This is a genomic window from Lentzea sp. DG1S-22 (assembly GCF_036321065.1).
GTDB classification, from domain to species: Bacteria; Actinomycetota; Actinomycetes; order Mycobacteriales; family Pseudonocardiaceae; genus Lentzea; species Lentzea jiangxiensis.
On record NZ_CP143276.1, the window covers coordinates 3,421,730 to 3,477,427 of the forward strand.

A 55,698-nucleotide genomic window follows, 5' to 3' on the forward strand; every position below is an offset into this window, starting at 1 on the left:
GTGCTTGGCCCGCCGCCCGGACCGCCGGGGCGGCAGCGGCGTGTCGCCGCGCAGGTCCAGCCGCCGCTGCTCGCCGTTGGCCTCCAGGTGCGTCACCATCCGGCGCAGCATCTCGGCCAGCGACTGGGCCTCTGACGACTCCAGCGGGTCGCTGACGAAGACCTCTTCCTCGTTGAACTTGGGGAAGAGGTCGGCCATCAGCTCCTCACCCTCGGGGGTGAGGCGCAGGACCGCGAGCCGCCCGTCGGTCGGGTGGCCGAGGCGCTCCAGCAGGCCCCGCGACTGCAGCGTCTTCGCGACGCCCGTCAGGGTGCCCTTGGAGATCCCCGCCTCCTCGGCGACGTAGCGCGTCTCCATCTCGCCCCAGATCCACACGACCCAGAGCACGACGAAGCCGGTCCAGGTCAGATCGCTGGTGCGCAGCACCGAGTTCTCGAGGTGCTGCCGGATCGCGGTCGCGGCGCGGTGGATGTTCGACACCGCCGCCATCTGCTCGCGATGCAGCGGCACCGCACCGAGTTTGGCCTGGACGGCTTTCTCGGTCTCGGCAATCGTGTGGTGACCAGACAACTAAAGTCTCCCGTGCTCGAGCTCAGGTGTTCCCGGCACAATACTTGCGGTTCCGAACTATGTCTGTGGTGTGGTGCGAGTCGGTCCGCAACCGCTTTGATCACGATCCCACATCGTGCATGATCTCGTGACGGTCGTCACCCGTCCAGTTACGGACTGTTGCCCCGTGGTGGACGATGAGTGCGGAGCACCGACTGGTCTTTGCTCCACGGACGGGTCGATAGCGTTTGCTCCTCGACGTTATCCCCTCCGCGCCAGCGACACACTGTGCCGGAAAGGTAGTTCGACGTGGTCGGTGAACAGGTGACACGGGAACTCGCGGCAAGACTCGGCGAGGACGGGATCGACGTGGTGCGCGTCGTCTTCCCCGACCTGCTCGGCACCGACCGGGGCCGTGACGTCCTGGTAGAGCACCTACCTGCGGTTGTGCACCGCGGGCTGTCGTTCTGCCGGGCCGTGTACAGCACGACTCCGGGCGGCAAGACCACGGAGAACGGGGGTGTGCTCGACGCCGGGCTGCCCGACGTCATCGTGGTCCCGGACCTCGACACGCTCCTCCCGATCCCCTGGGAGCCGGGGGTGGCGTGGTGCATCGGCGACGCCGTGAGCCCCGCGGACGAAAGACCCGTGGACGAATCGCCCCGGCAGGTGTTGCGCAGGGCCTTGGAAATATTCGAGACCACCGGGCTGCACCCGGTGGTCGGCCCCGAGTTGGAATATTTTCTCTGCGAACCCGATGAAGATCGCCCGAACGGGTGGCGGCCCTACTGCGACGCGCCGGGCAACGTGTACGCGACCGGCCGCCGGGGTGATTCCGACGGTCATCTGTTGAGAACTCTCCGGACGCTCAGCAGCGCCGGCCTCCAGACGACCGGCGGGAACCACGAGTACGCGGGCGGGCAGTTCGAGATCAACCTCGTTCATTCCCCCGCCATGAACGCGGCCGACCGCGCGTTCCGGTTCAAGACGAGCGTCAAGGAACTGGCCAGGCGGGAAGGCCGGATGGCGACGTTCATGGCCAAGCCGTTCAACGACGGCGGCGGCAGCGGCTTCCACCTGCACCTGTCCTGCCACGAGGCGGACGGCCGCAACGCGTTCCAGGCGCCGGGCACCGCGAGCGGCCTGTCGGAGGAGGCGCGCTGGGCGATCGGCGGCATCCTCAAGCACGCCCCGGCGCTGGCCGCGCTGCTCAACCCCACGGTCAACTCGTACAAGCGGTTCGGGCCGGACTCGCTCGCGCCCTGGCTGATCGACTGGGGCCTCGACAACCGCAGCGCGATGCTGCGGGTGCCGGCCGAGCGCGGCGACACGACCCGGCTGGAGCTGCGGCTCGGCGACGCGAGCGCGAACCCCTACCTCGGCATCGCCGGCCTCATCGCCGCCACCTACCTGGGCATTCGCGACCGGATCGAGCCGCCGCGGCCGTCGGCGGGCTACGGCTACGACCCGTCGAAGGCCCCGACGCTGCCCGCCACCCTGCCCGACGCGCTGGCCTACCTGGAGGAGGACACGGCGATGGTCGAGGTGCTGGGCAAGGACTTCGTGCGGTCCTATGTGGACTTCAAGTGGGAGGAGGTGGCCCGGTTCCAGCGGTTCGTGACCGACTGGGAGTTCACCGAGTACGCGTACCACCTATAGTTCACCTGCGATGACTGCACTCACGGACCGGCTCATCTCGATCGCCGACGAAGACGAACTGTTCGACGCCTTCTCCCACTGGGCGACCGAGCGCGGCCTCGCGCTGTACCCGGCGCAGGAGGAGGCGGTCATCGAGCTCGTCTCGGGGGCCAACGTCATCCTCAGCACCCCCACCGGGTCCGGCAAGAGCCTGGTGGCCATCGGGGCCCACCTCGTGGCGATGGCGGGCAACCAGCGCAGCTTCTACACCGCGCCGATCAAGGCCCTGGTCTCGGAGAAGTTCTTCGCGCTGTGCGAGGTGTTCGGGCCGGAGAACGTCGGCATGATGACCGGCGACGCCTCGGTGAACGACCAGGCGCCCATCATCTGCTGCACCGCGGAGATCCTCGCGAACATCGCGCTGCGCGACGGCGCGGAGGCCGACGTCGGCCAGGTCGTGATGGACGAGTTCCACTTCTACAGCGAGCCCGACCGCGGCTGGGCCTGGCAGGTGCCGATCGTCGAGCTGCCGCAGGCGCAGTTCCTGCTGATGTCGGCGACGCTCGGCGACGTCGCGTTCTTCGAGAAGGACCTGACGCGGCGCACCGGCAGGCCGACGGCGGTGGTCCGGTCGGCGCACCGGCCGGTGCCGCTCAACTTCCAGTACGTCACCACGCCGTTGCACGAGACGATCGAAGACCTGCTCCACGGCCGCGAGGCGCCGATCTACGTCGTGCACTTCACACAGGCCGCCGCGCTGGAGCGCGCGCAGTCGCTGATGAGCGTCAACGTCGCCACGAAGGCGGAGAAGGAGGAGATCGCCTCGACGATCGGCAACTTCCGCTTCTCCTCCGGCTTCGGCAAGACGCTGTCGCGGCTGGTCCGGCACGGCATCGGCGTGCACCACGCCGGCATGCTGCCGAAGTACCGCCGCCTGGTCGAACAGCTCGCCCAGGCGGGCCTGCTCAAGGTCATCTGCGGCACGGACACCCTCGGCGTCGGCATCAACGTGCCGATCCGCACGGTCGTCTTCACGGCGTTGTCGAAGTACGACGGCCAGCGCACCCGCATCCTCAAGGCCCGCGAGTTCCACCAGATCGCCGGGCGGGCGGGCCGCGCGGGCTACGACACCGTCGGCACGGTCGTCGTGCAGGCGCCCGAGCACGAGGTCGAGAACATCAAGGCGCTGGCGAAGGCCGGCGACGACCCGAAGAAGCGCCGCAAGGTCGTCCGCAAGAAGGCCCCGGACGGGTTCGTGTCGTGGAGCGAGTCGACGTTCGAACGGCTCGTCGGCGCCGAACCGGAGCCGCTGACGTCGTCGTTCCAGGTCTCGCACGCCATGCTGCTCAACGTGATCGGCCGCCCCGGCGGCGGCGCGTTCCAGGCGATGCGGCACCTGCTCGAGGACAACCACGAGGACCGCCCGAAGCAGCTCAGGCACATCCGCCGCGCGCTCGCGATGTACCGGGCGCTGGTCGCGGCGGGGGTCGTGGAGCGCGACGGCGACGACTTCCGCCTGACCGTCGACCTGCAGTTCAACTTCGCGCTGAACCAGCCGCTCTCGCCGTTCGCGCTGGCCGCGATCGAGCTGCTCGACCGCGAGGCGCCCGGCTACGCGCTGGACGTGCTGTCGGTGATCGAGTCCACTTTGGACGACCCGCGGCAGATCCTGGGCGCGCAGGAGCACAAGGCCCGCGGCGAGGCGATCGGCGCGATGAAGGCCGACGGCATCGAGTACGACCAGCGCATGGAGCTGCTGGACGAGGTCACGTACCCGAAGCCGCTCGCCGAGCTGCTCGACGCCGCGTTCCTGACCTACCGCCGCGGCCACCCGTGGGTCGGCGACTACTCGCTGTCCCCCAAGGCCGTCGTGCGCGACATGTACGAGCGCGCGATGACGTTCACGGAGTACGTGTCGTTCTACGGCCTCGCACGCTCCGAGGGCCTCGTCCTGCGGTACCTGGCCGACGCCTACAAGGCGCTGTCGCAGACGGTGCCGGAGGAGGCGAAGACCGAGGAGCTGCAGGACCTGATCTCGTGGCTCGGCGAGCTGGTCCGCCAGGTCGACTCGTCGCTGATCGACGAGTGGGAGAAGCTCACGAACCCGGACGCCCCGGTCGAGGAGGTCCGCGTCGACCTGCCGCCGGCCGTGACCCGCAACGTCCGCGCGTTCCGCGTGCTCGTCCGCAACGCCCTGTTCCGCCGCGTCGAGCTGGCCGCCAAGCGCGACTGGTACTCCCTGGGCGAGCTCGACCACGAGTCGGGCTGGACGGCCAAGGAGTGGATGGACGCGCTGGAGCCGTACTTCGAGGAGCACTCGGACATCGGCGCGGGCCCGAACGCGCGCGGCCCGGCGTTCCTGATCATCAACGTCGAGCCCGAGCGCTGGGTGTGCCGGCAGATCTTCGAGGACCCGGCCGGGGACAAGGACTGGGGCTTCAACGCCGAGGTCGACCTGGCGGCGTCGGACGAGCTCGGCGAGGCGGTCGTGGTCGTCACGGACGTCGGCCGCCTCTGAGCGGTGTTCAGCGGTCGTCGAGGAGTCCCGTCAGCCACCGGGCCTCGTCGGGGCTGACGGGCAGGTACTCACCGTCGCGCGTGCCCCGGTCGTAGTCCTCCAGCGCCCAGCGCGTGGAGCGCCACTCGCCATCTCCGTGGTACTCGTCGTCCCCCAGACGCCCGGTGCGGTGCAGGTGGTCCAGGTTGGCGAGGTCGAGCGCCGCGGCGCGGTCGCGGAAGAACGCGTAGTACCGGTGCCCGTCCTGCGGCCAGGCGGTCCGCTGCCTCTCGTGGCGGATCCTCCTGGCCATCGTGAAGGCGTCGTTCACCTCGAAGCCGGGCAGGACTTCCTCGACCCGCACCCCCGGCCGCCGCGCCACCCGCGCCGGCAGGTCCGACGGGGCCCACACCAGGTCGCGGGTGAACGCCTCCTCGCGGTCCCCGTCGACCCGGACGGTGGCCGAGCCACTCCTCCACCCCGTCCCGCCGGCGCATCACCGCCGTCACGTTGAGGAACTCGTCGACGCGGAAGGTCGTCGAGATCACCGCCACGCACGGCAGTCCGGCCCTCGCCTCACGCATGGCCTCGTACACGTGGTCGTAGAACGCGTGGCTCCCGACCTCCGTGACCGTCCACGCCGGTTCGGGCGCGGCGAGAAGTGCGGAGGCGACCCACTCGCCCGTGCCGACCAGCTGCTGTTCCCGGTCGCCGTCCACCCGCCGAGAGCGCACGGAAGCCGGCCGCCGTCCTGAACCACGAAATACTTCACCGCATCCCCCCAGATCGGCCGACCCCCAGTCATACCCGCCCGCCCACCGGAAGTCACCTGAAAAGCCGCTTTTTCCGGTCCGGCGCAAAAGCGCACCCCATTTGAGACGCAATCGCCGAGGCGGAATGGCAATCGATTGACCGCGTGGAGCCGTTGGGGGCAACACCATTGCACGGGGACGCGGTGGCCGGGATATGGTGAGGCGCACTGGGGAATTGCCTGGGGAATTCCGGGCGCAGCCGACTGGAGGACGAAGTGGACCCGGCACTGGACGCCCTGCGCGACCGGCTGGCGGAGATCATCGCATCGCCGCCGGACACCACCGACGAGCTCGTCGACACGCTGAGCGGCCTCGCCAAGCTGTCGAACCAGTGGTCCGAGGCCATCGGGGCGCTGCGCGCGCCCACCCGCAGACTGATCGGCCCGGCCGCCGCCGCCTCCGTGAGCGTCGCCGCCCGCCGTGCCGAGGAGTCGTTCATCGAGCTGGAGATCACGCTCGGTGACGCGCTGGCGGCCCAGCCGCGGGCGGTCCGGCAGTCCTGACACCCGATCGGAGGGTTCCGGCGCGTCGTCCACCTGGCGGATGATGCGGCCGATCGGGTTCACACGGTCGAAAGGGGTCACGTAGTGCACACACGGTGCTACCAGCCCCCCAAGCCGGGTCACCCTCCGTGACAGTGCATGATCGCGTATCCGACGCCCTCGGCTCTCCGGGCGCGTGACGACCGCAGCACGGTCTGATCGCCGCACGGGAGGATCGGCCGTACACAGTTTGGACTCGATCGAATGACCTCAGGTCTGCCCTGCCCCATCTGCGAGGGGCCTGATCGACGTGGCGGCCTCGAACGCTCGTTGCGGGTGCTCGCCGTCGACGACGAGGCACCGGCCCTGGAAGACCTCGTGTACCTGTTGCGCTCCGATCCGCGCATCGCCCACGTCGAGGCGGTCACCGACGCCACGAAGGCGCTCCGCGTGCTGCACCGCGCGATGGACGCCGGTCAGCCGTTGGACGCGGTGTTCCTCGACATCCGCATGCCGGGGCTCGACGGTCTCGACCTCGCCCGCGTGCTGTCCCGGTTCGCGCAGCCGCCGCCCGTCGTGTTCGTGACGGCGCACCAGCAGCCCGCCGTCGAGGCGTTCGAGCTCAAGGCCCTCGACTACCTGCTCAAGCCCGTGCGTCCCGAACGGCTCGCCGAGTCCGTGCACCGCATCGTGCACGAGGTGTGGGACGCGAAGAACGCCGCGAAGACGTCCGGCGAGGCCACCGCGCCGGCGCCGGCGCAGCCCGCGAACTCCACGCCGCCGGAGATGGGCGACGAGGTCATCCCCGTCGAGCTCGGCGGCGTCACCCGGTTCATCCGCCTCGCCGACATCCGGTACGTGGAGGCGCACGGCGACTACGCCCGCCTGCACACCGCGACCGGCAGCGGCCTGGTGCGCGCGGCGTTGAACGGCCTGGAGGAGCGCTGGCGCAGCGCCGGGTTCGTCCGCATCCACCGCAGCCACCTGGTGTCGCTCGGCCACATCGACGAGCTGCGCCTCGAGGAGGGCCACCTCAGCGTCACGATCGGCGGCGCGGTGCTGCCGGTCAGCCGCCGGCACGCCCGGCACCTGCGCCAGCTGCTGGTCCGCCGCGCCCGCCCGGCCCCCGTCGCGGGCCAGACCGCCTCCACCGGCGCGGCCCAGCAGCCCAGGAACGGGCTGGGGTCGTGACCGCGCCACCACCCCGGCGGCCGGTGCCGAAGCCGACCCAGCGCGTGGTGGTGACGAGTCCGCGCACGCGGGCGCCCCGCGCGCGCCGCCCGTACTCGGGCACGCGCGAGATCAAGGAGCAGAGCGAGCTCGGCGCCGTCTACATGCGCACGCTGATCCGGGCGCAACGACGCCTCGGCCTGTCGGTGTGCCTGGTGGCGTGCGGCGCGCTCGGGCTGTTGCCGCTGCTGTTCGCGATCGAGCCGGAGCTGGGGAAGTTCCGGGTCCTCGGCCTCGGGCTGCCGTGGTTCCTGCTGTGCGTGGCGACGTTCCCGATGCTGCTGCTGGCCGGCTGGTTCTACGTGCGGCAGGCCGAGCGCAGTGAGCGCGAGTTCGCGGAGCTGGTCGAACGTCCATGACGAGTGGCTACGCCATCGTGGCGGTGGTGGTCGTCGTACTGGGCGCGATCCTGGTCGGCACCTACGGCCTGCGCGTTTCCCGCACCACGTCGGACTTCTACGTCGCGTCGCGCACGGTGTCACCGTGGTGGAACGCCTCCGCGATCGGCGGCGAGTACCTCTCGGCGGCGTCGTTCGTCGGCATCGCCGGGCTGATCTTCGCGTACGGCCCGGACATGCTGTGGTTCCCGGTCGGCTACACCGCCGGGTACCTGGTGCTGCTGACGATGGTCGCGGCGCCGTTGCGGCGTTCGGGCGCCTACACGCTGCCGGACTTCGCCGAGGCCCGGTTCCGCTCGCGGGGCGTGCGCGCGGTCGCGTCGGTGCTGGCGCTCGCGATCGGCTGGCTCTACCTGCTGCCGCAGCTCGAAGGCGCCGGTCTGACCATGAACACCGTCACGGGCGCACCGGACTGGGTGGGCGCGCTGATCGTGACGGTCGTCGTGACGGCGAACGTGATGTCCGGCGGGATGCGGTCGATCACGTTCGTGCAGGCGTTCCAGTACTGGTTCAAGCTCACCGCGATCACCGTGCCGATCGTGTTCCTGGTGGTCGTCTGGCAGGTGCACGGCGCCCAGTCGCTGACCAAGCCGGAGTTCCCGACGTTCCGGCAGGACACCGAGGTCTCGTTCCAGCGCCCGACGGTGGTCCACGCCGAGCGGTCGATCGCCGTGAAGGGCACGGGCGAGGTCGACGGAGCACGCGTCGAGAACGCCACGGTGCTGCTCGCCGAGGGCTACCACCGCATCGGGCAGGGCTCGGAGTTCGTGTTCCCCAAGGACGCCGCCGTCCCGCACCTGACCACAATGGCGCACAACACCAACGAAATGTGGTCGCTGCCGATGTCGAGCGGCGCGGACTTCCCGTTGTACGGGGCCTATTCGCTCATCATCGCGACGTTCCTCGGCACGATGGGCCTGCCGCACGTGATCGTGCGCTTCTACACGAACCCGAACGGCACGGCCGCCCGCCGCACGACGTTGATCGTGCTCGGCCTGCTGTCCGTCTTCTACCTGATGCCGCCGATCTACGGCGCGCTCGGCCGCATCTACACGCCCGAACTGCTGATGACGGGCCAGACCGACGCCGTGGTGCTCGTGCTGCCGACACGCATGATCGACGGCGTAGGCGGCGAGCTGCTCGGTGCCCTGGTGGCGGGTGGCGCCTTCGCGGCGTTCCTCTCGACGTCGTCGGGCCTGGTCGTGTCGCTGGCGGGCGTGCTCTCCCAGGACGTGCTGCGCCTGGGCGGCGTGCGCGGTTTCCGCGTGTCGACGGTGCTGGCGGGCCTCGTGCCGCTCGCGATGACGTTCGTGTCGACCGGGATGCCCGTGGCGGACATGGTCGGCCTGGCGTTCGCGGTGGCGGCGTCCTCCCTGTGCCCGTTGCTGATGCTGGGGATCTGGTCGTCGCGCATCACGACCGTCGGCGCGATCGCCGGCATGCTCGCCGGTGGCCTGCCCGCCCTGACCGCGGGCCTCGTCACGATGTTCACCGGCACCGGCGACGCCTGGTACGAGATCCTGCTCTCCCGTCCGGCGGCCTGGACCGCGCCGCTCGGCTTCGCGGTCATGTACGTCGTCTCGCTGCTCACCCAGCGCCACGTGCCGTCCGGGGTGCAGCGCACGATGGTCAAGCTCCACGCGCCCGAGAACCTCGGGCTCGACAGCTCCGGCCCCCACTCGGGCGAAGAGCGAAGCTAGAAGGTGGCGTGAAATGGCGGACTTCCTCACCGCCGCCGCGATCCTGGTCGTGGGCGGCTCGGCGGTGCTCGTCCTGTGGCGGGGCACCCGCAACAGGCAGTCGCTCTCGACCGAAGCACAACGCGTCACCTACGAAACCCTGCACACGGCCTGGTCCGCCGCCCCACCACTCCGAGCGGGCCTCGTCCCCGACGCGGCGAAGAAGTCCGCGCGGCACCTGCGCACGCTGCTCGACACCCCCGCCCTCGCCCTCACCGACGAGACGGAGGTCGTGGCGTGGGAAGGCGTCTCCGACCACCACGCCCACGAGGCCATGGCGCAGGCGGAGGACGTCTTCCTGACCGGCCGCACCCAGGCGTTCGACATAGGCTGCTCCGAGCCGAACTGCCCGATCAACTGCGCCGTGGTGGCCCCTCTGACCGTGGAAGGCCGCGTGGTGGGTACCCTCGCCGCCTACTCCCGCGAAGCATCGGCGGGCCTCGTCCGCGCCACGAACCAGGTGGCCCGCTGGGCGGCGGGCCAACTGGAACTCGCCGAGCTGGACCGCTCCCGGACCCGCCTGGTCGAAGCCGAGGTGCGAGCCCTGCGAGCCCAGATCTCGCCGCACTTCATCTACAACTCGCTGTCCGCCATCGCCTCGTACGTCCGCACCAACCCGGAACGCGCCCGCACCCTCCTCCTCGACTTCGCGGACTTCACCCGCTACTCGTTCCGCCGCCACGGCGACTTCACCACCCTGGCCGAGGAGCTCCGCTCCATCGACCAGTACCTGGCCCTCGAACGAGCCCGCTTCGGCGAACGCCTGAGGGTCACCCTCCAGGTCGCCCCCGAGGTCCTCCCGGTCACCGTGCCGTTCCTCTGCCTGCAACCCCTCGTGGAGAACGCCGTGCGCCACGGCATGGAGGGCAAGGTGGAACCGGGCCACATCCAGATCTACGCGGACGACGCCGGCGCCGAAGCCCACATCACGATCGAGGACGACGGCATCGGCATGGACCCCGAGAAGCTCCGCCGCACCCTGGCCGGCCAGGTGGACGAGTCCGCGGGCATCGGCCTGGGCAACATCGACGAGCGGCTGCGGCGGGTGTACGGCGACGAGTACGGCCTGGTGGTGGAGACAGCCCTGGGGCTGGGCACGAAGATCACCGTCCGGGTGCCGAAGTACCAAGCCGGGATCAACGGGATGTGACGCCAGGGCAGACTCGCGCAGGGGTCCCCTCGTGTTCCGGCTCCCCCGCGACCCAACCTAGTCACGGGGTCTGACAGTCACGGGAAGCCGAGGAGGCGGCCGGTTGTCGTGGCGATGAGGTCGACGACCGGGCCGAGGTGACGCACGGGAAGCCGAGAACCAGACCCGTCTGACGAGCGGTATCGAGGTGACGTCACTGCGAAGGTGACCCCTCCGCCGGAACAGCCACCGGTCGGCGCAAAGCCGGCCCGCCCACCGGAACAACTCGCCGGGGCCGCCCTTCCGCAGAGCGACCCCGGCGAAGCCAACCCCTCAGCTGGCGGCCTTCGCCGCCCGCCGGTCAGCGGCGTCCAGCACCGCACGGATCCAAGCCAGCTCGTCCCCGGAGCACGCGCCCTCGGCCGCGGCCCGCCGCAGCCGAACCCACAACCCCAGGTCGGTCCACTCCTGGAACCGCCGGTGCACCGTGGGCACGGTCACCCCGAACGAAGCCGGCAGATGCCGCCACGCACATCCCGACGACAACACGAACACGATCGCGGTGAACACGGCCCGGTTGGACACGCGCCCGCGCCCGCCGCCCTGCCGGCGCACCTTGGCCGGCGGGATGAGCGGCTCGACGACCGCCCAGAGGTTCGCCGGCACGAGGCGGGCCGAGAGCTGTTCGATGACGTCACCGCGGCCGGGCTCGACGCCCGACTCGGGCCACGCGGAGGAGCGCATCCAGCTCTCCGTGCGCGGCGCGACGTCGGCGGGCCGCGTGTCCTGGCGGGCGGACTCGGCGCGCTGGCGGGAGCGGAGCAGGGTGGCCAGGGCGGTGTCCTCGGCCGTGGTGCGGCGCGGCGGGACGGCGTAGGCCTGCTGGGCGTGGCGGGCGATCTCGGCGCCGACGGTGCGGCGGAACGACGGGGTGCCGGCGAGGCGCGGGTCGACCGGCTGGCCGTAGCGGACCGGGACCTGGGCCTGGTGGGGCTGGACGGGGCGTCCTGGCACCTGGCGGGGCGGGACCTGGCGCGCGAGGCGCGGGTCCGGTGTGCGTGCGAACTGCTGCGAGTCGGTCATGGTGTGGTCCTCCGCCAGGACTTTTCCGTCAGGTGACTGCACTCACAGTAAGAAGACGTTTACGAAACAGGTAAGTAGGTAGGCCGGGATAGGCGATGAGCGGACGTGCGGTGCCGATGCGCGGCTCTCCCTGTTGAGACGAGTGGCGCACTGTCTGCGACGAACGGATAACCGGTCGTGTCACGCATTCCACTTACGGGTGATTCGAGCCGACTCGTCCGGCCGCGGTGATCGGTTCGTTGACGCCACGGTTACCGTTCGAGGTGTGAAGCTCTTGGCGACCAGCGATCTGCACGTCTCCTACCAGGAGAACCGCGACGTCGTGGAGGCGATCGCGCCGTCCGCGGAAGGCGACTGGCTGATCATCGCCGGGGACGTGGCCGAGAAGTTCGACTCCATCGAGTGGACGCTCCGCACGCTGCGCCCGCGGTTCGGGCGGGTGATCTGGTCGCCGGGCAACCACGAGCTCTGGACCACCAAGGACGACGCCAACCAGTCCCGCGGCGAGATGCGCTACAAGCAGCTCGTGGAACTCTGCCGCAGCCTCGACGTGATCACGCCGGAAGACCCGTACGTCACGTTCCCCGGCGAGGGCGGGCCGGTCACTGTCTGTCCACTGTTCCTCGGTTACGACTACTCGTTCAGGCCACAGGGTGCCACGGACGTGAAGTCCGCCCTCGCCATCGCGCACGAGGCGGGAGTGGTGTGCACGGACGAGTACTTCCTGCACCCCGACCCGTACCCGTCCCGCGAGGCGTGGTGCGAGGCGCGGGTGGAGGAGACCGCGGAGAGGCTCGCGCGGATCGACGGCCCGACCGTGCTGATCAACCACTACCCGCTGGTGCGCGACCCCACGTTCGTGCTGCGCTACCCCGAGTTCGCGCTCTGGTGCGGCACGACGCTGACCGCGGACTGGCACCGGCGGTTCAACGCCGTCGAGATGGTCTACGGCCACCTGCACATCCCCCGCACGACGCACTACGACGGCGTGCGCTTCGACGAGGTCTCGCTCGGCTACCCGCGCGAGTGGAAACCGCGCGGCATCACGCACGTGAAGCTGCACGACGTGCTCCGGGAGTCGTGACCGTGCTGGAACAGCTCCTGCCCCCGCCCATCGCGGCGGTGGAACGCTACGACGACGAGCAGCCGGTCGAGCTCTTCCCCGAGGAGGCGCTGCTGATCGCCAACGCCGTGCCCAAGCGCCGGCACGAGTTCGGCACCGCCCGCGCCTGCGCCCGCGAAGCCCTGCGCGAACTCGGCTTCGGGCCCGCCGCGATCCTGCCGGGCCCGAAGCGCGAGCCGCTGTGGCCGGCGGGCGTCGTCGGCAGCCTCACGCACTGCACCGGCTACCGGGCCGCGGCGCTCGCGAGGAGCACCGACTTCCGAGCCATCGGCATCGACGCCGAGCCGCACGCTCCCGCGCCGGACGGCGTGCTGGGCGCGATCGCGGTCCCGGCCGAGCTGGAGCGCATGCCGGGGCTGAGGGCGCAGGACCCGAAGATCTGCTGGGACCGCCTGCTGTTCAGCGCCAAGGAGAGCACCTACAAGGCGTGGTTCCCGATCACGAACCGGTGGCTCGGCTTCGAGGACGCCGACATCACGCTGCGCCCGGACGGCACGTTCCACTCGCGCGTCCTGCTGGCCGACACCCCCGTCGCGGGGTTCGACGGCCGCTGGCTCGTGCAGGGCGACGTCCTGGTCACGGCGATCGCGGTGCCTTCCGGCTCGTAGCTCCGGCGAGGGCGGTCAGCGCCAGGCCGGCGCCGTGCTCACCGGCACGGCTCGCGGGCGGTGACCTGCGCATCGCCCTTGGTCGCGCCGGCCACGCGCAACGGTGCCGGAACCCCCTCCGGACCACCGTGCCGGCCTGACCGGAATGTTCCGGATCACCGCACACGAGTGTCGGATTGATCAACCATGGTGCAGAGTGGTGAGGTGAACCCTCGACCGACCGCCGGGAGGCCACCATGGGCGAGGACGTCGCGAAGCACGAGTTCACGCGCGAGGACCGCACGCGCTACCGCACCAAGGTGCGGCGGTGCCTCGACGTGTTCGCCAGGATGCTGCGTGAGGCCAGGTTCGACTTCGAGAGGCCGATGACCGGCCTGGAGATCGAGATCAACCTCATCGACGAGCACGGCGACCCCGCGATGAAGAACCACGAGGCCCTCAACGTCATCGACGACCCGGACTTCGTGACCGAGCTCGGCCAGTGGAACATCGAGATCAACGTGGCTCCGCGCCGGCTCGCGGGCGGGGGCATCACGGCGTTCGAGGAGACCGTGCGCCGCAGCCTCAACGACGCCGAGCAGAAGGCGCGCGAGGTCGGCGCGCGCATGGTGATCAACGGCATCCTGCCGACGCTGCGCTCGAAGGACATCTCGCCCGACCTGCTGTCGGGCAACCCCCGCTACGCGTTGCTCAACGAGCAGGTCCTGGCCGCGCGGGGCGAGGACCTCCAGATCGCCATCGACGGCGTCGAGCGCCTGCACCTCACGTCGAGCTCGATCGTCCCCGAGGCCGCCTGCACGAGCACGCAGCTGCACCTGCAGGTCAGCCCCGAGCAGTTCCCCGCCTACTGGAACGCCGCCCAGGCGATCGCGGGCGTGCAGGTGGCGGTGGGCGCGAACTCGCCGTTCTTCCTCGGCAAGGAGCTGTGGCGGGAGACGCGGATCGCGCTCTTCCAGCAGGCCACGGACACGCGCGGGGACGAGCTCAAGGCGCAGGGCGTGCGGCCGCGGGTGTGGTTCGGCGAGCGGTGGATCAACTCGATCTTCGACCTGTTCGAGGAGAACGTCCGCTACTTCCCCGCGCTGCTGCCCATCACCGACGAGGAAGACCCCCTCGCGGTGCTGGACAAGGGCGACACGCCCTCGTTGAGCGAGCTGAAGCTGCACAACGGGACCATCTACCGCTGGAACCGGCCGGTCTACGACGTCGTGCGCGACCGCCCGCACCTGCGCGTCGAGAACCGGGTGCTGCCCGCGGGACCGACCGTCGTGGACACCCTCGCGAACGCCGCCCTGTACTTCGGGCTGGTGCGGGCACTGGCCGAGGACGAGCGTCCGCTGTGGTCGCAGATGAGCTTCCAGGCGGCCGAGGAGAACTTCAACGCCGCCTCGCGCAACGGGTTGGACGCGCAGATGTACTGGCCCGGCGTCGGCACGGTGCCGGTGGTCGAGCTGGTGCTGCGGCGGCTGCTCCCCCTCGCCCACGAGGGCCTGATCCGGTGGGGCGTCGACTCGGCGGAGCGCGACCGCCTGCTGGGCGTCATCGAGCAGCGCTGCCTCAGCGGCGTGAACGGCGCCACCTGGCAGGCCCGGGAGTTCCACCGGCACTACGACCACTCGCACCTGGACCGGCCGGACGCACTGCGCACGATGCTGAAGACCTACGTGGACCTCATGCACGCCAACGAACCCGTGCACACCTGGCCCCTGACGTGAGGGGACGGGGTGGCCGCCGCGGCGGCCACCCCGTCCGTTCAGGAGGTCAGGAGGTCGGGAAGTCATCCGGGGTGCGGACGCGGTCGCGCACCCAGCCACCGGCCGGCTCCAGCACACCGGTTCCGCTGAAGCTGCTGCCCGAGCACGTGCCGGACTTGAACACCGCGCCGGACCGGAAGTCGTCGGAGAAGTTCCAGTTGGCCCACGAGATCTTCTTGCGGGCCATCAGGTCGACGTACTTCGGGGACATGGTGAGGTCGTTCGGGCCGTCACCGCTCCTGTCAACAAATTCGGGCGACCGGGACGACCCCGTTGAGGCATCCTCGACCACCTGATGCGATCCACAGTCACCGTGACACCAGCACAGCTCCCGGAGGTGCTGCTGCACGTAGCCGTAGTCCGACCGGTCTTCCTCTGGGGAGCACCGGGCATCGGCAAGTCCTCGCTCGTCCGGAAGTTCGCGGCCGAGCTGGGCCTCGAGTGCGTGACGCTGCTGGGCACGCAGCTCGCGCCGGAGGACCTCATCGGGGTTCCGGAGCTGGTCGGTGGCCGATCGCGGTTCGCGCCTCCCGAGTCGATCGCCCGCCACGACCCGTACTGCCTGTTCCTCGACGAGCTCAACGCGAGCAGCCCGGAGGTGCAGAAGGCGTTCTACTCGCTGATCCTGGACCGCCGCATCGGCTCCTACGAGCTGCCGAAGGGCTCGATCGTCATCGGTGCAGGCAACCGGGCCGTCGACAACGCCCTGGCGCGCCCGATGGCGTCCGCACTGGTCAACCGCATGGTGCACGTGCACCTCACCGCGTCGGCGCGCGACTGGCTGGCGTGGGCGCGTGAGAACCACATCCACCCGTGGGTGCTCGAGTACCTCACCCAGCGCCCCGACCACCTCTGGAGCGCGGCGCCGAAGGTCGAGGAGACCTTCTCGACGCCGCGCGGCTGGCACATGCTCTCCGACGCGCTGCACTCGTTCGGCGAGGACATCTCCGACGACCTGCTCGGCGTGCTGGCGTTCGGCACGGTCACCGCGAACCACGCGTCGATGTTCAAGGCGTACGTGAAGACCGTGCGGCACGCGTACGGGCTGGAGGCGATCTTGCGCGGGGACGTCCGCTGGCCGTCCGCGCCCCAGGACCGCGACCTGCTCTACTTCCTCGGCGAGGCGTTCCGCGCCCGGCTGGTGAAGGAACTGCCGCACGACAGGGCGCACGCGCCGGCGGCGGGCAAGCAGCTCGCCCACCGGGGCAAGGCGTTGCTGCTGGAGCTGGCCGAGCTGTCGCTGGAGATCGCGCAGATGGTGATCGCGGCGGACGACGACGGCAACCCCGTGCTGCCCGCCTGGTTCCTCGTCGAGGTCACGCGCGACCTGCCGCGCCTGGTCGCGGCACGCGCATGAGCAAGCGCGGCAAGGCCCACGTCGACCCCGCCGCGCTGGCGTTCGCGGCGGCGGAGAAGCGGATCAGCGCGCATCCGCTGTTCGCCGCCCTCGGCACGTACGTGCGCCGGCAGTCCGACCACCCGTGGGCGGACATCTCGCTGGACGGCCTGCTGCTCGCCCACCCGGCGAAGAAGGCGGGCGAGGACGAGTGGGCCTGGGTGTTCGCGCACTGCCTGCTGCACCTGGGTTTCGGGACGTTCGACTGCGACGAGGTGCTCGGCTTCCAGCTCGCGGTGAAGGTGGGCACGCGTCCGTTCTCCTGGGACCCCGGCCGGTGCGTGCGCGGTGGGGCGTCGACGGACCCGGAGAAGTGGGCGCGGCGCTTCGCCGCCGGGTTGTCGAACGCCGCCGTGGCCGCGATCGACGTGGCGGGCGGCGCGCGGTCGTCGCTGTCCGACTCGCGGCCGGTGAAGTCCGAGTGGGAGCTCGCGCTGGGCTGGTTCGTGTCGAACTACCCCCTGCTGGGCGCGCTGGCGTCGGCGATGGAGGTCGTCGCGGACGCGGAGCTGGCACGGGGCTGGGACATCTCGATCGCGGCGGTGTCCGCGGCGTCGGCCGAGATCTACGTGAACCCGTTGGCGCACCTGAGCAAGCAGGAGTGGCGGTTCGTGCTCGCGCACGAGATGCTGCACGCCGCGCTGCGCCACTGCGACCGCGTCGGCGGGCGGGACCCGTACCTGTGGAACATCGCCGCGGACTTCGTCGTCAACGGCTGGCTGGTCGAGATGGGTGTCGGCGCGGCGCCGTCCGGCGTGCTGCACGACCCCGGCCTGCGCGGCCTGTCGGCGGAGTCGGTGTACGACCGGATCGCGGCAGACCTGCGGCGGTACCGGAAGCTGCTGACGCTGCGCGGGAACCACCGGGGCGACCTGCTCGGCGAACCCCTGCGCGGACCGGCCGACGTCACCGGCCTCGACGAGTTCTACCGGCGCGCGCTGCTCACCGGGCTGAGCTACCACACGTCGGCGCGCGGACCGCTGCCCGCCGGGCTGGTCGAGGAGGTCCGGGCCCTGGAGCACCCGCCGCTGTCGTGGGACGCGCAGCTGGCCCGGTGGTTCGAGGAGTTCGTTCCCACCGCGGAGAAGCGGCGCACCTACGCCCGCGCGTCACGGCGGCAAGCGTCCACCCCGGACATCCCCCGTCCCGGCTGGACGCGGCCGGAGTCGCTGGAGGCGCGGCCGACGTTCGGCGTCGTGCTCGACACGTCCGGTTCGATGGACCCCACGTTGCTGGGCAAGGCTCTCGGCGCGATCGCGTCCTACGCCGCGGCACGTGACGTGCCCGCCGCACGCGTGGTTTTCTGTGACGCGATGGCTTATGACGCCGGATACGTGCCCGTCGAGGACATCGCGGGCCGGGTGGCGGTGCGCGGGCGCGGTGGCACGGTGCTGCAGCCCGGCATCGACCTGCTGGAGCGCGCCGACGACTTCCCCGCCGCCGGCCCGGTCCTCGTCATCACCGACGGCGGGTGCGACGTGCTGCGGATCCGGCGCGAGCACGCGTTCCTGATCCCCGCCGGCGCCCACCTGCCGTTCCGCCCGCGCGGACCCGTGTTCCGGATGTCCTGATGGAGATCGCCTGCGACGAGTCGGGGTCCGAGGGCGAGAAGCTCGTCGGCGGGGTCACGGCGGTCTTCGCGCACGCCTCCGTGCGGTTCTCGCACGAGGACGCTTCGGCGTGCGTGGAGTCGTTGCGCGAGATGATCAAGTCGCCCGCGCGGGAGTACAAGGCGAACCACCTGCTGCGGCGGAAGAACCGCTGGGTGCTGCTGTGGTTCCTCGGCCCCGGCGGCCCGCTGGCCGGGCGGGCCCGCGTGCAGCTCGTGGACAAGCGCCGGTTCCTGGCCTCGCGGGTGCGCGCGGAGTTCGGCGCGGTGACCGGGCCCTTGGAGCTCTACAACGACCTGCTGCGCGCCCAGGGCCCGCGCGGGGCGCTCGACCCGTTGTTCCCGGCCATCCTGCGGGCCGTGGCGCAGTGGGGCGGGCCGGTGTCGATCGTGCACGACCAGCAGCTGTCGCTGACCGGCGGCCGGATCCGGCAGCTCGAGCAGGCCGCGCCACGGCTGAGGAGCCTGACCCTGGCGGACTCGCGGCAGGACGCCCGCGTGCAGGTGGCCGACTTCCTGGCGGGCATCGCGCGCCGGGTCGCGGAAGAGGAGCTGCACGGACGACCGGATCGAGAGGTGATCGAGTTGCTGAGGCCCTTCGTCGTCGGACCCGGGATGTGGCATGCCTGACGCGCTTTTCGCCGACCCGCGGCTGGCCCGCCTCTACGACGCCTTCGACGGGCCGCGCGACGACCTGGACCCGTACCTCGCGATCGCGGCCGAGCTCGGCGCCCGTTCGGTGCTCGACGTCGGGTGCGGCACGGGCTGTTTCGGCGTCCTGCTGGCCGACGCCGGGTTCTCGGTCGTCGGCGTCGAACCCGCACTGGCCTCGCTGGAGCTCGCCCGCGCCAAGGACTCCCGCGTCACGTGGCTCCACGGCGACGCGACCGGCCTGCCCCCGTTGCGGGCCGACCTCGCGACGATGACGGCGAACGTGGCGCAGGTGTTCCTGGGCGACGACTGGGAAGCGGCGCTGCGAGGCGTGCACGGCGCGCTGCGGCCGGGCGGGCACCTGGTGTTCGAGACGCGGCGGCTCGAGGCCCGGGCCTGGGAGGGCTGGGCGGAGACCACGCACCGGGTGGTGGACGGGGTGGAGGAACGGCGTGAGCTGCTCGGCGTGGACCTGCCGTTCGTCTCGTTCCGCCACACCTACCGGTTCCCGGACGGCACGGAGGTCGCCTCGGACTCGACGCTGCGGTTCCGGTCGCGCGCCGAGGTCGAGGACAGCCTGGTGGCGTGCGGGTTCGAGGTCGTGGACGTGCGCGACGCCCCGGACAGGCCGGGGCGCGAGCACGTGTTCGTGGCGCGGAAGGTCAGCGCTGCCCCGGCGCCCACACGACGACCTGGAGAGTCATCCGGCCTTGGACGTCCACCCTGGCAACTCTGACCCAGGCGACGTTGCCCTTCTTCGACGTCACGCACACCGCGAACTCGCCTGCCTTCACCTCGTCGTTGTCCCATGACGTCTGAGAGCCGCGCTTGGACTGCGTCGCGCACTCCCCGGCGGTGGGCTGCGCCAGAGGAGCCTTGGCGATGTACCTGCCGCCCGCGGGGTCGAGCTTGAACTGCCTGGTGCAGGTCGAGATGCTCGCGGTCCGGTGGTTGGGTGCGAGATCGTCGATGTCGAGCCTGCCTTCGTCGGCCTCGCCGCAGATCGGACCGCCCATGGTGATGTCCGTCAGCTCGTGCAGCACGGTGAAGTTCGACCCGTCCGGCGCCGGCACGGGAGGAACGACCGAGGAGCCCGGTGCCGTCGGTGTCGCGACGGGGACCGGCACCGTCGACACCATCGTCTGCGTCACCGTGGTCGCGGTGTCGACGACGGTGCCGAGCCTCGTCCTCGGCAGGACCACGGCGATGGTGATCGCGGCGCCCACCGCCAGGACGATCGCGACCGCCATCCAGAGCCGGATCTTCTTGCGCGACTCCTTGAGCTCGCGGTCGAGGGCGAGCCGCATCAGGGTGTCGGCGGTCTGCGGGTCGCTTTCGCCGCGCACATGACCGACCTGCCGCAGCACGTCGTCGACATCACCCTGGCGCATGGCCCTGTGCACCTGGTCCAGCCGATCCGCCAGGTACCGCTCGTCGTCTCCTGCCACGAGGACCAACGTTGCGGCAAAGCGAATCCGCCTGTGGTGCGTTCGCACCAACTGTCCACTATTTGGCAAGAACCACAGGGTCAGCTGACGAGCGCCGGCTGCTTCCAGGCCTGCACGAGCCACGGCAGCACCCGCGGCAGCCGGTCGGCCACGATGTCGTGCAGCACCAGCACGATCCGGCCGGACCGCACGGGCCCGGCGTCGAGCCACACGACGTGCATCAGCACACCGGTCTGGAGGTCGAGCCCCGCCTCCGCCTCCGCGAGGGCGGCGGGGGTGGCGGCGGCGGGGTCGGCGACCTCGTGGTGCGCGAAGCCGGAACGACACAGTTCGGGATGCAGTTCCACCAGGGACTCCATGGCGGCGGCCAGACGTCCCACGCCCAGCCCTGCCCGAACCTGCACCGTAATGGCTCTCACGTTAGGAGAGCCTAACCTAGGTTCCACCTCGGGTCGCGCCCACTGAGGCCCAGGACACGGTCCAGCAGAGGAGAATTCGAGTCCACCTCGACCGCGGGCCCGAAGAGCGAGCTGTCGCGGTCGTCCGGGCCGATGGACGACACGAAGCCGTGCACCACCTCGAGCAGGTCTTCCTCGACCTCGAACGGCTGACCGGTGGCCCGCGCGAGGTCCCAGCCGTGCAGCACCACCTCGTCCAGCGCCACGGCGGCGGCGACCTCACCGGGCAGGTCGACACCGCCCGCCGCGGTCATGCCCTCCCACGCCGCCGGCACCTGCCAGGCCCTGGCCAGCTCGCCGAGCCGCCGCGGGATCGACTCGCGGAAGTCGAGCGGCAGCCGTGCCGCGTCACCGGAAGCCGTGCCCTGCAACGGGGTCTTCCTCGCCGCCAGCGTGAACGCGACCGCCAGGCCGTTCACGTGGTCGAGCAGGTCCCCGACCGTGTAGTCGGGACAGGGGGTCGGCGCCTTCAGGTCGCCGTCGGTCACGTTGCGCACCACGTCGGCCAGCCGGTCGGCCGCAGGAGTCAGGTCGAACATCAGTACCCGTCACCTCCCCAGAACTGCTCCTCGAGCGAGTCCGCGGTTCCGGCGAGCAGCTGCAACGGGTCGGTGAACTCGTGGATGTCGAGGTCGGTCAGCGGCAGCGAGTGCCGGACAACGACGTGCTCGCCCATGATCGCGAGACCGCAGGCGACCGTGGAGTTGCCCACCTCCTCCAGCACCGCGCGCAGGTCCACCCGCGAGGCCAGCCCGCACGGGGAGGCGATCTGCACCCACTCGTGCATCTTGTCGAGCACTTCTCGGACGATGATCACGACCTGCGTGCGGTCGTCCTCGTCCTCCTCCACGTCCCCGAAGGTGAAGAGGATCCTCAGCTCCTCACCGTCGTCGTGGATGACGTCGTACGTGGCGCGGACGTAATCCGCGAGGTCTCCCCAACTCGCCATGGCGCAACCCTACTGGCCGCGATCGACCACAGCCCGACGACGAGCACGGCGCCGACCTCGGCGATGAGCAAGATCCTCTCGATGTAGCCCAACGGGAACACGCGCCACCACCGAACGTCCGAGACCACGCTTAGCGCAATGGCGTAGAGCAGCGGCATGAACGCGACGATGCTCAACAATCCGGACGCCATCGTCCACCTGGCGTGTCGCCCCCACACGTGGTCCTTCAGCCACGGCCTCGCCAGCGCGATGATCGCGATCGGCAGGCTGACGAACGCCAGCATGCTGCCGAAGCGGTGGATGCTGCCGCTGACCTCGTTGGTGCCCATCGCCCAGTTCGTCTTGGGGAACACGACGACCAGGAACAGGCCCACGGACCACAGGCTCAACGCGATCGCCCCTGTCGACCGCCACCTCGTCAGGCCCTTGTGCACGAGCACGTAGAGGATCGCGAGCGACCCGGCCGCCAGCAGCACCACCGCGACGTCGAAGACCGGCCGGTAGTCACCCAGCGCGTACTCGCTGATCGTGCGCCGCAGCGGTCCGACGGTCAGGTCCAGCAGACCGACCATGGCCACGGTCACGACGACGGCCAGCGAACCGCCGGTGGCGGCGAGACGAGGTATCAGCACACCTCGGACAACGCCCCGGCCGATGCGCGGGGTTCCTGGATTCAGGAACCCGACAGCTTCCGGCCGGGCTGGCGGCAGCTCTACGCGAGGACGCTGCCGCACGTGATGTTGACCTGCGATCCCGTGATCGTGCGCCCCCAGTCCGAGGCGGCGAACACCGCGACCCTGCCCACGTCCCGCAGCGTCGCCGCCCGTCCGAGCACCGTCTGCCCGACCAGGTCCGGTTCCACCCGGTCGCGGAGCTCCGCCGGGATCGACTCGGGGATGCCACCGGTCTGCAACGTCACCGCCCGGACCCCGTGCGGCCCCAGCTCCGCCGCGAGCTGCCGGCGCAGGGACTCGACCGCGTCGAACGCCGTGACCAGCCCTCCGAGGTGCCAGCGCCGGTGCACCGACCCGTCGTTGCCGCCGCCGAAGAACAGGATGACACCGCTCTTCTGCCGGACCATGTGCCGTGCGGCGGCGCGAGAGGTGAGGAACTTCGAGCGGATGTTCGTGACCACGGGACTCAGGTAGTCGTCGACGCTCATCTCGTGCAGCGGCGTGCCCTGGACGTCGTTGTCGGAGATGACGTTGACCGAGATGTCGATCCGCTCGAACATGGCCGCGTGCTCGTCCACCGCCCGTTCGTCCAGGGCGTCGACCACGGCGTACTCCGCCCCGAGCCGCTCGGCCTTCTCCTTGAGGGCGGGTTCGGAGCGCGCGGCCAGGTGGACCTCGGCCCCCGCCTCGATGAAGGCCTGCGCGATCGCGCCGCCGATCGTGCCCGCGCCGTAGATGACAGCGGTCTTCCCGTCGAGGTTCATGGGTTCGCCGGTCATCCGGTCAGCGTAGTCATCCGGGAACATCGCCATCGGCTGGAACGCGGCGATCCGGTCCGACGGGGTCGGTGAACGAGACCGGCTTGCCGGCGGAGCGGGCATGGGCGATCTCCCTGCTCGTGGACTCGCCGACGTACCCGCCGGGGTTGACGACCAGCACCCGGTCGGCCAGGTCGATCTTGCGCAGGTGGAGCGCGTCGAGAGCGGCCCTCTGCGCGTCGGTGACCACCCCGCCTGTCTCACCCGGCGCGACGACGATGACCCCCGCGAGGGTCAGGTCGCGGTTCGCCGCACGCATCTCCTCCACGAACCGGGTGGAGCCGCAGATGCAGACGATCTCAGGCCGGTCGGGCACGGCTCGGTCCTCCGGTTCGCACGGGAACCGCCAGTGTGCACGACGTCGTCGCCCGAGCGGCACGGCTCAGCGGAGCGCGACCGCCGCCTCGGCGGCCACGGCCTCCGCCACCGCGTTCAGCGCCGGCGAGTCGAGCTTCCACTGCTGCCAGTACAGCGGCACGGAGATCGTGCGTCCCGGTGCCAGGTCCAGCAGACCCTCCTGCAGCTGCTGCGGCGGCACCATCCCCCAGCCGAGGCCCGCCACGATCGCCCGCACGTACACCTCGGACGACGGCACGTGGTGGCGGTGCTCGGAGGCGCCGCGGCCGCGGGTTAGGGTGCGCACGAAGCGGTCCTGCAGGTCGTCGTTGCGGTCGAACACCACGACCGGGGCGGTGGGCAGCCACGACTTCAGCGGGCCGTCGCGGTGTCCGTCCAGGAAGGACCTCGAAGCCATGGCCGCGTAGCGGATGTCGCCGAGCTTGCGCACCGAGCAGCCCGCCACGGGTTCGCGCGAGGACGTCACCGCGGCCATCACCACGCCCTGCCGCAGGAGCGCGGTCGTGTGGTCCTGGTCCTCGCGGTGGAGGTCGAACGAGATCCTCAGGCCGGGCGGAACCCGTTGCAGGGCGGGCAGGAACCACGTGGCGAGCGAGTCGGCGTTGACCGCGATCGGCACGCGCACCACGGCGTCCTCGCCGAGCGCCGCCCCGAGGTCCTGGTCGAGGGCCAGCAGTTGCCGACCGTAGCGGACCAGCACCTCGCCGGACGAGGTCAGCCTCACCGGGCGCGCCCGCACGAGCAGGACTCGGCCGGTGCGCTGCTCCAGGGCCTTGATGCGTTGCGAGACAGCGGAAGGCGTGATGTGCAGCGCTGCCGCCGCCGCGTCGAACGTGCCCGCGTCGACGACCGCGAGCAGCGTGCGCACCAGGTCGAGATCCATCACGGCTGCTAATGATACGTAAGAACCTGTAGCTGGCCTCATCAAGAACACGTCAATACCGTGGACGGCGTGAGAGACCTGTTCCTCGGCTTCGGCACCATGATGACCCTGATCGTCGCGATCGGCGCGCAGAACGCTTTCGTGCTGCGCCAAGGACTTCGCCGGCACGCGGTCGCGCGGGTCGTCGCCGTGTGCGCCCTCTCGGACGCGGTCCTGGTCGCGGTGGGCGTCGCCGGGTTCGGCGCGATCGTGCGGGCGTTCCCGCAGGCGATCACGATCGCGGCCGTCGTCGGCGGGATCTTCCTGCTGGGGTACGGGTTTCTGGCGGCACGGCGGGCGTTCCGGCCGTCCGCGCTCGACGCCGGAACCCAGACGAGTGGACGACCCGTGCTGACGGCGCTGGCGCTGACGTGGCTCAACCCGCACGTCTACCTCGACACGCTGCTGCTGCTCGGCTCCATCGCGGCCGGCCGGTGGCTCTTCGGCGTCGGCGCGGTGACGGCGAGCATCACGTGGTTCGTCGCGCTCGGTTTCGGCGCCCGGCTGCTCGGCCCGCTGTTCGCGCGCCCCCGCGCGTGGCGGGTCCTCGACGGCCTGATCGCCGCCGTGATGATCACTCTCGGCGTGACCCTGATCGCCGGGTGGTGAGCGGGATGGCCGCACGGCCATCCCGGTTGCCGCCGCGGGGGTGCGTCCGCGACCATGCCGTCATGGCACTCGGCACCGTCAGGTTCTTCTCGCCCGAGGACGGCTGGGGAGCGGTCGCCTCACCGGAGCTGCCGGACGGCTGCGACGCGTGGGTGCACTTCAGCGCGATCGAGGCGGACGGCTTCCGCGTGCTGCGGGCGGGTGACCGGGTCGAGTTCGACCACGAGGAGGCCCGGCAGGACGGCTTCCGGTTCCGCGTGACGCGCGTCCGCGAGCTCTGACCCGGCTCACCCCAGCCGCACGGCCGCGGGCAGCCCCGCGCGGTCCGCCACGGGCCACGCCAGCGGATCGGGCCCGAGCTCGACGAGCTCGGCTACCTGCAGCCGGGACCACGGCGAGATCTCCCGCGTGCCGTCCAGCACGGAGGCGGCGAACTCGGTCCACGGCACCCGCTCCACCGAGTCGACCTCGTCGGGGTTCGGCACCGCGTCGTCGTCGCAGAGCACGCGGAACACCGGGCACATCTCGTTCTCGACGACGCCGTCCATGACCGCGCGGTAGCGGAAGGCCGGGAGCAGCAGTTCGGGGGCGGAGCACCGCAGGCCCAGCTCGTCGCGCAGGCGGCGGAGCACGGCCTGCGCCATGTCCTCCTCGGGCAGCGGGTGGCCGCAGCAGGTGTTCGTCCACAGACCGGGGAACGTCTTCTTGTGCAACGCGCGGCGCGTCAGCAGCGTGTTGCCGGCGGAGTCGAACACGTAGCTGGAAAACGCCAGGTGCAGCGGGGTGTCCGCGTGGTGCACCACTGCCTTGTCCTCGACGCCGATGGCGGAGCCGTCCTCGGCCAGGAGCACTACCTGTTCCACAGTCACGCGCACCACGTAATCACACCCGGACCAAGATCGGGAAACGAGCGCCGGGGTGAACGCTCCAGCGCGGGGATAGCAGGCCCCTAGGTGGCGCAGGTCACCCTGAGGTCATGACTTCCCCGTTCGCTCAGGCTCACACCATGTTCCTGGTGCTGGTCAGCCCGGCGGGCCAGTACTCGATCTGGCCCGCGGTGCTGCAGGTGCCGGCAGGCTGGCAGGTCGTCCACGGAGTCGCGTCCAAGCAGTCCTGTGCGGACTACGTGGACGCGCTCCGTGCCGACGTGCCGATGGCCGCCTGACGACAAGCAGCCCCACTACCGTCAGAGCGACCTGATGTACCCGTGCGACGAGACAGCGCCGTGCTCGTTGCTGCCCGCGTACGACGCCGTGAAGCCTTGCAGCAGCGTCGACAGGCCGATCAGCAGCGACGCCTGGGCGTCGCAGGTGGCCTTGCCGGACGAGCCGGTCGTCGCGGTGCAGAGCGGGTTGCCCTTCACCGTGCGGAAGACGACCTGCTGACCGGCGATCGGCGCCCCGGTGTGCTTCTCGGTCAGCGTCGCGTTGAGACCGCGGACCGTGAAACCGAGGAGCCGCAACTGCAGCGCGGCGGTGCCGGACACGAGCTTCGACGTGGCGGGCGGCACGAAGTTGATCGCGATGCCCACCGGGCGCTGGCCGACGGCGACGGTGCCGGTGACCGTGTCGGAGGCCGTGTCGATGATCGACACCGTGTTGCTGTTGAAGTTCGTGACGTAGGCGGACGCACCGTCCGGCGTGAGGGCCACGCTGATCGGGCGGTCGCCGACGACGACCTTCCGCAGTTCGGTCATCGTCGTGAGGTCCACGACGGAGACCGTGTCGAACTCGCTGTTCGTCACGTACGCGCGGGTTCCGTTCGGCGTCAACGCGATGCCGTGCGGCGTGAAGCCGACGGCGGCGGTGCCGACGACGGTGCGCGTGGCCACGTCGATGGCGGAGACGCTGTCCGAACCCTTGTTCACCACGTACATCCGCGTGCCGTCCGGCGAGGCGGCGATGGCGGTCGCCGCGTTGCCGACCGGGATCGTGGCGACGACGGAGTTGGACGTGGTGTCGATGACCGAGACCTTGCCCGGTCCGGGGACGTCGTGCGTGACGTAGACGGCGGAACCGTCCTTCGTGACGACGACGCCGTCCGCGTTCGACCCGACCGCGACGGTCGCGGTGACCGCCAGGGTGGCCGTGTCGACCACGGAGACCGTGCCGTCGAGGTAGTTGGTGACGTAGGCGAAGCCGCCACCGGGCGCCACCACGACGCCCGCCGGGTGGGACCCGACGGGGACGGCCTTGTCGACCGTGTTGGTCGGCGTGTCGATGACCGTCAACGTGTTCTGCACGGAGTTCGTCACGTAGCCGCGGGTGCCGTCGAAAGCGACCGCTGCCATGTACGGCGAGTTGCCGCCGCTGTCCGCGATCGTCTCGGACACCGCGTTGGTGGCCGTGTCGATGACCGACACCCCGCCGCCGTTGTTGGCGACGTAACCCAGAACCCGGCCGGCGGGGGCCGCCTCGGCCGGGGTCACCACCACCAGTGCCGCGGTGACGGCAGCAGCCGTCACCAGTGGACGCAACCGCATGTTCAATGCCTCCTGGCGCGCGTCATCCCGACCTTCTCAGGACATCGCGACCGGCGGAACGGGCGTTAGCCTCTTCAGCGCCTTCTCGAACCAGTGATCGGCGTACTCGGCGTCGTTGTAGCGCTCGATCTCGACGAAACCGTGCTTCGCGTAGAGGGTGCGCGCTTCCACCAGGTCCTTGCGGGTGTCGAGGCGCAGCACGGTGATGCCGCGTCGCAGGGCTTCGGTCTCCATCGCCGCGAGCAACGCCGACGCGACACCCCTGCCGCGGAACGGCTCGCGCACGAACATCCGCGTCAGCTCACCGACGTCGCCGCTCAGGAACCGCATGCCCAGGCACCCGACGTCGTCGCCGTCGCGGGACGCCACGAGGAACACCGGCACGTCGTGGTCCTGCTCGTCGCGTTCGTAGGCGTCGATCTCGGCGTCGTTCGCCGGCCGGCCCCAGTAGCGGCTGATCATCTCGGCGTTGTACTCGCGGTTGAGCGGCGAACGCGCGGCATCGGCGGCCGTCACGGTCCAGGTGGTCATGGGACCATCATCGGAAACCCGTCCACTGTGATTCAGGTCACTGCAACACCGACACCGCGAGAAGCCAACTGGGGGCGTGATGTTCGCGGAGCTGTTCGACGAGCACGCCCACCCGCTGCACCGATATCTGGCGCGGCGGGTCGGTGTCGACGTGGCTGACGACCTCGTCAGCGAGACCTTCCTCGCCGCCATGCGCGGCAAGGAGAGCTACGACCCGCAGAAGGGCAGCGTCGTCGGCTGGCTCTACGGCATCGCCACGAACCTGTTGCGCGGCCACGCCAAGCGCGAGACCCGCCTGCTGCGCACCGCCGAGCGCTACGGCGTCGACCTCGGCGTCGCCGAGTCGCTGGAGCACACGGTCGTGACCCGCATCGACGCCCGTTCGCACCTGAGGCTGATCGCGGGCGAGCTGAGCAGGATGCAGACCTCGGACCGCGACCTGCTGCTGCTCGTGTCGCTCGCCGGCCTGACCGTGCAGGAGGCCGCGCAGGCCCTCGCGATGAACCCCGCCACCGCCCGGTCCCGCCTGCACCGGCTGCGCACCAAGCTGAAGGAACTGGAGCTCCGCCATGCGTGACCTGCTGGACGACGACCTCGCGGAGCTGTACCCGGTGCGGGGCAGCGACGACGTGCGCCTGGCCCGCCTGCGCGAGCAGCTCTTCACCGAGAAGCCGCGGCCCCGTGCGCGCAACTGGGCGGGCGTCGCGGCGGCGGTCGTGGCGGTCGTGCTGATCACCGGGCTCGTGGTGTTCCTGCGCCCGGACCGGTCCGCCCCGGACGTCGCCGAGATGCCGACCGCGCCCGCCACGAACCTCGCCGAGGCCGCGACGTTGCTGGAACGGTCGCAGCCGCGCGGCAAGTACAAGCACATCAAGTACGAGACGTGGGAGACGTTCTCGATCACCGGCAACGGCACGACCACCGCACTGCAGTCGGAGTTCGTCGTCGAGGTCTGGCTGCCGACCGCCAAGGGCCAGCACGTGCAGACCCACCGCAGGCCCACCGGCCGCACGCGCCCGGTGCCCGGCATCGCGATGGCCGCCGAGTACGACTTCAGCAAGGTCTACGCGGGGCCGCCCATGTGGGGCACGGTCTGCCCGACGACGCCGTGCCACGAGACGAGCCTGCTGAACCCGTTGAGCCAGAACCCCGCGGAGACGATCGGCTCCGGGTCGTCGGCGTTGCTCTCGCCGTTCACCACGAACGAGCGCAAGGCGGTGCTGTACCGCCAGCTCGCCGCGATTCCCGGTGTCCGCTACGACAACGGCCTGGTGACCGCGGACGGCAGCAAGGCGTCGTTCACCCTCGACCCGAGGACGGGCGAGGTGACCGGGTACGAGGAACGCCAGGTCATCGCGGGCAGGGCGCTTCCGGCGGGCACGGTGCTCCAGTCGACCACCGTCACCTCCGAGTGGACCGATCAGCGGCCGTCGTAGGAGCGGGGCAGGTACCAGGCCAGGGCGGCGCGCAGCTCGGCGACGTCGCGCTCGCGCCGCCTCCTGGTCCGCTCGTGGGCGACCGGGAACACGCGCACACCGCCGTGGTGCGCGCCGAAGAAGCGGCGTGGCGCCGGGTCCTTCAGCCAGACGACGACCCACGGCCTTTTCTTGTGCGGCACCACGCGCACGCGGGCGAGCTCGTACCACCAGTACTGGTGGAACTTGCCGTTGCGCGTCGTCGCGATGCCCTCGCGGCTGATCTCGATGACGACCTTGCGGCGGGCGGCGGCGCTGAAGTACCGCGCCGCGCGCACGACGAGCACGCAGAACGCGGCCAGCGCGAGCAGCTGCGTGGCGCCGTTGGCCTGGGCGGCCGGGTCGGCGATCGCGGCGGCGAGCAGGGCCACGGCGAGGTTCAGCCCGCCCCACGCCATCGGCACGAACCGCGACGTCGAGAACGTCGCCGCCGCGGGCGTCATCGGCGCGGGCATCTTCGTGGTCGGCGGCTTGGGCGTGGCGACCTGGGCGAGCATCCGGGTGACCTCGGCGGGCTCCGGGCGCTTGGCCGGGTCGCGGTGCATGCACTTCTGCACCAGCGGCCGCAGCGCCTTGGGCACGCCGTCGATGTCCGGCTCGCCGTGCGCGGCCTTGTAGAGCAGCGTCGCCGTCGGGCCCTCGCCGAACGGGCCCCTGCCCGTCGCGGCGTAGACCAGCACCGCGCCCAGCGCGAAGACGTCGCTCGGGGACGCGACCTCCTGGCCGGTGATCTGCTCGGGCGAGAGGAAGCCCGGCGTGCCGAAGACCATGCCGGTCTCCGTCAGCGCCGTGTGCTCCATGGCGCGCGAGATGCCGAAGTCGATGACACGCGGCCCGTCCGCGCCCAGCAGGACGTTCGACGGCTTGAGGTCGCGGTGGACGAGGCCCGCGCGGTGGATGGCGGTGAGCGCCTCGGCCAGTCCCTCGGCGAGTCGTCTCAGGTGGTGCTCGGGCAGCGGGCCGTGGCGTTCGATCGCCTCCTGCAGCGTCGGGCCGGGCACGTACTCCGTGGCCATCCACGGCCGCGGCGCGCGCGTGTCGGCGTCCACGACCGCCGCCGTGCCGGCGCTGCCGACCGCGCGGGCCATCTGCACCTCGCGGCGGAACCGCTCGCGGAAGCGCGGGTCGTCGGCCAGCTCGGCGCGGGCGACCTTGACGGCGACCTGCCGCCCGTCGCTGCCTTGTCCCAGGTAGACCGTTCCCATGGCACCACGGCCGAGCCTGCCCAGGAGCAGGTAGTCGCCGATGCGCTGTGGCTGGTCCACCTTCACCGGTTCGAGGGTAGCGGGAACTCGGGCCGAAACCTCACATCTGAGTAGATCTACGTACGCTAATCACCCATGGGTCGGACAAGGTTGTACCGCAACGGCGAACTCGTCGACTCGAACTTCCCGTTCGAGGAGGTCTCGGACCACCTCGGGGACCCGTCCGCCGTCGTGTGGTTCGACCTGTGCGCCCCGTCGGAGGCCGAGACGGCTCTGCTGCGCGACGAGCTGGGGCTGCACGAGCTCGCCATCGAGGACGCGTTCTCCGAGCGGCAGCGCCCGAAGGTCGACCGCTACCCCACCCACCTCTTCCTCTCCGTCTACGCGGTCCGGTACGAGGAGCACGAGCTCAAGATGTGCGAGGTCGACATCTTCGTGACCCGGAACGCGCTGGTGACGGTGCGCGAGAGCGAGGACTACGACCTCGCGGGTGTGCAGCGCCGCTGGGACGCCGCGCCGACGCTGGCGGGCGCGGGCATCGGGTTCCTGCTGCACGGCCTGCTCGACGACCTGGTCGACGGCCACTACGCCGCCGCGCAGCAGCTCGACGACGCGATCGAGGACCTCGAGGACCGGATCTACGACGGGAAGCCGGACGTGGGCCGCGAGGCGCTGCGGCTGAGGCGCGCTCTGGTCCAGCTGCGGCGTGTCGCGCTGCCGATGCGCGAGGTGCTGGGGTCGCTGCTGCACCGCGAGCACGAGCTCGTCGACGACGTGATGATGCCGTACTACCTCGACGTCAAGGACCACACGCTGTTCATCGCCGAGCTGACCGAGTCGATGCGCGAGCTGGTCACGAACCTGCGCGAGGCCGAGGTGGCCGTGCAGGGCAACCGGCTGAACTCGATCATGAAGAAGGTGACGAGCTGGGCCGCGATCATCGCCGTGCCGACCGCGATCTCCGGGTACTACGGCATGAACGTCCCGTATCCCGGCTTTGAGCAGAGGTGGGGCTTCTGGGTCGCCACGCTGGGTATCTTCGGCCTCTCCTACTTCCTGTACGTGATGTTCAAGCGCCGCGATTGGTTGTGAGCCAGTTTTGAAGATCCACCTGACCCGCCGCGACGAGCTCGCCGTGATCACGATCGACGCGCCGCCGCTCAACCTCTACGCCCTCGACCTCGACGCGGAGTTCCACGAGGCCCTGGACGAGCTGGGCGACGCGCGGGCGTTGCTGGTCAACGCCACGGGCAAGGTCGTGTCGGGCGGTGTCGACGTGTCGCTGTTCGCCGCGCAGGAGTACCGCGAGGAGGCGCAGCAGCTGTTCGACCGCATGCTGCTGCTCCCCCAGCGCCTCGCCGCACTGCCGATCCCGACCGTCTTCGCGGCGCACGCCCTGTGCCTGACCTGGGCTTTCGAGCTGGCGGTGGCGTGCGACCTGCTGGTGGCCGCACAGTCGGCGCGGTTCGGCCTGGTCGAGAAGGTCGTGGGCCTGACGCCGACGATGGGCGGCACGCAGCGCCTGGCGGCCCGCGCGGGGGTGGCTCGGGCGAAGGAGTTCGTCATGACCGGCGACCTCTACGGCGCCGCGGAGCTGGAGCGCTGGAACGTCGTCAACCGCGTGTTCCCGGACGAGGGCTTCGCGCTGGCCGCCGAAGAGTTCGCGCTGGCGCTCGCCGTCGGCCCGACGAAGGCGCATTCCGCGACCAAACAGGTCCTCGCGCATTTCGAGAACGGCGGGGTCCCGGAGGCCGACGCGCACGTCACGACGATCGCGTCGGCGTTGTTCGAAACGGAAGACCTGCCCCGCGCCGTGCACAGCTTCCTCACCGACGGTCCCGGCCGCGCGACGTTCACGGGTCGCTGATCTCACACATCGAAGAACCGAATGCCGCGGTGGTGAAACCGTGATCTGCCTGCCCGCACGTCCCGGTCGATTCCCGCCGAACGGGAAGATGATGTTGCGGCGCAACGGGATCAGCTTGACTCCGCACGTCGGCACGTGCAGTGTGCCTACCGTTCCAAGGCCCCCGGTACGAACTCGGTCGCACGAGTTCCGCGCACATTCCGCAACGGCCGACGACACAATCGGCGAGTTCACGGTCCCCCGTCGTGAACGCGCGTGGAGGTGGATTCAGCCGTGAAACCGAGAATGGCCGTGCTGCTGACCGGTGGTGTCGTCGCGCTGGCCGCCTGCTCCCCGACCGAGGCGGCCCCACCGGCACCGGTCGCGGACGGCACCAGCGCCACCTCGACCAGCAGTTCCCCCGCCCCGAGCAGCAGCTCGGCGGCCCCCGGCTCCTCGGTGGCCTCCGCCACGAACGGCCCCGTGAAGCCCCCCGCGAACCCCGGCACCCCCGCGCCGGCCGGCTCCCCGGGCTGGAAGCTCACCCAGGCCAACACCGGACTGGCCGCGCACGGCCTGAAATGCGACTCCCTGCCCCTCTACACGGGCCCCGCCAACCCGCCCGCGGGCACCGTGATCTCCGGCAAGCGGGTCGAACAGGCCCTCACCCTCTTCGCGGGCGACATCACCGTCGAGAAGTCCTGCATCCGCCCCACCCGCCTCGGCGAGACCGCACCCCTCATCACCACGAACGGCCCCTGCGGCAGCGACTCGTGCCAGGTGACCGGCGGCCCGGTCACCATCCGCGACTCGAACATCGACGGCTCGGCCCTCCCGGCCAAGACCATCGCGGGCTCCTGCGCGTTCCTGGGAGTCGGCACCCTGCAACGCAACTACATCAGCGGCATGGGCTCCGGCATCTGCTTCTTCAACACCGGCCACTCCCTGAACGCCCTGGCCGAAGGCAACTACGTCCGAGGCCTCCGCTCGGAGGGGGAGTCCCACAACGACGGCGCCACCGTCCGCGACTTCCCGCTGGACAAGAACGCGGGCCGCACCCTGGCGTTCCGCAACAACCGCATCGACTGCTCCACCGGCAACGACACCGGCGCGCTGTTCATCCAGACCTACGGCAACGACATCGACAACGTCACCGTGGAGGGCAACCTGCTCGAGGGCGGCGGCTACCAGCTGGGCCTCGAGTCGGGCTTCGGCCACAGCTACGGCCGCAACATGAGGTCCATCAACAACCGCTTCACCGGCACGGGCTGGGGCGCGGCCTACGTGAGCCAGAACGGCACCGCCCACAAGTGGGCGGTGTGGCAGGAGAACTACGTGCACGACCCGAACGCTCCGGACGGCAAGGGAAAGCCGGCGGCCACGCCCTGACGGCCGACCCCAGGCTTACCTCCACCGCCTCCGTCGCCGGCCCTCGGCCCGCGACGGAGGCGGTGGCGTTCGCGGGGGTGCCGCGGTGAGCGGCCTCACCCGTTGTCCCGCAACCTCGACCACCGAGAGCTCAGCGAGTCCCAAATGGCCTGGTACTGCTCGAACATCTCCCGAACCCGCTCGGCGTCCACCTCGTCCGCGGGCGTGGACGCGACGTAGTACGAGAGATCGTCCTCCAGCCGGTGGAACCGGTGGGACGCGTCCTCCATCAACACCCACAAAGACCGCCAGGCGAAGAACGGCTCCAAGGCGGACACCACCGTCACCACCGCGACGAGCGCGAACGCCGTCCCGGTCCAGGGGTTCAGGTTCTGCAGTCCGAGGATGATCGTCGACACCGCCGAAAGCACCAAAGTGGTCAGTCGGACAGTTACCGACTTCCACCGGAACCGGTGCTTGCGCGAACGGGCGTACTCGTGCCCGCGGGTGATCTGTCCACGAAGGTGGTTGGCGAGTTCCAGCGGCTTCAGGCCGGACGGCAAGTCGGTCACGCGCCGCACAATAGTTTCCGGGTAGCTTTCCCGCGTGCAGTTCGATGGACCGAGAACCTTGCTGGCCGTCCACGCCCACCCCGACGACGAGTCGCGGTCGACGGGAGGCGTCCTCGCCCTTTACGCCCAGCAGGGCGTTCGCGTCGTCCTCGTCATGTGCACCAGCGGCGAGCTGGGTGACATGCCCGGCGGGATCAAGCCGGGCGATCTCGACCACCACCCGCAGGCGGTGGCGGCCAGGCGCAGGACGCAGCTGTTCGCGGCGTGCGACGTGCTGGGCGTCACGGACCTGGAACTGTTGGGGTACCACGACTCCGGGGAGACCGGGGAGGTGCCGCCGGGGGCGTTCTGCTCCATCCCCGTCGAGACGGCGGCGGGGCGGGTCGCCGCGCTCATCGAGCACTACCGGCCGCAGGTGGTCGTCACGCACGACCACCACAACCCGCACCAGCACCGCGACCACGTGCACGCGGCTCGGGTGGCCCACCTCGCGGCCAAGGAAACGGGCATTCCGGCCAAGCTGTACCTCGAGGCGCACGAAAGCCTGGCCACGACGACGATCGACACGTCGTCGGTGGCGGAGCTCAAGCGCAAAGCGATGTACTGCTACGAGAGCCAGTCGCTCATCGGGAAGCTGACGGCGGGGCAGCGGTCCTCGACCGAGTCCTACACCCGCGCGATCGACACGACGAACGCTCCCCTGCCGGAGACGGACCTCTTCGCCGGCGTCAGGCACCACGGGCCGGACCTGCCGCGGTGGTGAGGAGCCGCGGGTCGTGGTCTGCGACCGCGGAACAGCGGGACGTTCGGCAGCCGGGACCACCACTACCGGACCCGGACCTCACGAACGCCCCGCTACCGGGGACAGACCTGTCCGCCGGGCGCGATAGTCCTAAACGGACACCCGGCGGCCGAGCGAGGTGCACCGGAAGCCCGCGCGGCCGAGGACGTCCGGGTCCAGGATGTTGCGGGTGTCGACGACGACGGGCTGCTTCACGGCCTCGGACAGCCGCGCCCAGTCCAGGGAGCGGAACTCCGGCCACTCGGTCAGCACGACGAGGGCGTCGACGTCCTTCGCCGCCCGGTACGGATCGTCCACAACGGACATCGCGCCGAGGTCGGTGCCGCCGGTCAGGGCCGGGTCGTAGCCGACGAGCTCCGCGCCGGCCTGCTTCAGCAGAGCGGCCACGGCCAGGGCGGGCGAGTCGCGCAGGTCGTCCGTGCCCGCCTTGAACGTGAGGCCCAGCAGGCCGAGGCGGACGTGGGACAGCGAGCCGCCGCGCTTGCCGGTGACGGCCAGGCGCACCTTCTCGACCATCCGCTGCCGCTGGCGCTCGTTGGTGTCGATCGTGGCGCGCAGGAGGCGGAACTCGAAGTCGGCGGCGTCCGCGACCTGGAGCATGGCGTGCGTGTCCTTGGGCAGGCAGGAACCGCCCCAGCCGGGGCCGGGGTTGAGGAAGGCCTGGCCGATGCGCTTGTCGTAGCCCATGCCCTCGGTGACGTCGGTGATGTTGGCACCGAGCCGCTCGCACAACTCCGCGACCGCGTTGACGTACGAGAGCTTCATCGCGAGGAAGCAGTTCGCCGCGTACTTGACCATCTCGGCGGAGGCGGCGTCGGTCAGCACCGTCGGCGCGCCGAGGCGGGCGTACAGGGCGGCGACGCGCTCGGCGGCGTCCTGCTGGTCGCAGCCGACGACGATGCGGTCCGGGTTGAGGAAGTCGTGCACGGCCGAGCCCTCGCGCAGGAACTCGGGGTTCGAGACGACGGCCACGTCGTCGCGGCGCAGCAGCTCCGCGGTGCGCAGCGAGGTGCCGACGGGCACGGTGGACTTGTTGACGATCACGCAGCCGGACGGCAGCAGGTCGCGCGTCTCGTCCACAACGGACTCGACCGCCTGCAGGTCCGCGATGCCGCCCACGCCCATCGGCGTGGGCACGCAGAGGAAGACGACCTCGGCGTCGGCGACGGCGGCCGAGGCCCCGAGGACGAACGACAGGCGGCCGGAGGCCAAACCCTCGGCGACCAGTTCGGCAAGACGCGGTTCGAGGATGTCGACCTCGCCGCGCGAGAGGCGCTCGACCTTGCCCGCGTCGACGTCCGCGCACACCACGCGGTGCCCGAGCGACGCGAGGCAGGCGCCCGTGGTCAGACCGACGTAGCCGGTGCCGACGACAGCGATCCTTCTGACGAACATCATTCTCCCGTTCGGTTCACGGCGAACGCGCGGAGCACGGCGTCGTCGCTCACGTCGATCATCTTGTTGCCCCACCGGTCGGTTCCCGCGCCGAGCTCGGGCCTGCCGTCGGGGAACGGGCCGCGCGAGACGAAGCCGGTGAGCCCGTCGAACACCGCCACGTAGTTCTCGGCCTGCGGGCGCCAGTCGAGCACCGCCTCGCAGCGGCGGCGACCCTCGAAGCCGAGGCGGCCGCGCCGTTCCGCGTCGTCGAGCAGGTCGAGCAGCGCCGTGGTGAACCCCTCCACGTCACCCGGCTCGACCAGCACGGCGCACTCGCCGGCGGACACCACGGTCTCCTGCAGCCGGTACGTGACGACCGGCAGCGCGTAGGCCATGTACTCCATGGTCTTGTTCATAGTGGACACGTCGTTCAAAGGCGACAACGGATCCGGGCCCAGTCCGACCGACGACGTGGACAGGTAACGGGTGATCTGTTCGGGCCCGACCCGTCCCGTGAACTCGACGTAGGGATCGAGCTCCCAGGCCGTGGCCTGCTTCTTCAGGTCCTCGAGGCAGTCGCCGAAGCCCAGCAGCGCGAAGCGGACGTCGGTCCGGCCGCGGTCGAAAACCACTCTCCGCGCGACCTCGAGGACGCCGTCGACACCGTCCTGCGGTCCCATGATTCCCAGATACGCCACCAAGTGTTTGCCGCCGCGTCGCAGTTCGTCCACGCCCTCGACAGGCCGCATCACGGTGGTGTCGGGACCGGAGCGCACGACGGTGGTGTGCCCGGGCGGCACGGAGCCGCGCGTCCACGCGATCTTCTGGTACGAGGTGTTGGTCGACGTCACCCTGTCGGCCGTGCGGAACGTCCTGCGCTCCAGCCACTTCAAGATCCGGTACTGCAGCTTGCCCGCGATCCCCCGGGGCTCGCCGAAGCGGGAGAGGAACACCTCGGGGTTGAGGTCGTGGTGGTCGAAGACGAACTTCACGCCACCGAGCCGCCAGAGCAGCGCGAGCGCCCAGTAGGTGTCCGGCGGGTTGCAGGCCTGCATGACGTCGAACCGCCTGCGGGCGCGGACCTTCACGCTCAGCAACGCCGTGCGCACCCAGCAGTACAGGAACTCCCACGCGTAGCCCAGCGCGCCCTCGGCCTGGGGCGGCGGAGCGTACTTGTGGAGGTGCACTCCGTCGAGGAGCTGGTAGGCGGGGTCACCCGGACCCTTCGGGCAGATCACCGAAACCTCGTACCCGGCGGCGGTCAGGGCACGGCACTCCAGCCACACCCGGCGGTCCAGAGGCACGGGGAGGTTCTGCACGATGATCAACACGTGCGGCGATGACGTCACGCTCTGGTTCTCGTTCCGGAGGGCGAAACGGTTACACCTTCCGCGGTTCTCGTAACGGAGGTTGCAAACCGCTCGATGTAGGCGCAGAGGCCCGAAAAGCGAGGAGCGGTTGTGGAGCGGTCACCTGTCGCGGTGGTCATCGTCACTTACCAGAGCGAACAGGTCATCGCGGGGTGCCTGGACTCGCTGCCCGACGGTGTGAGGGTGATCGTCGTCGACAACGCTTCCACCGACGGCACTGTGGCGGCCGCCACTCGCCCCGGCGTGGAAGTCCTGCGCAGCCCGGTGAACGGTGGCTACGCCGCAGGTGTGAACCTCGGGATCAAAGCGGCGGAAGGGCACGACGTCCTCGTGCTCAACGCCGACATCCGGTTGCACCCCGGAGCCGTGGAATCGCTGCGCGCCGCGGACAAGCCGATCGTCGTGCCCCGCCTGGTCGACGGGAACGGCGCGCTGTCGCATTCGCTGCGCCGCGAGCCGAGCGTCCTGGGTGCTTTCGCGGAGGCGGTGATCGGCGGTCGCCGCGCCGGCGCGATCGGTCTGGGTGAGACGGTCACCGACGACAAGGCCTACCAGGGCGCGCACGCCGCCGACTGGGCGACGGGCTGCGCGTGGCTGGTCAAGCGCGAGGTCATCGAGAAGCACGGCCTTTTGGACGAACGCTACTTCCTCTATTCGGAGGAGACCGAGTACATGCTGCGCACCGGCGGTGTCTGGTTCGAGCCGCGCGCGGTGGTCACGCACATCGGTGGCGAGGTGTCCACGAACGCCCGGCTGTGGTCGATGCTGACCGCGAACAAGGTGCGCCTGCACCGCGAGCTGCACGGGCGGTTCGCCGCATTCTTCCTGTGGCTCGCGATGATCGTGAACGAAGGACTTCGCGCGCGTTCGCCGAAGCACCGCACCGCGTTGAAGGGTCTTTTCGGAATGCGCCGCTGGCCGGAGGAGGTCGCGTCCGAAGGGCCGAGCTACCTGTGCTTCTCGGCGCAGGACTGGTGGTACCACAACCGGGCGCACTCGGACTTCCAGCTGCTGCGCCGCGTCGCCAAGCACCGCAAGGTGCTGCTGGTCAACAGCATCGGCCTGCGGATGCCGTCGCCCGGCAGGAGCACGCAGTTCCTGCGCCGGATCTTCCGCAAGGCCAAGAGCGTCGCGATGCTCGTGCGGCAGCCGATCCCCGAGACGCCGAACTTCTACGTGATGACGCCCGCTCCCCTGCCGTTCTACGGCAAGCCGTGGCTGCGGAAGCTCAACTCGGTGCTGGTGCGCACGCAGGTCCGCGCGGTGTGCTTCTTCCTGCGGATGGGCACGCCCGTGGTCGTCGCCACGATCCCCACCGCGTGGGACGTCGTGAAGCCGATGAAGCACAGGGGCCTGGTGTTCAACCGCTCCGACCGGCACTCGGCGTTCCCCGAGGCCGACCAGGGCACGATCGCCGCGCTGGAGAACCAGCTGCTGTCCAATTCGGACACCGTCCTCTACGTCTCGCGCGCCCTGCAGGAGGAGGAATCCGCGTTGACGGGGAATCGCGCGCACTTCCTCGACCACGGCGTGGACGTCGACCACTTCACCCGCCGCGCCGAGCTGCCGGCGGACATCGCCTCGATCCCGGGACCGCGCATCGGGTTCTTCGGCAGCCTCGACGACTACCTCGTCGACTTCGACCTGGTCGAGAAGGTGGCGCAGGAGTTCCCCGAGGCCTCCGTCGTGCTGATCGGTGACGCCACGTGCTCGATGGAGCGCTACGCCAGGTACCCAAACGCGCACTGGCTGGACTTCCGTTCCTACGAAGAGATCCCCGGCTACGGCTCGGCCTTCGACGTGGCGCTCATGCCGTGGCTCGACAACGACTGGATCAAGCACGCGAACCCGATCAAGATGAAGGAGTACCTGGCCCTGGGGCTCGCCGTGGTGTCCACGGCCTTCCCCGAGGTGGAGCGCTACTCCGACGTCATCCGGATCGCGTCCGGCGAGGCCGACTTCATCGACCAGGTCCGCCTGACGCTCAAGGACGGCGGCCTCAAGACCCCCGCCGAGCGCCGCGCGGCCGTGCTGACCGCCTCCTGGGACTCCCGCGCCCGTGAGCTCATGCAGATCGCGGAGGACCGCTGACCATGTGCGGCATCGCAGGCATCAGGCGGTTCGACGGCGCGCCCGTCTCCCGCCAGCTGCTCGCCGAGATGGCGAAGCGGCTGCACCACCGCGGCCCCGACGACAGCGGTTTCTTCTCCGACGGCTCGATCGGCCTCGCGCACACCCGGCTCTCGATCATCGACCTGGCCGGGTCGCCGCAGCCGATGGCGGGCGCGTCCGGCACGACGCAGATCGCGTTCAACGGCGAGATCCTGAACTACCGGCAGCTGCGGACCCAGCTCGGCTACCCGTTCCGCACGAACGGCGACACCGAGGTGCTGCTCGCGCTGTACGAACAGCACGGCGCCGCCGGTGTCTCGCGGCTGCGCGGGCAGTTCGCGTACGCGATCCACGACGCGGCCACCGGTGAGACGCACCTGTTCCGCGACCGGCTCGGCATCCTGCCGCTCTACTACTACGCGGACTCGTCGATGTTCGCGTTCGCGTCGGAGATCAAGGCGCTGCTGCCCGCGATAGGCGCCGCCGCGGTCGACCACGAGTCGCTGCACGACTACCTGGCGCACCGCAGCGTGCCCGCGCCGTACACGCTCGTGCGCGGCGTCCGGAAGGTGCCGCAGGGCCACCACCTGGTCGTGACCGCCTCGGGCGATGTGCGCGTCGAGCCGTACTGGGAGCTGCCGCGCGAGTCCGAGATCCGCTCGGTGACGCCCGCCGAGGCCGTCCGCCTGGTCGAGGAGGCCCTCACGGCGTCGGTGCGCGACGCGCTGGTCGCGGACGTGCCCGTCGGCGCGTACCTCTCCGGCGGCGTGGACTCGTCGCTGATCACGGCCCTGGTCGCGCGTGAACGGGGTGACGCGGAGCTGCACACGTTCTCCGCGGGCTTCGGCGACCCGCGCGTCGACGAGCTGCACTGGGCCGAGAAGGTCGCGGGCCTCGTCGGCAGCGTGCACCACAACGTGGTCGTGACGGCCGACGACTTCCGCGACAGCTGGGCCAAGCTCTCCTGGCACCGCGACGCGCCCCTGTCCGAACCGGCCGACGTGGCCGTCTTCCGCCTGGCCGAACTGGCCCGCCGCGACGTCAAGGTCGTGCTGTCCGGAGAGGGCAGCGACGAGCTGTTCGGCGGCTACCCGAAGTACCGCTTCGCGCTGCCGACCCGCCTGGCCGGCGCCGCGCCCTCGTTCGCCCTGAGGCGCCTGGAGAAGGCGCTGCCGGCTTCGAAGGCGCGCATGGGCATCGCCTTGCGCGCGCTGGCCGAGCCCTCGTACGCCGAACGCATGCGCGGCTGGTTCGCACCCTTCACGGTGTCCGAACGGGCAGCGTTGCTGGGCGGCCCGGCCACGCGTTCGGTGCTGGCGCCCTACGTCGACGGCCGCGGGGACGCGTTGCGGCGCATGCTCTACGCCGACTCGCACACCTGGCTCGCCGACAACCTGCTGGAGCGCGGCGACCGCATGTCGATGGCCGCGTCCCTGGAGCTGCGCCCCCCGTTCCTGGACCACCGCGTCGCCGAGCTCGCGTTCTCGCTGCCGAGCAATGTCAAGGTGCGCGGCGGCACGACCAAGTGGGTCGTGAAGGAGGTGGCGCGCCGGCACCTGCCGGCCGACGTCGTCGACCGCCCCAAGTCGGGCTTCAAGGTGCCGCTCGACGCGTGGTTCCGCGACGGCCTGCGGGACATGGCCTACGACCTGCTGACCGGGCCCACGTCGTTCGTGGGCAAGACCTTCGACCGGGCGGCGGTGCGTGCGCTGCTCGACGACCACGACTCGGGTGACCGCAACGAGCAGCCGCGCATCTGGACGCTGTTGTCGCTCGAAGTGTGGCACCAGACGCTGGCGTGGTGAGCGGCGTGGGGGCGGCCGCGACACGGACGGCGGCCGCGGACGCCACTCCGCTCCCGCGGGGCAACCGGGACTTCGCGATGGCGCAGCCACGTCCCGGCCGCGCGCCGGCGCACCTCGCTCCTCGCACCACCGACACCCCGGGCAGGTAGGTCTCCCATGTACGTCGCCTCCTCCCGCCCCGGCAAGGCGGACTTCCGCAAGCGGTTGCCGAGCACGGTCTTCGCCCTCGGCACGGTGAGCCTGCTGACCGACGTCTCCGCCGAGATGATCACGGCGTTCCTGCCCGTCTACCTGCTCTTCACGCTCCAGCTGGGCTACGCGCAGTTCGGCCTGCTGGACGGCATCTACACGGGTGCCACGGCGGTGCTCCGGCTGGTCGGCGGCGGAGTCTCGGACAAGTTCCGCAAGCCCAAGGCCGTCGCGGCGGCGGGGTACGGGCTGTCGGCGGCCACCAAGGTGTTCTTCCCGCTGGTCGGCGCGTCGGCGTTCGGCATCGGTGCGCTGATGGCCGCCGACCGCGCGGGCAAGGGCATCCGGACCGCCCCCAGGGACGCGATGATCTCGCTCGCCACGCCCGAGGACCGGCTGGGTGCGGCGTTCGGGGTGCACCGGAGCATGGACACGTTCGGCGCGCTGCTGGGACCCCTGATCACCTTCCTGCTGCTCGCGCAGATCGGGATGGTGCCGGGGCCGATCTTCGCCGTGTCGGCGGCGTTCGCGGTCATCGGGTTGATCGTGCTGATCTCGTTCGTGCGGGAGCCCAAGACCGGGCAGCCGAAAGGGCCGCGGCCGTCGTTCAAGGCGGGGCTGAACCTGCTCACCGACCGGAGTTTCCGGCGCACCACGATCTCCGCCGGCCTGCTGGGCCTCGCGACGATCTCGGACGCGTTCGTCTACGTGCTGGTGCAGAAGGCCACCGGCATCTCGCTGGGCTACCTGCCCCTGCTCCCGCTCGGCACGGCGGTCGTCTTCCTCGCGGCCGCCGCGCCGCTCGGGAAGCTCTCGGACAGGCTCGGCCGGTGGCGGATGTTCCTCGTCGGGCACGGGTTGCTGCTGGGCGTGTACGCGCTGCTGTTCATCCCCGAGGGCGGGATGGGCGTGGCGATCGCCGCACTGCTGCTGCACGGGCTGTTCTACGCAGCAACGGACGGGGTGCTGTCGGCCAAGGTGAGCGAGACGGCGCCGGAGTCGCTGCGGGCGAGCGGCCTGTCCGTCGTGCAGACGGGGCAGGCGCTGGGCCGTCTCGTCTCGTCTGTCGCGTTTGGACTACTTCTGCAGTACTCCAGCTTCGGGACCAGCGTCACGGTGGCGCTGGCAGCACTCACCGTGACACTCATCGTGGCTTACGGGACTAACCGCGAGCAGCCAGCTTCTGCTTGATCTTCTCGAAGCCGCCCTTGCCCAGCACCTTCATCGCCGCGTTCTTCGCGGCCACGCGCCCGGAGTCGCGCACGAACCGGATCGGCTGGTCGATGAGCCGGTCCTGCGCGACGGCCAGCGAGCCCGGCTCCGGCACGTCGTCCAGCGACGCGCCGAAGGCGGCGCGGTAGGGCGCGGGCGAGACGAGACGGCCGCGGGTGCGGTTCGAGACGTTGCCGCCGTGCACGACCTGCAGCCAGCCGGGGGCGCCGCCCAGCTCGACGACCGGGAAGTGCAGGTGCATCCGGTTGTGCCAGTGCGCCCAGCACGTCACCGGCTCGTCCCACGACTCGCGGACCGACACGAACGCGTTGTGCCGGTCGACGCGGTGGTAGAGGCCGCCCGGCGACTTGATCAGGCCGTTCACCAGGTAGTACGCCGCCGTGGTCGTCGGGCGGGGTGCGGCGCAGAGGCGTTCGACGAAGTCGACGGCGAGGCCGTCGTCGTTGTCGAGGTTCGTGGTGATGAGCTCGGAGCTCGTCCGGGAGAAGAGCGACCGGATGTCCGACCTCAGCTCTTCCCGCGAGACCTCCGCGCGGTAAACGGGCGTGTACGCGTCACCGTGCGAGGCGATCTTGTCCTTGAGCCATCGCGGTGATTCGGGGTCGAAGTAGATGAGCCACCGCGTCCGTTCGTCCGTCTGCGCCAGCACCGACGGCAGGCAGTAGCGCTCGAACAGGGCGACGCGCTCGGTCAGCCACCCCTCCTTCGCCCGGACGTAGCTCTCGGCGCCCTTCGAAGGCAGGTTGAAGCGCGTCAGGATGACGTGGTCGGCCATGACTCCCCTTACTCCGGTCACCCCTTCATCGCCCGGCGCCCCCGAAACGTTGCGGCGCTAACGAATGCCCGGCGGTACCGATACTCAGGTTGTGCCAACGCTTCCCACAGTGGACGTCGTGATCCCCTGCTACAACTACGCCCACTTCCTGCCGGCCTGCGTCCGCAGCGTCCTCGACCAGCCGGGCGTCGACGTGCGCGTGCTCGTGATCGACGACACGTCGTCGGACGACACGCCCGAGGTGATGGCCGAGCTGATGGCCGCCGACAAGCGCGTCGAGGGGTACCGGCACGAGGTGAACAAGGGGCACATCGCCACCTACAACGAGGGGCTGCTGGACTGGGCGAGCGCCGACTACACGGTGCTGCTGTCCGCGGACGACCTGCTGGCGCCGGGAGCGTTGCAGCGCGCGGCCGGGGTCTTCGAGCAGAACCCCGAGGTGGGCATGGTCTACGGCCGCGTCGTGTACTACAGCGACCACAACGCGTTGCCGAGGGTGACGCAGCTCCCGGTCACGTCGAAGGTGTGGCGCGGCGAGGAGTGGATCGAGAACCGCTTCCGCAGCAGCCGCAACGTGATCTCCTCGCCGGAGGTCGTGGTGCGGACGAAGGTCCAGCAGAAGGTCGGCGGCTACCGCCCGGACCTCCCCCACGCGGGTGACCTGGAGATGTGGCTGCGCATCGCGGCCGTGTCGGACATCGGCTACGTCAGCGGCAAGCCCGGCGCGTACTACCGCGTGCACGAGAACTCCATGATGCGCACGACGTTCAAGTCGGTGTTCGCCGACCTGGAGCAGCGCCGGGACGTGTTCGACCTCGTGCTGGAGCAGAACCCCGGCCTGCCGGCGCGGCTGGGGACGCTGGCGCACAGGGCGATCGCGGGAGACGCGCTCTGGCGCGCGGTGCGGCTGCACGACCGCGACCAGCTCGACGGCACCGAGGAGGAACTGCTCGGCTTCGCGCGCGAGACCTACCCGGCGCTCGAGGAGCTGCCGGAGTACCGGGCGCTGCTGCGGCGCAAGAGGTTCAGCCCGCGTTTCCTGAACCGCACGCAGCTCTTCCTCGCGCCGCACGCCTGCAAGAGGGCGAAGCTGTGGATCGGGACGCAAAAGTGGAAGTGGCGGGGCGAGTGGTGACGACGGAGCAGGACACCGGCAAGCTGGAGAACAAGGTCTCCTCGGCGATCCGGTGGAGCGCGGTCAACTCGCTCCTGCAACGCCTCGCCGCCGTCGGCATCAGCGTCCTGCTGGCCCGCCTGATCGCCCCCGAGCAGTTCGGCGTCTTCGCGGTCGCCCTGGTCGTGCTCAACATCGTGCTGAGCGTGTCCGAGCTCGGTGTGAGCGCCGCCCTGGTCCGCCACAACGGGCCGGTCGACGAGATGGCGCCGACCGTCACGACGCTGTCGCTCGCGTCCGGCACGCTGCTGGCGCTGATCTGCTTCCTCGGCGCGCCGTGGTTCTCGGGCGCCATGGACGCGCCGGAGGCCACGGGCGTCATCCAGCTCATGTCGGTCGCGCTCGTCATCGCCGGCGCCACCGCGGTGCCGGGCGCGATGATGCAGCGCGACTTCCGGCAGGACCACAAGTTCTACGCCGACACGGCCGCCTTCGTCATGGGGACGGCCGTCGCGGTCGTGCTGGCGGTCATGGGCTTCGGCGCGTGGAGCCTCGCGTGGCAGCGGATCGCGCAGAACCTCTCCGCCGCGGTCATCATGTTCTGGCTCACCGAGGACCGCTTCCGGCCGGGGTGGAACTCCGCGCAGGCGAAGGAGCTGCTGGCGTTCGGGCTGCCGCTCGCCGGGTCGAGCCTGCTGATCTTCGGCGTGATGAACGTCGACTACATCGTCGTCGGCGCGCTGCTCGGCACCGTGCCGCTCGGCTTCTACCTGCTGGCCTTCAACCTCGCGAGCTGGCCCGTGGCGGCTTTCTCCGCGCCGGTCCGCAGCGTCTCGCTGGCCGCGTTCTCGAAGGTCCGCGAGGACCCGGACCTGTTCCAGCGGTCGTTCGGGCGCGCACTGGGCCTCCTGGCGCTCGTCACGGTGCCCGCGTGCGTGCTGCTGGCCGCCCTGGCCGAGCCGCTCGTCCGGGTCGTCTACGGCGAACGCTGGGCTCCGGCCGCGGCAGCGCTCGCGCTGCTGGTGCTGCTCGGTGCGGTCCGGGTCGCGCTGGAGCTCGGCTACGACTTCCTCGCGTCCGCCGGGCGGTCGCGAGCGATCCTCGTCATCCACCTGGTGTGGCTGGGCGCGCTCGTGCCGTTGCTGGCACTGGGAGCGCACCTCGACGGCATCCGCGGGGTCGCGGCGGCGCACGTCGTGGTCGCCGTCCTGGTCATCACGCCCGCGTACCTGTTCACCTTCAGGTCCTACGGCATCCGCGCCGGGGCGCTCGGCGCGCGGCTGCTGCGGCCGTTCCTCGGCGGCGTGCTGATGGTCGCGGTCGTGATCGCGGTCCGGAACGTGGTCGACAGCGAACTGGTGCAGATCCTCGTCGGCGGTGCGCTGTCGTGCCTCGCCTACGCGCTCGTGGTGTTCCCGATGCGACACGAAATCATTGCGGTGCTGCGGAAGAGGGCCGGCGCGTGAGACGTCTGAGGCAGGTCACGAAGATCGTCCGCGAGCAGGGGCCGAAGCGGCTCGGCGTGCGGCTGCTGACCGCGGCGACCCGCCGGCTCGGCGCCGAGGGCGAGGAGCTGCCCGTGCGCGTGGAGGACGTCCGCAGGGCCGACGTCGAGGTGCGCAAGCCCGTGGTCGTCCCGCCGATCCCCGCGGACGGCAGGCTGACGGTCAACTGGGTCACCACTCCCCCGTCGAAGGGCTCCGGCGGCCACACCACCCTGTTCCGGCTCATCCGGCACCTGGAGTCGCTCGGCCACACGTGCAAGCTCTACCTGTACGACACGTTCGGCAACACGGTCGCGGACCTCGAACCCGGCATCCGCGCCGCGTTCCCGTTCTTCCGCGGTCCGATCCACGACGTGACGGACGGGATGGCGGACGCGCACGCGGTGTTCGCGACGGCGTGGATCACCGCGTACCCGGCGTTCAACGACCCGTGCAAGGGCAAGAGGTTCTACCTCGTGCAGGACTACGAACCGTGGTTCTACCCGCAGGGCGGCCTCTACACGCTGGCGGAGAACACGTACCGGATGGGCATGCACGGCTTCACCGCCGGGCGGTTCCTCGCGGACAAGGTCCTCGACGACCACGGCATGCCGGCCGACCACTTCGACTTCGGCTGCGACGCCGACCGGTACCGGCTCGGCGGCGAGAAGCGCGACGGCATCGTCTTCTACGCGCGGCGCAAGGCACCGCGCAGGGCGTTCGAGCTCGGCGTGCTCGCGCTGGAGGTCTTCGCCGAGAAGCACCCCGACCTGAAGATCCACGTCTACGGCGAGAAGATCGGGCAGCTCGGGCCCCAGTTCGTCGACCACGGCCTCGTCACGCCCGACGACCTCAACGCCATCTACAACCGCTGCTTCGCCGGGCTGTCGCTGTCGATGACCAACGTCTCACTCGTGCCGCACGAGATGCTCGCCGCCGGATGCATCCCCGTGGTGAACGACGCGCACTTCAACCGCGTAGTCCTGGACAACGACCACGTCCGGTACGCGACGCCCACCCCGCACTCATTGGCGCGCGCTTTGTCCGAAGTGGTCACAACGCCGGACTTCGACGCGGTCGCCCGTGCGGCCGCGTCCAGTGTGGAGGGACGTTCTTGGGATGCGGCAGGACACGAGCTCGAAAAGGTGCTCCGCCGCGAGCTCGCTACGTAACCGGGGACGGCGAGGTGGCTTCCGGGACCAGCACCCGCGCGGGCTGCGAGCCGTCGGCGGGGGCGACGTGAACCGCGGGCAGCCTGGCGTCCCTCGGCACGGCGGCGAACGCGACCTCGGTCCCGCTCAGCCACGTCGTCTGGTCGTCGATGCCTGCGGTGCCGGGCAGCCGCTTCTCCGTGCCGGAGGCCAGGTCGAGCACCGCGAGGTCCCACGGGCCGAGACGGCCGATGCGCTTCTTGTACGCGACCTTGGTGCCGTCCGGGGACAGCGAGGGGCACTCGGCATCGCGGCGCAGCGACGTCACGGACCTCGTGCCGAGATCACCTTTGACCAGCCAGGTGAACCCGCCGCTCGCCAGGGTGGCGTAGAAGGTCCTGTCGTCGGAAGCCACCGTCAGGCCCCAGTAGTTGACGTCACTCGCGGTGAGCGGGGCACCCTCCACAGTGGCGGCGAAGTGCTCCAGCGACTCGGCCGTCTCCCCCGTGCGCAGGTCGTGGAAACCGGTGCGGGTGGAGAAGCCGCCGGGCACCGAGTACGAGTCGCCCGTGACGAAACTGGTCCACGACACCACGTTGCCGGAGTGCGAGACCTTCGCGCGGCTCGGGATGCCGGGCAGCGGGATCGACTTCACCGGCTTGCCGCCGCGGCTCACCTCGGCGGTGTAGGACGGGCCGGGACCGGAGAGCTTGAGGCACACGCTGGTGCCGGCCGCGGAGTAGAACCGCTGGCAGACGAGCTCCGTCGGGGTGCGGGAACCGCTGCCGGCGAGCTTCTCGACCCGGTTCTGCCCACCGGCGAGGTCGACGAACAACAGGTCGCCGGCCTCGGCCCGCGACACCTGCTCGGTGCCCGCCGGGTTGTCCGCCTCACCGGCCGACGAGACGACGTAAGCCGTTGTTCCGCCGATGACCACGAGAATGGCCGCGACGGTCACGGTCAGTCGTCCTGCGCGCATGCTGCCTCCTGGGTTCCCTTCCTCCATCGCCCGACAGCTACGGCCTGTAACAGTTGGCAGCTCACCCCGATTTTCCTGGTGGGCGATACCCTACGAGCAGTGCGATCGCAAGACCGAGCCGCGGATCGGGGACTTTGATGGACTTCTGGGGAACCGTACGAGTGCTGCGGCGGCGGTGGTACATCGCCCTGCCCGCAGTGCTGATCACGGGCATCCTCGCGCTGTACGTCTACGTCACGGTGCCCACGCGGTACGAGTCGAGCGGCGTGCTGGTCCTCACCTCCCCCGCGGCCGGCGGCCGGTACTCGGAGAAGACCAAGCCCGAGGACGTGGTGCGGGTCAACCCGCTGCTGCAGTTCGACGGCAGCCTCACGACCACCGCGCAGATCCTCACGCAGATCCTCGGCGACCCGAAGACCGCGGAGGAGCTGGCGGGCAAGGACTCCACGGCCGTCTACACCGCGAACACCGGTCCCGTCGGCGGTCCGCTGCTGTTCATCTCGACCGAGGCCGACTCGGCGCAGGACGCCGAGGGCCTCGTCGCCAAGGTGCTCGAGAAGACCGTCGCCGAGCTGGCGGCGCAGCAGAAGGCGTTGAGCGCGCCCGAGCAGACGTTCATCACCGCGCAGATCCTGGTGAAGCCGACGACCGCGTCGGCCAAGATCGGCGGCAAGGTCCGCTACGTCGGCGCGGCCACGGTCGTGTTGCTGCTGCTGACGATCGCCTCCACGTTCGCCGCCGACTCGGTCCTGCTGCGGGCCCGGCGCCGCGAGGAGGGCAAGGACGGCAAGGAGTCCGGCGCAGCGCCACCGTCCGAGAAGGACACCACGCCGCCCGCGACGCCCCCGGTCCGGCCGCAGCCCCAGGGCAACGGCCGAGGCGGCCCGCCGCAGCGCCCCGCGCCGCAGGGCGTGCCGAACGCGCACCAGAAGACCGTCATCATCGCCGCCCCCAAGCCTCCAGCAGACCCGGCATGGCCGAAAGAAGACTGACCGCCCAACGTGCCGACGGCGCCACTCTGCTGATCTTCTACATGGTGGCGCTGCTCGTCGTCCCGGCCCGGTTCACGATCGCGTTCGTCCCGATCACGCTGCCGCCCGCGCTGTTCGTGGCGATGTGCCTCGCGGTCCTGTGGTTCGCCGCGCACCTGGTCGACCACCTGTCGATGGCCAAGGGCCGCAACGCCGTCCGCACGGTCCTCGCGATCTACGTGGTGCTGCACCTGTCGACGTACGCCCTCGCGACCCGGCGCTACCTGCCGGCCGACGAGCTGTCGGTGTCGGACTCGGCGCTGATCAGGATCGTGTCGATGGCGGCGCTCGCGGTCTTCGTGTGCGACGCGGTGCGCACCGGGGAGAGGCTGAGCCGCGCCCTGCGGGTCATGGTCGCGTGCCTGACGGTCAGCGCGTTCGTCGGCCTGTTCCAGTTCGGCCTGGGCCTCGACCTCGCGTCGTACATCTCGCTGCCGGGCCTGCGCGTGCAGGACAACGGCTACTCGGCGCTCGAGTCGCGGTCGATCTTCTTCCGCCCCGCCGGCACGGTGAACCACCCGATCGAGTTCGGCCTGGTCTGCGTGCTCGGCGTGCCGTTCGCCGCGCACTTCGTGTTCCGGGCCAAGGACCGCGGCGAACCCGTCGGCCGCTGGTGGCTCGCCCTGTCGCTGCTCGCGCTGATGTCGATCCTGTCGCTCTCGCGCACCGCGATCCTCGGCCTGGTCATCACCGGCGTCGTGATGGCGGTCCTGCTCCCCCGCGAACGCGGCCTGCCCCTGCTCGGCGTCGGCGCGGTGTTCCTCGGCGGCGCCTCGATCGTCGTCCCCGGCCTGTTCGGCACGGTGACCTCGATGTTCTCCAACATCGAGGACGACCCGTCGTTCCAGGGCCGCACCAAGGACTACGACGGCGCCTGGCTGGAGATCGCCAAGCACCCGTGGCTCGGCCGCGGGTTCGGCACGTTCCTGCCCTCGAAGTACACGATCCTCGACAACCAGTACCTGCTGACGATGATCGAGAACGGCTACCTCGGCCTGGTCGGCTTCGTGCTGCTGTTCCTGGGCGGCATCTTCGCGGCACTGCGGGCCCGCGCGCTCTCGCGCGACGAGAACGTGCGCGGGATCGCCATGTGCCTCGTCGCCTCGCTGCTGACGTCCGCGCTGGGCGCCGCGACGTTCGACGAGCTGGCGTTCAGCGTGGCCACCGGCATGACGTTCATGCTGATCGGCGTGTCCGGGGCGTTGCTGCGCATCGCCAGGCAGGAGGCCGCCGCCAGGAAGGCGGCCGAGGTCAGTCCAGCCAGCTGAGCAGGCCGCGCCAGGCGGTGGTGGTTCAGAAGACGTCTGACTCCTGCCAGTCCACACATGTGGGCCGCATGCCTGTTTCGGCCAACTCCTTGAGCGCCTCGCACAGTTCCTCCCACGAGATGGCAGCATCAGCGGGGAATCGCGTACGGGTGTCGAAGTCCACGAACAGATCGACTTCGTGACCGTCTGCCTGCCGAACAGTTGCAGGCCGTGCTCGCGGGCCCTTCGTGACCCAGGCCCGCATCACGCCTCCGGGTGTTTCCTCGGCTGTGCCGTGCCCCTCGGCGTTCACCTTGTCCCGATCGTCAGCCGGCAAGAAATCGGGCACGCCCATCGCGTGGATCGCGGCAACACGGCGAGGTACGTCGAGGTCGAACTTGAGCTGGTGGTCCGGCAGGCTCAGGGGGCCACCGAGAGTGGGACGGTCCTTCACGCAGACCACCGTCGGATGGAACTGCTTGTACGCGAACACCTCGCCGAGGACGCGTTCGAGATCGGCGCTCGACTCCACGGTGACGGGATCGTCCGCATCACTCGTTCCGGTGAAGTACCAGAAGTCGAGAGCGTGCTTCACCTTGTGCTCCTGCCGTGGAACGTACGGGTCTTCATCGGATCATGCACCGTCATGGACTGTCCGGGTTTCAGGATGAAGGGTAGGAGGTTCCTGCAGGAGTAGGGACCAGCGCACATCGGGAAGTTGACGACCAGGTCGACGTGCGTGTCGCCACTGTTGCGCAGGCGCCATGCCACCTTGCCCTCCACGTGCTCGCCGGTGGTGACCCCTGCCTGGCCCGATTGGTGGGAAGCCTTCGGCACGCAGGTGTTCAGCGATCGCGTGGTGCTCCCCCATGCATCCTGGCCGCTTTGAACCACGTCGGAGTTGCCATCGGAGTCCCGGTAAAACCCGCTGGTGACGTAGGCGGGAAGCTGTTCTCTCTGCCGTTCGGCCCACGTCGGCTCCAGGGGCGTACGTGCCGCCACGGTCGGTACCGTGGTCGCTGATGGAGGCGCCGACTGCCCAGGAAGCGCCGGTTGCAGCGCGGAGCCGACACCCCGAAGGGTCTCGCGGTACGACTCGACTCGTCGACACCCCATAGCGATGATCTCTGACAGTTCAGCAACCCGATTGGCCGCCTCCGACCACGCCTGAACCGCCAGGGTGAACTCGTCTTCGAGGTGGTCCGCCCCCGCATGACCTCGGTCAGCAGCTTCGCCGCCTCGTCGGCAAGACCTCCCGCCCGCAGCAAGGCGGCGTTCGTCTCATCGGCCTTGTTCAAGACGCGATCAAGCCCGTCGGCGATCTCTTCGAACGTCGCCACGCGCACCCCGTCACCCCACGAATCGGGGCCTCCGCTGACCGATGCCAGCGGATAGCCGGACGGAGGCCGCCGCCAGGAAGGCGGCCGAGGTCAGTCCAGCCAGCTGAGCAGGCTGTGCCAGGCGGTGGCGGAGAACGCGAGGACGTCACCGCTCGCGTTCTTCGAGTCCCGCACCAACGCGTCCTGGGCGAGGGAGACCTCGACGCAACTGCTGTCCCCCGTGCCACCGCTGAAGCTGCTCTTACGCCAGATCCGCTCGTCGGTCATGTGGGTCCTCCCCGAGTCCGCTGACGTAGGCCGCCAGCACACTCCGAGATTGTTCCTCATCCAACGCGACCGCATCCAACCGCGAGATCAGCTTCCTGGTGGCCGTCACGGCCGACGTGTCCTGCGCGAACACCTTGGCCAGGTCGGATTCCGTGTAAGCCAGCGGTGACGCCTTGCCGAACTCGAACAGCGTGATCATCGACTGGAGGGCGAGACCTACCGCGCTCGCAGGGATGATCCGCACGATGTGGGCGTTGAACAGCAGCCGCAGGTACTGGTCCTCCATGATCTTGGCGTCTCCGATCCGCATCCGCAGCGCCAGTTCGTGCACGAAGAAGACGCATTCGGGACGGTACGGCCGCCGCCAGATCGCCTGCCGCTCCATGCGCAGCGCGACGAACCCGGCGATGTCGTCCAGCGACTCGTGGCCGGTCTCGAGGAACATGGCGCGGGCGTACGCCTCCGTCTGCAACAGGCCGGGGATCGCCAGGATCTCGTACACGTACATCTTCGTGGCCATGGCCTCGACCATGGCCAGCGTGCGCAGATTCGTCGGTACCTGGGCGAAGTAGAGGTCGAACGCGTGCCGGTACCGGCTGGTGAAGTCGAGCAGGTAGTCGAGGTCTTTGCCGCACGTCGCGAGGTACTGGGCCAGGTCGATCTCGGACGCGCGGGCTTTGCCCGTCTCGATGTTCGAGACCTTGCTCGGATCCCACCCCAGCTGGGCGGCCATCGCGCGGCCCCCGAAACTGGTGCAGTTCTCGCGCAGCCTGCGCAGTTCGTCGCCCAGATCCCTGCTGTAGGCGGTGGAAGTGATCGCGGTCATGCTCTTGGACCGTATGCGTTGAAACCGCTCCAATGAACGGCTCGTTCGGGTGAAAACAGTCGGCGGTTACAGCGTCCGCGAGAGAGAGGCGATGCATACGGCGCCATAGGCCTGACCTGCACTTTCACCCCATCGTGGAATGGTTTTCGAACACGTGTTCATACCACGATGAACGCATGACAGCACTCGGCCTCGCCTCCCCGCTCGAGCTCTTGGAGGAGCTCAAGCGGAAGGTCCGCGCGCTGCGGCAGCTGCAGTTCCAGGTGGTGGAGGTGGTCGGTGCGCTCGACCAGCAGGACGCCGCCGAAACGTTGGGGCACAAGGATCTCATCGAGGTCTTCAAGCACGTGCTGCACTGGGGCCCGAAGGTCTCGCGCCGCACCCTCGCCCTGGCCAGGGCTCTGTGCCCCACCGTGACCCCGAGCGGAGCGAGGGTGGATCCCGTGCTGCCGCTGGCCGCCGCGGCGATGGCGGCGGGCACGCTGTCCGAGGAGCACGTCGAGGTCGTGGCCGAAGCGATGGCGGAACTGCCCGCCGTGGCCGAGGTCCACCTGGTCGAGTACGCACAGCACCACGAACCCCGCTCGGCCAAGGCGTTCTGCAGGGAACTCGCCTACCGCCTCGACCAAGACGGCCCGGCACCGGCCGAACCCGGGCCGACGCGTCCGCGCAACGTGGTGCGGCGTCAGTGGAAGGGCGGCCGATACCACCTCTTCGCCGACGTGGACGCCGAGACCGGCGCCAAGCTCGACGCGCTGATCGATCCGCTCGCGAAGCCGGAACCCTCAGACCTCCGCCACGCTCCGGAACGAGAAGGCGACGCGTTCTGCGAAGTCGTCGGCCTGGCCCTGCGCGCGAGTCGCCACCACCTCCGTGGCGGCGAGCGCGTGCAGCTCACCGTCACGCTCGACTACGAGAAGCTGCGCACGGGCATCGGCGCCGCCCGGCTCGACAACGGCGAGCGGATCCCGATGCACCAGGTCCGCAAGATCGCTTGTGACTGCGCCGTCATCCCGATGGTGCTGGGAACCCGCTCCCAGGTCCACGACGTGGGTCGCAGGACCAGGACCATCAACGCGGGGCTGCGCCGCGTGCTCGTGGCGAGGGACAGGGGTTGCACCTTCCCGGGCTGTACCCGCCCGCCCAGCCACTGCGAGGCCCACCACCTCCGGCACTGGGCCAACGGCGGTGAGACCAACCTGGACAACCTCACCCTGCTCTGCCGACGGCACCACGACCTGGTCCACCACTCGGACTGGGAACCCGAGATGGCCGGCGGCAGACCGGTCTTCCGTCCACCGGCCTTCGTCGACCCCGACCGAAGACCACGCCGGAACCGCATCAACGTCGCTTGATCCTCCGGCGCTACCAGCCGATGATCGCTGCCCAGCGATGATCACTGCCGACCGATAATCACTGTGCCGGGGTGGGGCCACGATGGTAGACAGCGCCCGTGCACACCCCCATGGCCTTCCCGGACCTGCTCCGCCTGATCGACGAACGCACCACCGCGTTCATCGCGGCGATCGACGACCTCGACGCACCGGTGCCCACCTGCCCGGGCTGGACGGTCTTCGACCTCGTGCAGCACCTGGGCGACGGCCGCCGCAAGTGGGCGGCGATCGTGGCCGCGGGACCGTCCGACACTCCCCCGGCCCGCACGCCCGTGGAGGCACCGCGAGAAGGCTTGGCGGAGTGGATGGCCGAGTCCACCGGGCTGTTGCTGACCGCGCTGGAGGCGGCCGGCCCGGACCAGGGGTGCTGGGGCTGGTGGGGTGACTCGCAGTCACCCCTGACCGTCGCCACCGCGGCCCGTCGCCAGCTCCACGAGATCGCCGCCCACACCTACGACGCACAACTCGCGGCAGGTGCGCCTGAACCCATCCCGGCGGAGATCGCGGTCGACGGCGTGGACGAGTTCCTGATGACCTGCTTCTCGACCTCCAGCCCGTGGCCGCACGAACCCGCCGTCGTCGACTACCGCATCACCGAGGGCGGGTCGTGGCGGATCTCGATGTCCGCGAACGGTGCCCGCGTCGTCGAGCCCGGGGACGGCGCGGCCGACGCCTCGGCTGAGGGGGCGGCCCACGACTTCCTGATGGTGTTCTACGGGCGGGGTTCGCTGGAGCCGTTGAAGCTGGACGGCGCCGTGCACGTGTTGGACCAGCTCGGGGCCTGGGTGCC

General features: G+C 70.2%; 57 protein-coding genes and 1 pseudogene (2 of these 58 only partly in view). 33 read left to right on the top strand and 25 right to left on the bottom strand.

The genetic code is table 11. The features are described 5' to 3' along the window. Nucleotides 1-510 carry the 5' portion of a MarR family winged helix-turn-helix transcriptional regulator gene (locus V1227_RS15060; protein ID WP_236219911.1) on the bottom strand. 6 nt of this gene lie to the left of the window's left edge, so the window shows 510 of its 516 coding nt (coding positions 1-510); its start codon is at nt 508-510; the stop codon falls past the left edge of the window. Nucleotides 511-873: 363 nt separating this feature from the next. Here V1227_RS15060 and V1227_RS15065 point away from each other — a divergent pair, with 363 nt between their 5' ends. Continuing rightward, nucleotides 874-2,208, top strand: a complete 1,335-nt coding sequence (locus V1227_RS15065; RefSeq protein ID WP_329793180.1) for a glutamine synthetase family protein — start codon at nt 874-876, stop codon at nt 2,206-2,208. Between the two features lie 10 nt (nt 2,209-2,218). After that, the gene (locus tag V1227_RS15070) at nt 2,219-4,705 is read left to right on the top strand and encodes a DEAD/DEAH box helicase (protein ID WP_329793181.1); all 2,487 of its coding nucleotides are present in this window, start codon (nt 2,219-2,221) and stop codon (nt 4,703-4,705) included. 7 nt (nt 4,706-4,712) lie between these two features. Here V1227_RS15070 and V1227_RS15075 read toward each other — a convergent pair whose 3' ends face one another. Further along, a complete protein-coding gene (locus V1227_RS15075) occupies nt 4,713-5,096 on the bottom strand; it encodes a hypothetical protein (RefSeq protein WP_329793182.1) in 384 nt (127 codons plus the stop codon). Nucleotides 5,097-5,711: 615 nt separating this feature from the next. Here V1227_RS15075 and V1227_RS15080 point away from each other — a divergent pair. The 5 genes from V1227_RS15080 to V1227_RS15100 all read left to right on the top strand — a co-directional run bounded on the left by V1227_RS15080 (nt 5,712) and on the right by V1227_RS15100 (nt 10,495). Beyond that, the gene (locus V1227_RS15080; RefSeq protein WP_090097958.1) at nt 5,712-5,999 is read left to right on the top strand and encodes a hypothetical protein; all 288 of its coding nucleotides are present in this window, start codon (nt 5,712-5,714) and stop codon (nt 5,997-5,999) included. Between the two features lie 243 nt (nt 6,000-6,242). Then, nucleotides 6,243-7,169 carry a LytR/AlgR family response regulator transcription factor gene (locus V1227_RS15085; RefSeq protein ID WP_329793183.1) on the top strand — a complete coding sequence of 309 codons (927 nt, stop codon included), beginning with the start codon at nt 6,243-6,245 and terminating at the stop codon, nt 7,167-7,169. Continuing rightward, complete coding sequence (locus V1227_RS15090) at nt 7,166-7,567, top strand: hypothetical protein (protein WP_329793184.1); 402 nt, start codon at nt 7,166-7,168, stop codon at nt 7,565-7,567. The genes V1227_RS15085 and V1227_RS15090 overlap by 4 nt, the downstream gene beginning before the upstream one ends. Beyond that, entirely contained in the window at nt 7,564-9,306 is a 1,743-nt protein-coding gene (locus V1227_RS15095; RefSeq protein ID WP_329793185.1) for a sodium/solute symporter, read from the top strand. Before V1227_RS15090 ends, V1227_RS15095 begins: the two co-directional genes overlap by 4 nt. A gap of 13 nt (nt 9,307-9,319) precedes the next feature. Continuing rightward, nucleotides 9,320-10,495: a sensor histidine kinase gene (locus tag V1227_RS15100; protein WP_329793186.1), complete on the top strand. Its 1,176-nt coding sequence runs from the start codon at nt 9,320-9,322 to the stop codon at nt 10,493-10,495. 315 nt (nt 10,496-10,810) lie between these two features. Here the strand turns inward: V1227_RS15100 and V1227_RS15105 are convergent. Then, nucleotides 10,811-11,164, bottom strand: a pseudogene (locus tag V1227_RS15105) (transposase); the annotation flags it as partial. A gap of 658 nt (nt 11,165-11,822) precedes the next feature. Here V1227_RS15105 and V1227_RS15110 point away from each other — a divergent pair. The 3 genes from V1227_RS15110 to V1227_RS15120 all read left to right on the top strand — a co-directional run bounded on the left by V1227_RS15110 (nt 11,823) and on the right by V1227_RS15120 (nt 15,003). Beyond that, entirely contained in the window at nt 11,823-12,641 is an 819-nt protein-coding gene (locus V1227_RS15110) for a metallophosphoesterase family protein (RefSeq protein ID WP_236219903.1), read from the top strand. Next, the gene (locus V1227_RS15115; RefSeq protein ID WP_329793187.1) at nt 12,638-13,288 is read left to right on the top strand and encodes a 4'-phosphopantetheinyl transferase family protein; all 651 of its coding nucleotides are present in this window, start codon (nt 12,638-12,640) and stop codon (nt 13,286-13,288) included. Before V1227_RS15110 ends, V1227_RS15115 begins: the two co-directional genes overlap by 4 nt. 236 nt (nt 13,289-13,524) lie before the next feature. Beyond that, nucleotides 13,525-15,003 (top strand): glutamate--cysteine ligase, encoded by a 1,479-nt coding sequence (locus V1227_RS15120; RefSeq protein ID WP_329793188.1) that lies wholly within the window; start codon nt 13,525-13,527, stop codon nt 15,001-15,003. Between the two features lie 46 nt (nt 15,004-15,049). Here the strand turns inward: V1227_RS15120 and V1227_RS15125 are convergent, their stop codons facing one another. Beyond that, nucleotides 15,050-15,253 carry a hypothetical protein gene (locus V1227_RS15125; protein ID WP_329793189.1) on the bottom strand — a complete coding sequence of 68 codons (204 nt, stop codon included), beginning with the start codon at nt 15,251-15,253 and terminating at the stop codon, nt 15,050-15,052. Nucleotides 15,254-15,337: 84 nt separating this feature from the next. On the opposite strand from V1227_RS15125, the gene V1227_RS15130 reads away from it, so the two are divergent. From V1227_RS15130 to V1227_RS15145, 4 genes are read left to right on the top strand one after another with little or no spacing between them, the layout of a single operon-like run. After that, the gene (locus V1227_RS15130; RefSeq protein WP_329793190.1) at nt 15,338-16,399 is read left to right on the top strand and encodes an ATP-binding protein; all 1,062 of its coding nucleotides are present in this window, start codon (nt 15,338-15,340) and stop codon (nt 16,397-16,399) included. Then, nucleotides 16,396-18,009: a vWA domain-containing protein gene (locus tag V1227_RS15135; protein ID WP_329793191.1), complete on the top strand. Its 1,614-nt coding sequence runs from the start codon at nt 16,396-16,398 to the stop codon at nt 18,007-18,009. The genes V1227_RS15130 and V1227_RS15135 overlap by 4 nt, the downstream gene beginning before the upstream one ends. Beyond that, nucleotides 18,009-18,677 (top strand): NAD-dependent protein deacetylase of SIR2 family, encoded by a 669-nt coding sequence (locus tag V1227_RS15140; protein ID WP_329793192.1) that lies wholly within the window; start codon nt 18,009-18,011, stop codon nt 18,675-18,677. The genes V1227_RS15135 and V1227_RS15140 overlap by 1 nt, the downstream gene beginning before the upstream one ends. After that, complete coding sequence (locus tag V1227_RS15145; RefSeq protein ID WP_329793193.1) at nt 18,670-19,434, top strand: class I SAM-dependent DNA methyltransferase; 765 nt, start codon at nt 18,670-18,672, stop codon at nt 19,432-19,434. The genes V1227_RS15140 and V1227_RS15145 overlap by 8 nt, the downstream gene beginning before the upstream one ends. Here V1227_RS15145 and V1227_RS15150 read toward each other — a convergent pair. The 8 genes from V1227_RS15150 to V1227_RS15185 form a co-directional block, all read right to left on the bottom strand. Beyond that, the gene (locus V1227_RS15150; RefSeq protein WP_329793194.1) at nt 19,361-20,146 is read right to left on the bottom strand and encodes a hypothetical protein; all 786 of its coding nucleotides are present in this window, start codon (nt 20,144-20,146) and stop codon (nt 19,361-19,363) included. The genes V1227_RS15145 and V1227_RS15150 overlap by 74 nt on opposite strands. An 80-nt stretch (nt 20,147-20,226) precedes the next feature. Beyond that, on the bottom strand, nt 20,227-20,565 hold the full coding sequence (locus tag V1227_RS15155) for a hypothetical protein (RefSeq protein WP_329793195.1): 339 nt from the start codon (nt 20,563-20,565) through the stop codon (nt 20,227-20,229). Between the two features lie 11 nt (nt 20,566-20,576). Then, complete coding sequence (locus tag V1227_RS15160) at nt 20,577-21,143, bottom strand: TIGR03086 family metal-binding protein (RefSeq protein WP_329793196.1); 567 nt, start codon at nt 21,141-21,143, stop codon at nt 20,577-20,579. Further along, complete coding sequence (locus tag V1227_RS15165; protein WP_329793197.1) at nt 21,143-21,553, bottom strand: hypothetical protein; 411 nt, start codon at nt 21,551-21,553, stop codon at nt 21,143-21,145. Before V1227_RS15165 ends, V1227_RS15160 begins: the two co-directional genes overlap by 1 nt. After that, nucleotides 21,478-22,185 (bottom strand): DUF998 domain-containing protein, encoded by a 708-nt coding sequence (locus tag V1227_RS15170; protein WP_329793198.1) that lies wholly within the window; start codon nt 22,183-22,185, stop codon nt 21,478-21,480. The genes V1227_RS15165 and V1227_RS15170 overlap by 76 nt, the downstream gene beginning before the upstream one ends. Before the next feature lie 80 nt (nt 22,186-22,265). Continuing rightward, on the bottom strand, nt 22,266-23,006 hold the full coding sequence (locus tag V1227_RS15175) for an SDR family NAD(P)-dependent oxidoreductase (RefSeq protein ID WP_442916495.1): 741 nt from the start codon (nt 23,004-23,006) through the stop codon (nt 22,266-22,268). Between the two features lie 13 nt (nt 23,007-23,019). After that, nucleotides 23,020-23,361, bottom strand: a complete 342-nt coding sequence (locus V1227_RS15180) for a hypothetical protein (protein ID WP_329793199.1) — start codon at nt 23,359-23,361, stop codon at nt 23,020-23,022. Between the two features lie 66 nt (nt 23,362-23,427). Beyond that, nucleotides 23,428-24,285 (bottom strand): LysR family transcriptional regulator ArgP, encoded by an 858-nt coding sequence (locus V1227_RS15185; RefSeq protein ID WP_329794035.1) that lies wholly within the window; start codon nt 24,283-24,285, stop codon nt 23,428-23,430. A 99-nt stretch (nt 24,286-24,384) separates the two neighbouring features. Between V1227_RS15185 and V1227_RS15190 the strand changes: the two genes are divergently transcribed. Together V1227_RS15190 and V1227_RS15195 are read left to right on the top strand one after the other, a co-directional pair. Continuing rightward, nucleotides 24,385-24,933 (top strand): LysE/ArgO family amino acid transporter, encoded by a 549-nt coding sequence (locus tag V1227_RS15190; RefSeq protein ID WP_329794036.1) that lies wholly within the window; start codon nt 24,385-24,387, stop codon nt 24,931-24,933. A 62-nt stretch (nt 24,934-24,995) separates the two neighbouring features. Continuing rightward, nucleotides 24,996-25,214 carry a cold-shock protein gene (locus V1227_RS15195; RefSeq protein WP_329793200.1) on the top strand — a complete coding sequence of 73 codons (219 nt, stop codon included), beginning with the start codon at nt 24,996-24,998 and terminating at the stop codon, nt 25,212-25,214. Between the two features lie 6 nt (nt 25,215-25,220). Here V1227_RS15195 and idi read toward each other — a convergent pair whose 3' ends face one another. Next, entirely contained in the window at nt 25,221-25,796 is a 576-nt protein-coding gene (gene idi, locus V1227_RS15200) for an isopentenyl-diphosphate Delta-isomerase (RefSeq protein ID WP_236220118.1), read from the bottom strand. Nucleotides 25,797-25,909: 113 nt separating this feature from the next. Between idi and V1227_RS15205 the strand changes: the two genes are divergently transcribed. Further along, nucleotides 25,910-26,098 carry an MbtH family protein gene (locus tag V1227_RS15205; RefSeq protein WP_090097943.1) on the top strand — a complete coding sequence of 63 codons (189 nt, stop codon included), beginning with the start codon at nt 25,910-25,912 and terminating at the stop codon, nt 26,096-26,098. A 21-nt stretch (nt 26,099-26,119) separates the two neighbouring features. Here the strand turns inward: V1227_RS15205 and V1227_RS15210 are convergent, their stop codons facing one another. Both V1227_RS15210 and V1227_RS15215 read right to left on the bottom strand, forming a co-directional pair. Then, on the bottom strand, nt 26,120-27,415 hold the full coding sequence (locus V1227_RS15210; protein ID WP_329793201.1) for a YVTN family beta-propeller repeat protein: 1,296 nt from the start codon (nt 27,413-27,415) through the stop codon (nt 26,120-26,122). A 36-nt stretch (nt 27,416-27,451) separates the two neighbouring features. Next, complete coding sequence (locus V1227_RS15215) at nt 27,452-27,946, bottom strand: GNAT family N-acetyltransferase (RefSeq protein WP_329793202.1); 495 nt, start codon at nt 27,944-27,946, stop codon at nt 27,452-27,454. A gap of 79 nt (nt 27,947-28,025) precedes the next feature. Between V1227_RS15215 and V1227_RS15220 the strand changes: the two genes are divergently transcribed. Beyond that, nucleotides 28,026-28,523 carry an RNA polymerase sigma factor gene (locus V1227_RS15220; RefSeq protein ID WP_329794037.1) on the top strand — a complete coding sequence of 166 codons (498 nt, stop codon included), beginning with the start codon at nt 28,026-28,028 and terminating at the stop codon, nt 28,521-28,523. Beyond that, nucleotides 28,516-29,382: a hypothetical protein gene (locus V1227_RS15225; RefSeq protein WP_329793204.1), complete on the top strand. Its 867-nt coding sequence runs from the start codon at nt 28,516-28,518 to the stop codon at nt 29,380-29,382. The genes V1227_RS15220 and V1227_RS15225 overlap by 8 nt, the downstream gene beginning before the upstream one ends. On the opposite strand, the gene V1227_RS15230 is transcribed toward V1227_RS15225, so the two are convergent. After that, on the bottom strand, nt 29,367-30,692 hold the full coding sequence (locus V1227_RS15230) for a serine/threonine-protein kinase (RefSeq protein ID WP_329793205.1): 1,326 nt from the start codon (nt 30,690-30,692) through the stop codon (nt 29,367-29,369). The genes V1227_RS15225 and V1227_RS15230 overlap by 16 nt on opposite strands. Before the next feature lie 69 nt (nt 30,693-30,761). On the opposite strand from V1227_RS15230, the gene V1227_RS15235 reads away from it, so the two are divergent. The 3 genes from V1227_RS15235 (at nt 30,762) to V1227_RS15245 (ending at nt 33,861) form a co-directional block, all read left to right on the top strand. Then, on the top strand, nt 30,762-31,718 hold the full coding sequence (locus V1227_RS15235) for a magnesium transporter CorA family protein (RefSeq protein WP_329793207.1): 957 nt from the start codon (nt 30,762-30,764) through the stop codon (nt 31,716-31,718). Between the two features lie 7 nt (nt 31,719-31,725). Next, entirely contained in the window at nt 31,726-32,493 is a 768-nt protein-coding gene (locus V1227_RS15240; RefSeq protein ID WP_329793209.1) for an enoyl-CoA hydratase/isomerase family protein, read from the top strand. 273 nt (nt 32,494-32,766) lie between these two features. Further along, nucleotides 32,767-33,861, top strand: coding sequence for a hypothetical protein (locus V1227_RS15245; protein WP_329793210.1), 1,095 nt, complete (start codon nt 32,767-32,769; stop codon nt 33,859-33,861). A gap of 95 nt (nt 33,862-33,956) precedes the next feature. On the opposite strand, the gene V1227_RS15250 is transcribed toward V1227_RS15245, so the two are convergent. Then, the gene (locus V1227_RS15250) at nt 33,957-34,412 is read right to left on the bottom strand and encodes a DUF4231 domain-containing protein (RefSeq protein WP_329793211.1); all 456 of its coding nucleotides are present in this window, start codon (nt 34,410-34,412) and stop codon (nt 33,957-33,959) included. A 34-nt stretch (nt 34,413-34,446) separates the two neighbouring features. Between V1227_RS15250 and V1227_RS15255 the strand changes: the two genes are divergently transcribed. Beyond that, complete coding sequence (locus tag V1227_RS15255; RefSeq protein ID WP_329793213.1) at nt 34,447-35,175, top strand: PIG-L deacetylase family protein; 729 nt, start codon at nt 34,447-34,449, stop codon at nt 35,173-35,175. A 129-nt stretch (nt 35,176-35,304) separates the two neighbouring features. Here V1227_RS15255 and V1227_RS15260 read toward each other — a convergent pair whose 3' ends face one another. Both V1227_RS15260 and V1227_RS15265 read right to left on the bottom strand, forming a co-directional pair. Then, nucleotides 35,305-36,609 (bottom strand): UDP-glucose dehydrogenase family protein, encoded by a 1,305-nt coding sequence (locus V1227_RS15260; protein ID WP_329793214.1) that lies wholly within the window; start codon nt 36,607-36,609, stop codon nt 35,305-35,307. Then, on the bottom strand, nt 36,609-37,940 hold the full coding sequence (locus tag V1227_RS15265) for a glycosyltransferase family 4 protein (protein WP_329793215.1): 1,332 nt from the start codon (nt 37,938-37,940) through the stop codon (nt 36,609-36,611). The genes V1227_RS15260 and V1227_RS15265 overlap by 1 nt, the downstream gene beginning before the upstream one ends. A 132-nt stretch (nt 37,941-38,072) precedes the next feature. Between V1227_RS15265 and V1227_RS15270 the strand changes: the two genes are divergently transcribed. The 3 genes from V1227_RS15270 to V1227_RS15280 all read left to right on the top strand — a co-directional run bounded on the left by V1227_RS15270 (nt 38,073) and on the right by V1227_RS15280 (nt 43,258). After that, nucleotides 38,073-40,052 carry a glycosyltransferase gene (locus V1227_RS15270; protein WP_329793216.1) on the top strand — a complete coding sequence of 660 codons (1,980 nt, stop codon included), beginning with the start codon at nt 38,073-38,075 and terminating at the stop codon, nt 40,050-40,052. Between the two features lie 2 nt (nt 40,053-40,054). Then, entirely contained in the window at nt 40,055-41,878 is a 1,824-nt protein-coding gene (asnB, locus tag V1227_RS15275) for an asparagine synthase (glutamine-hydrolyzing) (protein ID WP_329793217.1), read from the top strand. A 156-nt stretch (nt 41,879-42,034) separates the two neighbouring features. Further along, nucleotides 42,035-43,258: an MFS transporter gene (locus V1227_RS15280; RefSeq protein WP_329793218.1), complete on the top strand. Its 1,224-nt coding sequence runs from the start codon at nt 42,035-42,037 to the stop codon at nt 43,256-43,258. Here the strand turns inward: V1227_RS15280 and V1227_RS15285 are convergent. Further along, entirely contained in the window at nt 43,230-44,075 is an 846-nt protein-coding gene (locus V1227_RS15285) for a glycosyltransferase (protein ID WP_329793219.1), read from the bottom strand. The two genes, V1227_RS15280 and V1227_RS15285, sit on opposite strands and share 29 nt — an antisense overlap. A gap of 109 nt (nt 44,076-44,184) precedes the next feature. Between V1227_RS15285 and V1227_RS15290 the strand changes: the two genes are divergently transcribed. The 3 genes from V1227_RS15290 to V1227_RS15300 are packed head-to-tail and all read left to right on the top strand — an operon-like array spanning nt 44,185 to nt 47,845. Beyond that, on the top strand, nt 44,185-45,210 hold the full coding sequence (locus V1227_RS15290) for a glycosyltransferase (protein WP_329793220.1): 1,026 nt from the start codon (nt 44,185-44,187) through the stop codon (nt 45,208-45,210). Beyond that, on the top strand, nt 45,207-46,655 hold the full coding sequence (locus tag V1227_RS15295; protein WP_329793221.1) for a lipopolysaccharide biosynthesis protein: 1,449 nt from the start codon (nt 45,207-45,209) through the stop codon (nt 46,653-46,655). Before V1227_RS15290 ends, V1227_RS15295 begins: the two co-directional genes overlap by 4 nt. Then, entirely contained in the window at nt 46,652-47,845 is a 1,194-nt protein-coding gene (locus V1227_RS15300; RefSeq protein WP_329793222.1) for a rhamnosyltransferase WsaF family glycosyltransferase, read from the top strand. Before V1227_RS15295 ends, V1227_RS15300 begins: the two co-directional genes overlap by 4 nt. Here V1227_RS15300 and V1227_RS15305 read toward each other — a convergent pair. Continuing rightward, on the bottom strand, nt 47,838-48,803 hold the full coding sequence (locus V1227_RS15305) for a TolB family protein (protein WP_329793223.1): 966 nt from the start codon (nt 48,801-48,803) through the stop codon (nt 47,838-47,840). The two genes, V1227_RS15300 and V1227_RS15305, sit on opposite strands and share 8 nt — an antisense overlap. A gap of 137 nt (nt 48,804-48,940) precedes the next feature. Here V1227_RS15305 and V1227_RS15310 point away from each other — a divergent pair, with 137 nt between their 5' ends. Both V1227_RS15310 and V1227_RS15315 read left to right on the top strand, forming a co-directional pair. Then, nucleotides 48,941-49,795 carry a hypothetical protein gene (locus V1227_RS15310; RefSeq protein WP_329793224.1) on the top strand — a complete coding sequence of 285 codons (855 nt, stop codon included), beginning with the start codon at nt 48,941-48,943 and terminating at the stop codon, nt 49,793-49,795. Beyond that, nucleotides 49,777-51,102, top strand: a complete 1,326-nt coding sequence (locus V1227_RS15315; RefSeq protein ID WP_329793225.1) for an O-antigen ligase family protein — start codon at nt 49,777-49,779, stop codon at nt 51,100-51,102. The genes V1227_RS15310 and V1227_RS15315 overlap by 19 nt, the downstream gene beginning before the upstream one ends. Nucleotides 51,103-51,127: 25 nt before the next feature. On the opposite strand, the gene V1227_RS15320 is transcribed toward V1227_RS15315, so the two are convergent. The 4 genes from V1227_RS15320 to V1227_RS15335 form a co-directional block, all read right to left on the bottom strand. Next, a complete protein-coding gene (locus tag V1227_RS15320) occupies nt 51,128-51,676 on the bottom strand; it encodes an Imm1 family immunity protein (RefSeq protein ID WP_329793226.1) in 549 nt (182 codons plus the stop codon). Next, nucleotides 51,673-52,083: a DddA-like double-stranded DNA deaminase toxin gene (locus tag V1227_RS15325; RefSeq protein WP_329793227.1), complete on the bottom strand. Its 411-nt coding sequence runs from the start codon at nt 52,081-52,083 to the stop codon at nt 51,673-51,675. The genes V1227_RS15320 and V1227_RS15325 overlap by 4 nt, the downstream gene beginning before the upstream one ends. 428 nt (nt 52,084-52,511) lie before the next feature. Next, a complete protein-coding gene (locus V1227_RS15330) occupies nt 52,512-52,688 on the bottom strand; it encodes a DUF397 domain-containing protein (RefSeq protein ID WP_329793228.1) in 177 nt (58 codons plus the stop codon). After that, complete coding sequence (locus V1227_RS15335) at nt 52,663-53,514, bottom strand: helix-turn-helix domain-containing protein (RefSeq protein ID WP_329793230.1); 852 nt, start codon at nt 53,512-53,514, stop codon at nt 52,663-52,665. Before V1227_RS15335 ends, V1227_RS15330 begins: the two co-directional genes overlap by 26 nt. Nucleotides 53,515-53,690: 176 nt before the next feature. Between V1227_RS15335 and V1227_RS15340 the strand changes: the two genes are divergently transcribed. Then, nucleotides 53,691-54,869, top strand: coding sequence for an HNH endonuclease signature motif containing protein (locus V1227_RS15340; RefSeq protein WP_329793231.1), 1,179 nt, complete (start codon nt 53,691-53,693; stop codon nt 54,867-54,869). Between the two features lie 98 nt (nt 54,870-54,967). Further along, nucleotides 54,968-55,698 carry the 5' portion of a maleylpyruvate isomerase family mycothiol-dependent enzyme gene (locus V1227_RS15345; RefSeq protein ID WP_329793232.1) on the top strand. The gene runs 7 nt beyond the window's last position, so the window shows 731 of its 738 coding nt (coding positions 1-731); its start codon is at nt 54,968-54,970; its stop codon lies beyond the right edge, outside the window.

Excerpts from the sequence above, each read along its gene's own strand:
- V1227_RS15070 (WP_329793181.1), top strand. The coding sequence starts at position 2,219 with ATGACTGCACTCACGGACCGGCTCATCTCGATCGCCGACGAAGACGAA.
- V1227_RS15085 (WP_329793183.1), top strand. The coding sequence starts at position 6,243 with ATGACCTCAGGTCTGCCCTGCCCCATCTGCGAGGGGCCTGATCGACGT.
- V1227_RS15095 (WP_329793185.1), top strand. The coding sequence starts at position 7,564 with ATGACGAGTGGCTACGCCATCGTGGCGGTGGTGGTCGTCGTACTGGGC.
- V1227_RS15100 (WP_329793186.1), top strand. The coding sequence starts at position 9,320 with ATGGCGGACTTCCTCACCGCCGCCGCGATCCTGGTCGTGGGCGGCTCG.
- V1227_RS15120 (WP_329793188.1), top strand. The coding sequence starts at position 13,525 with ATGGGCGAGGACGTCGCGAAGCACGAGTTCACGCGCGAGGACCGCACG.
- V1227_RS15125 (WP_329793189.1), bottom strand. The coding sequence starts at position 15,253 with ATGTCCCCGAAGTACGTCGACCTGATGGCCCGCAAGAAGATCTCGTGG.
- V1227_RS15130 (WP_329793190.1), top strand. The coding sequence starts at position 15,338 with ATGCGATCCACAGTCACCGTGACACCAGCACAGCTCCCGGAGGTGCTG.
- V1227_RS15135 (WP_329793191.1), top strand. The coding sequence starts at position 16,396 with ATGAGCAAGCGCGGCAAGGCCCACGTCGACCCCGCCGCGCTGGCGTTC.
- V1227_RS15140 (WP_329793192.1), top strand. The coding sequence starts at position 18,009 with ATGGAGATCGCCTGCGACGAGTCGGGGTCCGAGGGCGAGAAGCTCGTC.
- V1227_RS15145 (WP_329793193.1), top strand. The coding sequence starts at position 18,670 with ATGCCTGACGCGCTTTTCGCCGACCCGCGGCTGGCCCGCCTCTACGAC.
- V1227_RS15160 (WP_329793196.1), bottom strand. The coding sequence starts at position 21,143 with ATGTTCGACCTGACTCCTGCGGCCGACCGGCTGGCCGACGTGGTGCGC.
- V1227_RS15165 (WP_329793197.1), bottom strand. The coding sequence starts at position 21,553 with ATGGCGAGTTGGGGAGACCTCGCGGATTACGTCCGCGCCACGTACGAC.
- V1227_RS15175 (WP_442916495.1), bottom strand. The coding sequence starts at position 23,006 with ATGACCGGCGAACCCATGAACCTCGACGGGAAGACCGCTGTCATCTAC.
- V1227_RS15185 (WP_329794035.1), bottom strand. The coding sequence starts at position 24,285 with ATGGATCTCGACCTGGTGCGCACGCTGCTCGCGGTCGTCGACGCGGGC.
- V1227_RS15190 (WP_329794036.1), top strand. The coding sequence starts at position 24,385 with ATGATGACCCTGATCGTCGCGATCGGCGCGCAGAACGCTTTCGTGCTG.
- V1227_RS15195 (WP_329793200.1), top strand. The coding sequence starts at position 24,996 with ATGGCACTCGGCACCGTCAGGTTCTTCTCGCCCGAGGACGGCTGGGGA.
- V1227_RS15205 (WP_090097943.1), top strand. The coding sequence starts at position 25,910 with ATGACTTCCCCGTTCGCTCAGGCTCACACCATGTTCCTGGTGCTGGTC.
- V1227_RS15210 (WP_329793201.1), bottom strand. The coding sequence starts at position 27,415 with ATGCGGTTGCGTCCACTGGTGACGGCTGCTGCCGTCACCGCGGCACTG.
- V1227_RS15215 (WP_329793202.1), bottom strand. The coding sequence starts at position 27,946 with ATGACCACCTGGACCGTGACGGCCGCCGATGCCGCGCGTTCGCCGCTC.
- V1227_RS15220 (WP_329794037.1), top strand. The coding sequence starts at position 28,026 with ATGTTCGCGGAGCTGTTCGACGAGCACGCCCACCCGCTGCACCGATAT.
- V1227_RS15225 (WP_329793204.1), top strand. The coding sequence starts at position 28,516 with ATGCGTGACCTGCTGGACGACGACCTCGCGGAGCTGTACCCGGTGCGG.
- V1227_RS15235 (WP_329793207.1), top strand. The coding sequence starts at position 30,762 with ATGGGTCGGACAAGGTTGTACCGCAACGGCGAACTCGTCGACTCGAAC.
- V1227_RS15260 (WP_329793214.1), bottom strand. The coding sequence starts at position 36,609 with ATGTTCGTCAGAAGGATCGCTGTCGTCGGCACCGGCTACGTCGGTCTG.
- asnB (WP_329793217.1), top strand. The coding sequence starts at position 40,055 with ATGTGCGGCATCGCAGGCATCAGGCGGTTCGACGGCGCGCCCGTCTCC.
- V1227_RS15280 (WP_329793218.1), top strand. The coding sequence starts at position 42,035 with ATGTACGTCGCCTCCTCCCGCCCCGGCAAGGCGGACTTCCGCAAGCGG.
- V1227_RS15285 (WP_329793219.1), bottom strand. The coding sequence starts at position 44,075 with ATGGCCGACCACGTCATCCTGACGCGCTTCAACCTGCCTTCGAAGGGC.
- V1227_RS15305 (WP_329793223.1), bottom strand. The coding sequence starts at position 48,803 with ATGCGCGCAGGACGACTGACCGTGACCGTCGCGGCCATTCTCGTGGTC.
- V1227_RS15310 (WP_329793224.1), top strand. The coding sequence starts at position 48,941 with ATGGACTTCTGGGGAACCGTACGAGTGCTGCGGCGGCGGTGGTACATC.
- V1227_RS15315 (WP_329793225.1), top strand. The coding sequence starts at position 49,777 with ATGGCCGAAAGAAGACTGACCGCCCAACGTGCCGACGGCGCCACTCTG.
- V1227_RS15330 (WP_329793228.1), bottom strand. The coding sequence starts at position 52,688 with ATGACCGACGAGCGGATCTGGCGTAAGAGCAGCTTCAGCGGTGGCACG.
- V1227_RS15335 (WP_329793230.1), bottom strand. The coding sequence starts at position 53,514 with ATGACCGCGATCACTTCCACCGCCTACAGCAGGGATCTGGGCGACGAA.
- V1227_RS15340 (WP_329793231.1), top strand. The coding sequence starts at position 53,691 with ATGACAGCACTCGGCCTCGCCTCCCCGCTCGAGCTCTTGGAGGAGCTC.